Source organism: Streptomyces jeddahensis (assembly GCF_001642995.1).
In the GTDB taxonomy this organism is placed as follows: Bacteria; Actinomycetota; Actinomycetes; order Streptomycetales; family Streptomycetaceae; genus Streptomyces; species Streptomyces jeddahensis.
In genome coordinates, this window is sequence record NZ_LOHS01000070.1 from 57,672 (window position 1) to 114,550 (window position 56,879).

A 56,879-nucleotide genomic window follows, 5' to 3' on the forward strand; every position below is an offset into this window, starting at 1 on the left:
CCCGCACATGCTGGTCGGCGCCGTCGTCGTCCGGGGCATGGTCGACAACCAGCCTCCGACGCAGGCCTTCCTCACCTCGTACATCGACGCCGTGGTCCTCCCCGCCCTCGGCGCCTGACACCACAGGGTTCCGCACCCCTCACCGCAGCACCTGACGCGGCCGCTCACGTCGTCGGGCCGATGCCCCATGCCCTTCAAGACCCCACGACCTGACCCGGGAGTGCCTCCTCGTGGCCACATTCCTCTACAAACTAGGCCGATTCGCCTTTCGGCGACGACACTTCGTCGCCCTGCTCTGGGTGGCTCTGCTGACCCTCGCGGGCGTGGGTGCCGCACAGGCGCCCGCGGCGGGCTCCACCTCCTTCTCGATCCCCGGCACCGAGGCGCAGAAGGCCTTCGACCTGCTGGAGGACCGTTTCCCCGGCGCCAGTGCCGACGGGGCCACCGCGCGCGTCGTCTTCAAGGCGCCCGACGGCGAGAAGATCACCTCCTCCGCCAACAAGGCCCTCGTCAAGGACGCCGTCAAGGAGCTCGGTACCGGCTCCGAGGTCGCTTCCGTGGCCGATCCGTACCAGGCCAAGGCCGTCAGCCAGGACCGCACGATCGCGTACGCACAGGTGTCGTACAAGGTTGCCGGCATGGAGCTGGAGGACTCCTCGCGTGACGCGCTCGAGGACACCGCCCAGGAGGCGCGGGACGCGGGGCTGACCGTCGAGATCGGCGGTGACGCGCTCCAGGCGGTCCCCCACACGGGCGCCACCGAGATCATCGGCATCGGCGTCGCCGCGGTCGTCCTCGTGATCACGTTCGGCTCGCTGATCGCGGCCGGGCTGCCGCTGCTCACCGCGCTGATCGGCGTCGGCATCGGCATCTCCACGATCACCGCGCTCGCCAACACGCTCGAACTGGGCTCCACCACCTCCACGCTTGCGATGATGATCGGCCTCGCCGTCGGCATCGACTACGCCCTCTTCATCGTCTCCCGCTACCGCGCCGAGCTCGCCGAGGGCCGTGAGCGCGAGGAGGCGGCGGGACGGGCCGTCGGCACCGCGGGTTCCGCGGTGGTCTTCGCCGGTCTCACGGTCGTGATCGCGCTGGTGGGTCTGGCCGTGGTCAACATCCCGATGCTCACCAAGATGGGCGTCGCGGCGGCCGGCACCGTCGTCATCGCGGTCCTCATCGCGCTCACCCTCGTCCCGGCGCTGCTCGGATATGTGGGCAGGAAGGTCAAGCCCGCGGGAGAGAAGAGCAGGCTGCTGGGCGGCGGCCGCAAGAAGGCCAAGGGCGAGTCCGGTGGGCACACCGCGGAGAAGCCGAACATGGGCACGCGCTGGGCGCGCTTCGTCGTCCGTCGTCCGCTCGCCGTGCTGCTGCTCGGCGTCGTGGGCCTCGGTGCCGCCGCGGTCCCGGCCACCTCGCTCGAGCTCGGCCTGCCCGACGACGGTTCGCAGCCGACCAGCACCACGCAGCGCAAGGCGTACGACCTGCTCTCCGAGGGCTTCGGGCCCGGCTTCAACGGGCCGCTGATGGTCGTCGTCGACGCGAAGTCCAGCGACGCCCCGAAGGCGGCCGTCAGGGAAGTGACCTCGACGGTCAAGGGCCTCGACGACGTGGCCGCGGTGACCCCCGCGACGTACAACAAGGCCGGCGACACCGCGATGATCACCGTGGTCCCGGACTCCAAGCCGTCCTCGGCCACGACCGAGGACCTGGTGCACGCCATCCGTGACGCGGGCGCCGGCATAAAGGCCGACACCGACGCGAAGGTGCTGGTCACCGGCTCCACCGCGATGAACATCGACGTCTCGCAGAAGCTCAATGACGCGCTGCTGCCGTATCTGACGCTGGTCGTCGGCCTGGCGTTCCTGCTGCTGATCGTCGTCTTCCGCTCCATCCTGGTGCCGCTCAAGGCCGCGCTCGGCTTCCTCCTCTCCGTGCTCGCCGCGCTCGGCGCCGTCGTCGCGGTGTTCCAGTGGGGCTGGCTCGCCGACCTCATCGGCGTCGAGGAGACCGGTCCCGTGATGTCGATGATGCCGATCTTCATGGTGGGTGTCGTCTTCGGCCTGGCCATGGACTACGAGGTCTTCCTTGTCACGCGTATGCGCGAGGCGTTCGTGCACGGGGAGCAGCCCCGGGAGGCGATCGTCACCGGGTTCCGGCACGGGGCCCGGGTGGTCTCGGCCGCGGCCGTCATCATGATCGCGGTGTTCGCGGGCTTCATCGGCTCCAGCGAGTCGATGATCAAGATGATCGGCTTCGGGCTCGCCATCGCCGTCTTCTTCGACGCGTTCATCGTGCGGATGGCCATCGTCCCGGCGGTCCTGGCGCTGTTCGGCAAGGCGGCCTGGTGGCTGCCCCGGTGGCTCGACCGCGCCCTGCCGAACGTCGACGTCGAGGGCGAGGGCCTGCGCGACCTCCACGGCACCTCCAAGGACTCCGACCCGGAGCCCGTGGGGGTGGTCATCCCGGCCCCGGGCGACACCGTGCCCGTGGCGGTGCGCGAGCCGGTGGCCGTGGGGGTGGGCGCGGCCGGGTCCGATTCCGGGCTCGCCCGGGTGCAGGAGCTCCAGGGGCAGGCCCTGGCCGGTACGGCAGCCGGTTCGGGTAACGGGTTCTACGGGTCGAACGGCTGTGGCATCCACGGCACCGTCCGCAACGCGAGCGGTGTGGGCGTCGCGGGCGCCGCGGTGACGCTGATCTCGCCGAGCGGACGGCAGCTGGGCCGCTCCGTGGCGGGCGCCGACGGCTCGTACGCGGTGGACGCCCCCGGGTCCGGCAGTTACGTGGTGATCGTGGCGGCCGAGGGGCACCAGCCGCACGCGTCCACGATCGCTGTGGGCGAGGAGGCGCTGGCCCACGACATCGTGCTCTCCGGTGGGAGCGTCCCGGGTGCGTCGGTGCGGGGCGTCGTGTGTGCGGGCGCGGACAGCCGGCCGCTGCCGGATGCGCGGGTCACGCTCGTGGACGCGGCGGGCCACGTGGTCGCCACCGCCACCACCGGCGAGGACGGCGCGTACTCCTTCACCGACCTGGCCGCCGGTGATTACTCGATCGTCGCCAGCGGCTACCCGCCGGTGGCGAGCGCGCTGCAGGTCGACGGGGCCGGAGTGGACGGCTTCGACATCAGCCTGCACCACGTGGACGAGTAGGACAGGCGCCTCAGGACAGCACACCTGAGGACACATGGCCTCCGGGTCCTCACCCAGTGCCTTAGAAGGGACTGGGTGGTCCCCCGAGAGCGGGGAGGGACGGACCCGGGCGCGCCGCCCGTGGGGACGGGGCAGGCGCAAGGGGAAGGGCCCGGTGGCAGCGCGAGCGGCGCTGCCACCGGGCCCACGCGCGTGTGGACGTCCTGGATCCGCCCCGGACGAGTCCGCTTCCGGCGCGTCCGCCGTCTCAGTGCGTGATCGGGCCCGTCGCCATGTACGTCCGGCGCAGGAAGCGGATCAGGGCGGACGAGTCGAACTGCACGACCGCCACGCCCTCGCGGGAGTGGAACTCCATCACGGCCTGCACACGGCCGCACGGCCAGATGCGCACGTCGCCGCTGTCGGCCGGGGCGCGCAGCCCCTCCTCCAGCAGCGCGCGGCGGAAGACCCAGTCGTGCCGCTGTGGGGAACCCGGGACTCCGGGGAGGCTGACCCGGATGGAATCCGGGTCGGACTGCGGGTCGTAGCTCAGTTCCACGGGGAGCGGCTGGTCGTCTGCGGCGTCGGTCACCAGATGGGCTCGTGCGTGCTGCTCGACGGTGGTGGCTGACATCGGAGACTCCTCACGGTCGACCCCCTTTGTCATCTAATGTCGCATATTTTCCTGAACGCGCCCTTTAGTTATTGGTTAATGTCTCGCTCTTGCAAGCAGTTCGCAACAAGGCACTATCATCGAACGGTTCGCCATGTGCTCCCCGTGCATGCCGAACCGGACGGAGCCGGAGACACCGGAGCAGGAGAGCGAGCCCACCCATGCATGTCCCTGACGGATTCATCGACGCTCCCGTCTCGGCCGCCGCCGGCGTGGTCGCCGCGGGTGCCGTGGCGGTCAGCCTCAAGGGCGCCCGGCGCGAGCTGGACGAGCGCACCGCGCCGCTCGCCGGGCTCGTCGCCGCCTTCATCTTCGCGGTGCAGATGCTGAACTTCCCGGTCGCCGCAGGCACCAGCGGCCATCTGCTCGGCGGTGCGCTCGCGGCGATACTCGTCGGCCCGTACACCGGAGTCCTGTGCGTCTCCGTCGTCCTGCTGATGCAGGGCGTCCTCTTCGCGGACGGCGGCCTCACCGCGCTCGGCGTCAACATCACGGACATGGCGGTCGTCACCACCGTCGTCGCGTACGCCGTCTTCCGGGGCCTCGTGAAGGTGCTGCCGCGCACGCGCCGCTCCGTCACCGTCGCGTCCTTCGTCGCCGCGCTGCTGTCCGTCCCCGCCGCCGCCATCGCGTTCACGCTGATCTACGCCGTGGGCGGCACGACCGACGTGGCGATCGGCAAGGTCGCGACCGCGATGATCGGCGTGCACATCCTGATCGGCATCGGCGAGGCCGCGATCACCGCACTCACGGTCGGCGCCGTCATCGCCGTCCGGCCCGACCTCGTGTACGGCGCCCGCGGGCTGACCGTGCCGCTCAAGCTCCGCGTCAACGGCGAGCTGGTCGACGCGCCCGCCGCTCAGCCCCAGCCGGTCGCCGCCCGGTCGCCCCGCAAGATCTGGATCACCGGCCTGGTCACCTCCCTCGTCCTGGCGGGCTTCGTCAGCTTCTACGCCTCCGCGAGCCCCGACGGACTGGAGAAGGTCGCCCAGGACAACGGCATCGACAAGAAGACCGAGGAGCACGCCTCCTCCGACTCGCCGCTCGCCGACTACGGCGTCAAGGACATCAGCGACGCCCGCCTCTCCGGCGGCCTCGCGGGCGTGATCGGCGTCGGCGTCACGGTCGTCGCGGGCAGCGCCGTCTTCTGGGCGGTCCACCGCCGCCGCACCGAGGACACCGGCCCCACCGCCGTACCGCAGCAGGAGACCGTCTGACATGGGCGCGGGCCATGCGCACAGGCTCTACCGGCACGGGCACTCGCCCGTGCACCGGCTGCCCCCGCACACCAAGCTCGCGGCCGTCTTCGCGTTCGTGGTGGTCGTCGTCTCGACACCGCGCGAGGCGATGTGGGCCTTCGGGCTGTACGCGGTGCTGCTGGGAGTCGTCGCATACGTCGCCCGCGTCCCGTCCGGCTTCCTGCTCAAGCGGCTGCTGATCGAGGTCCCGTTCGTGGCGTTCGCCGTGCTGCTGCCGTTCGTCGCGCAGGGCGAACGCGTCGACGTCCTCGGCCTGTCCCTCAGCGTGAACGGCCTGTGGGGCGCCTGGAACGTACTCGCCAAGGGCACCCTCGGCGTCGCCGCCTCCGTCCTGCTCGCCGCCACCACCGAACTGCGCGAGCTGCTGCTCGGCCTGCAGCGCCTCAAACTGCCTCCGCTGCTCGTCCAGATCGCGTCCTTCATGATCCGCTACGGCGACGTGATCACGGACGAGATGCGCCGCATGAAGATCGCGCGCGAGTCGCGCGGCTTCGAGGCCAGCGGCATCCGCCACTGGGGCGTCCTCGCCAAGTCCGCGGGCGCCCTCTTCATCCGCTCGTACGAGAGGGGCGAGCGCGTGCACCTCGCGATGCTCAGCCGCGGCTACGCCGGAACGATGCCGGTCATCGACGAGGTGACCGCGACCCGGGCCCAGTGGTCCTCCGCACTGGCCCTCCCGTGCACCGCCCTTGTCGTATGTCTGCTGGGATGGACGCTGTGACTGCTGGGATGGACCCTGTGACTCCCTCGCTTGACGTGGCCGGACTGGCCTTCGCGTACCCCGACGGGCACCAGGCCCTCTTCGGCGTCGATCTGCGCATCGAGCGCGGCGAGCGCGTCGCGCTGCTCGGGCCGAACGGCGCGGGCAAGACGACGCTCGTGCTGCACCTCAACGGCATCCTCACCGGCGGCGCCGGGACCGTGAAGGTCGCCGGGCTGCCTGTCGGCAAGCAGCACATGGCGGAGATCCGGCGGCGAGTCGGCATCGTCTTCCAGGACCCGGACGACCAGCTGTTCATGCCGACGGTGCGCGAGGACGTGGCCTTCGGGCCCGCGGCCGCCGGGATGAAGGGGCCCGAGCTCGAGGCCCGGGTACGGAAGGCGCTGGAGCAGGTCGGCATGGCGGAGTTCGCGGAACGGCCGCCGCACCATCTGTCGTTCGGGCAGCGTCGCCGGGTCGCCGTCGCGACGGTCCTGGCGATGGAGCCCGAGATCCTGGTCCTCGACGAGCCGTCGTCGAACCTCGACCCGGCGTCGCGGCGCGAACTCGCCGACATCCTGCGCTCCTTGGACGTCACCGTCCTCATGGTCACGCACGACCTGCCGTACGCCCTGGAGCTGTGCCCGCGCTCGGTGATCCTCAGCGAGGGCGCCATCACTGCGGACGGCGCGACCGCCGAGCTGCTCTCCGACGACGAGCTGATGCGGGCGCACCGGCTGGAGCTGCCGTTCGGGTTCGATCCGCGGTCGGTGAGCGCACCGACGCGCTGACGGGGGCTTGGAGCGATACGGACCGGCTGGGACCACTGGTCCCAGCCCGTCGTTGTCATGCCATTACTGGGTGATCGACGCCTCCAGCTTGAACGTGTTGCTCAGCAGGGGGCTGGTCCTGCGGGACTCGACCACGAACTCCCACACGCCCGCCTGCGGGTTGGTGTAGGTACGGGTGCCCGGGTTGCAGCCGCTGCCGTCCAGATAGTTGGCGTAGCAGTAGATACTGCCGGCGGACGACTTCTCACCGCTGACACCCTGCGGGTTGAACGCCCACCAACGGGTCTGGCTGCCGTCGGCGAGGCCGGAGAGGTTCACCGTCAGGCTCCGGCACGTGGCCTTGATGTAGCCGATCTCGGCGTCGGTCCGGGTGACCGAGGTCGTTCAGGGCCTGCTTCGCCTTCTCCGTGCGGCCGTCCTCGACGGCGAGCATCAGGGTGGCGAAGTCGGGGGACCGCCTGCTCGGCGCCAGCGGGAAGGCTGCGGGCTCGGTACTGCTGGTTGTACTGCGCGATCAGGGCAGCACGGTCGTGGTCGCCGAGCTTGTCGGCGGTGGCGGACCGTGCGCCCGCAGTGTCGGCGGTGTCCGCGGTGGCGGGCACGGAGGCCAGGGATATGCCGCCTACGGCCAGGACGGCGGCTATCGCGGTGGCGGTCCGCCGGGATCTGTACGGAGGGCGGGTTCTGGGACTGAACATCAGCGTCCTTGTGCTCGGGGTTGTGAGCTGTTGTCGATTGACTGGGCACTGGGGCCATCCGGCGTGCAGGAGTGAGTGTCGGGGCCGCGGCGGGTGCTGATGTCCGGGGGTGGGAACGGAAGTTCCCGTGTCGAATGCGTGACCTTTGTGGGTGGTGCTCGTTGGGTGGGCAGTGGGTTCTTCGGCTCGTGTTGTACGGGGGTGGAGGGGTGGGTGGGCTGCGGGAGCTGGCGGCGCCGTTCGTGGTGCCCGGCCCGTCGGGAGTCGCCGTCCGTGACCGGCTCAAGGGTCTGACCGCTGGGGATGAGCAGGTTCTTCGGCTGGTCGGCGATCTACTGGGCACGCTCGCCTCCCGCGATCTGAAGGCGCGGTGCGCGGCCGGGCTGGGCCACGACACCGAGCGGTGGGCAGAGCGCAAACGCACCCTCACGCCAGAGTCCTCGTCGCGCTGGGCAGGGTCGGTCACGAAGGCCACGCACGATCAGTGGGCGCTCGCCCGGCGCGGCCAGCTCGCGCACATCCAGAGCCTTGAGGCCGCGATCGCGACGATCACGCACCGGCTGTCCCTGCCTCTGGGAGAGAAGGGCACCAAGCAGGTACCGGGTGGCTACCGCAGCAGGCGGGAGTGGTTCGCCAAGTCCCGCCGCCTGCAGGTGCTGGAGGACCGGCTGGAGGCGGCGCGGGCGGACCGGGAGGCCGGGCGGGTGCGCGTGGTGCGGGGCGGGAAGCGGCTGCTGAACACCCGCCACCATCTGGAGGCCGCCCGGCTCACCGAGGCCGATTGGCGCGCCCGGTGGCAGGCCAGGCGGCGGTTCCTCCAGGCCGACGGCGAGTCCGGGAAGCGGTTCGGCAACGAGACCATACGCGTCAGCGACGACGGTGAGGTCTCCCTTAAGCTCCCCGCGCCGCTGGCGCACCTGGCCAACGCGCCGTACGGCCGGTACGTGCTCGCCGCACGCGTGAGCTTCCCGCACCGGGGCGAGCAGTGGCGCGACCGCGTCACCGCCAACCGAGCCGTCGCCTACCGTATCCACGAAGACACCGTGCAGGGCCGCTGGTACCTGACCGCGTCCTGGACGATCCCGCCGGTCAAGACGGTGCCGCTGGAGGCGGCCCGCGCGGGCGGCTTAGTCGGCGTCGACACCAACGCCGATCACCTCGCCGCCTGGCGCCTTGACGCACACGGCAACCCCGTCGGCAAACCACTTCGGTTCACCTACGACCTGTCCGGTACCGCCGAGCACCGCGACGTCCAGGTCCGCCACGCGCTGATCCGCCTGCTGCACTGGGCCGCCCGGCACGGCCTGTCCATCGCGATCGAAGACCTCGACTTCACCGCGGAGAAGAGCCGCGAGAAGCACGGCGGCCGCAAGCGGTTCCGCAAGCTCATCTCCGGCATGCCCATCAGCAGACTCCGGGCCCGGCTCGTCAGCATGGCGGCCGAACTCGGCATCACCGTCGTCGCCGTGGACCCGGCCTACACCTCCAAGTGGGGCGCCCAGCACTGGCAGAAGCCCCTCACCAGCCAGACCAGGAAGACCACCCGCCACGACGCTGCCGCCGTGGCGATCGGCAGGCGCGCCCTGGGGCACCCGATCCGGCGACGGACGGCACCGCCCCCACACGACCAGAGCGATCGTGCGGGGCATCGGACCGTCCAGGCCGTATCGGTGGCCCCGGGGCGTGAGGGAAACTGCCCCAGCATCCCCGGACCACGGACATGATCCGTGCGCGCCGGATGCGGAGCGCACGCGGTGGACCAGAACGCCCAACACCGTTCGGGGCGTTCGGCTGAGCATGTGTCCTGGCAGCAGGACTCACCCGCTCAGTGCCTAGGAACGGTATTCGACCCTCGACACCGTGCCACCTGAGGAACCCGCAGATCACTGTTGTGAGCTGGCGGTTTGATGCCGTGTCATAAACGCGCCACGGACCGGGCGGGGGCGCTGCGGCGGGCAGGTGGCGGGCTGCCGGTGGTCACTCCACGATTGCTACCCCCGGGTAACTTACCGCTGAGCGGCGCCGATACATTGTGCGCGATGACGTGCACACACTTCTCGCGCCTGTCCAGGGGGAGTTGGAGCCATGACCGACGGCGCCGTTGCCGACACCCGCCCGACGAAGATCGTGTACGTGGCCGAGGCCACGGCGCACGGCGGCCGCGACGGCTACGTCACCAGCCATGACGGGCAGCTGGACCTCAGAGTCGCGATGCCGCCCGCACTCGGCGGCGACGGACAGGGCACCAACCCGGAACAGCTCTTCGCCGCCGGGTACAGCGCCTGCTTCCACAGCGCCCTCGTGCTCGTGGGGCGCCGCGCCGGCTACGACCTGACCGGCTCCACGGTCGCCGCGAAGGTCGGCATCGGCCCCAACACCCAGCGCGGATACGGCCTCGCCGTCGCCCTCAATGTCTCGCTGCCCCTCCTCGACCAGGAGCGCGCGGCCGAGCTCGTGGACGCGGCACACGAGGTGTGCCCGTACTCGAACGCGACGCGCGGGAACGTCGACGTGTCGATCCTGCTCAGCTAGGCGCTCCGCTGGCTGTGCCGCGATGTGCCGTCGTTCGTCTGCGGCGCCGTCGTGGCTGGTCGCGCCCGCGCGGCGGAGCCGCATATGTCACAGCCCCGCGCCCCTTCGGGGCGCTGCCGAACTGCCGTACAGACGCGTCGCGTCCGCCGGTCAGCTCGCGCGTAGCATCAACCCGATCCCGACCACCATCAGACCTGCCGCCGCGATCCTCGGCGCCCCGAACCTCTCCTTGAAGAACAGGGCGCCGATCGCCGCGCCCACGATGATGCTGGACTCCCGCAGCGCCGCGATCGGCGCGAGTTCCGCCCGGGTCTGGGCCCACAGCACCAGGCCGTACGCCAGGACGGAGAGCGCCGCGCTGATCAGGCCGAGCGACGCGAACGGACGCAGCACGGCAACGAGTTCACCGCGCCACCGCCAGGCGGCGTACAGCGGGACGGGCAGGCCCTCCAGCGCCATCAGCCACGCGATGTAGCCCAGCGACGAGCCAGACGCCCGTACGCCCAGGCCGTCCACGACGGTGTACGCGGCGATGGACAGGCCCGTCGCCAGCGCCGCCCCGATCGCCGGCCACTCCGGGCGGCGGCCACGCAAGCCCCACAGCGCGACGCCGGTCAGCCCCGCGCAGGACAGGGCGATGCCCGCCGCCTGCCACGCGCCCGGTATCTCCTGGGCGAAGACCGCGGCCAGCACGGTCACCACCAGCGGCGCCGAGCCGCGCGCGATCGGATACGCCTGCCCGAAGTCGCCGAGCCTGAACGACCGCATGAGCAGCACGTAGTACACGATGTGCAGCACGACCGAGGCGATCAGATACGGCCAGGCGCCCGCCGCGGGCACGGGGACGAAAGGCACGGCGGCGAATCCGATGAGAGAGCCGCCGCCCGAGATCAGTGTGAAGCCGACCAGTTTGTCCGTGATGCGATGGGCGATGGCGTTCCAGCTCGCGTGAGTGACAGCCGCCAGAAGGACAGCGGCCGCGACCGCCGGCGTCACGCGGGCTGCTCGCGCACGTCCACCAGGGTGCCGCCCGCATGGGCGATGAGCGACTTGGGGTCCATCGGGAAGACGGTGTGCGGGGTGCCTGCCGCCGCCCACACCACGTCGTGGTCGAGCAGCGAACGGTCGGCGAGTACGCGGGTCTTGGTGCGGTGCCCGAAGGGCGGTACGCCGCCGATCGCGTACCCCGTCGTCTCCCGCACCAGGTCCGCCTTGGCGCGGTTGACCTTCTCCGCGCCCAGCTCACGCCGTACCAGCTCCACGTCGACGCGGGACGCGCCGTCCATCAGTACCAGGACCGGCACCCCGTCGGCCGCGAAGATGAGGGACTTGCAGATCTGGCTCAGCTCGCAGCCGATCGCGGCGGCGGCCTCGGCGGCCGTACGGGTCGCCTCGGGGAAGCGGCGGATCTGCGGGATGATCTCCTCGAGGCCCAGCTCGCCGATGGCCTCGGCGAATCGCGGGTGGGCGGCGGAGACCTCGGCGGATGCGGAGACCCCGGCGGAAGCATCGGAAGCGGTCATGAACGGCACGCTAGCGGTGGGTGTACGTGACACGCGAACGAGTTCCGGCCTCCGGGCGTCGGCTACGTCAGCTTCCTGCCCTGAGCACTGCCGCCACCAGCGGTCCCGCCGACTTGCCGCCCCGGCCCCCCTCCTGCATCACCGCCGCCGCGGCCAGGTCGCCGCGCCACGCGGTGAACCAGCCGTTGGGCTCCTTCTGGCCGTCGACCTCCGCGGAGCCCGTCTTGCCGCCGATGTCCGAGCCCAGACCCGCCATGGCCTCCGCGGCGGAGCCGGATGTCGCGGTGTAGTTCAGGAGTTCGTGCAGCTGCGCCTGAGCTGACGCGTCCAGCTTGCGCGGAGCGGTCGCGAGCGCCCGGTCGTCGACGTCGGGCGAGACCAGATACGGCTGCCGGAAGACGCCCGTCTTGGCCGTGGAGATGACGGACGCGACGTTGAGCGGGTTCATGCGTACGCCGCCCTGCCCGATGAGCGATGCCGCCTTCGGCGCGTCGCTCTGTACCGGTACGGCGCCGTCGAAGCTGGACACCCCGATCGACCAGTTGCCGAGCCCGAGCCCGAAGACCTGCTGGGCCTGCTTGGTCAGATCGTCGTCCTTCAGCTTCTCGGCCTGGGTGATGAAGGCCGTGTTGCAGGAGGCCGCGAAGCTCGAACGGAACGTACCGTTCTTGATCTCGAACTTCTCCACGTTCTGGAACTTCCAGCCGCCGTACGACGCATACTTGGGGCACGGATGCGGTTTGTCGATCGACGCGAGCCCCTTCTCCAGCAGCATCGACGCCGTCACGATCTTCATCGTGGAGCCGGGAGCCAGGGAGCCCTGGAACGCCGTGTTGAAGTTGGGGTTCGAGTTGGCGACGGCGAGGATCTCGCCGGTCGACGGCCTCATGACCACCACCGACGCCCGCTCCCGCTCGCCGACCTCCCGCTCGGCGGCGGCCTGGGCGGTCGCGCTGAGCGTGGTCTTCACCGTGCCGGGCGTGCCCTCGGACAGCGTCAGCAGTGTCTTGTCGGGCGTCTGCTCGCTCTTCTTCTCGCTCTCCTTGCGGACGATGCGCAGTTCGACCCCCGCCGTCCCCCCGGCCTTCTTGCCGTACTTCTCGCGCAACCCGTCCAGGACGGTCCCGAGGGAGGGGTACTTCGCCGCGGTGAGCTCGGTCCCGTCGCGGTCCACCGCCTTGATCGGCGGATCTCCGGCAGCACCCGTGACCAGCGTGTCGCCGTCCTTCAGGTCCGGGTGCACGACGGACGGCTGCCAGTGGACCAGCGCCTTGCCGTCCTCCGCGCGCCTGGCGACGGTGAGCTCGGACTCGTAGGCCAGGGGCTTGCTCTTGCCCTTGTACGCGACCGTGGCGGCGACCTTGAACGCCACCGTGGCGTCGGACGCCTTGCCGCGGGTCAGCGTCACCTCGTCGATGTGCGCGTCCTTGCGGTACCCGGTCAGCGCGGCCTGGGCCGCCGCTGTGTCGTCCGTGTACGCGGCGGCCTTCGCCGCGTCGCCCGACTGCCATGCGGTGAGGAACCCGTCGGCCGTGGCCCGCACCTCGGCGGCCGTCACCGGGCCCTTCTTGACCGTCTTCACGACGTTGCCGGCGGCGGAGCTCTCGCGCTTCGGCGCGTCGGACAGAAGGCTGTACGCGGCGAAGCCCGCGCCGCCCACGACCACTGCCACAGCCCCGCCGATCACGGCCGGGTGTGTTCCTCTGCGCGCGGCGCGCCTTCTCTTCCCCACGAGTCCTCCGCTGCTCCGGTCCCCCAAACGCCTCACCGAGGCACCCACACTAGGCCCTGTCGCCGCGAGGGGCGGCCCTCAGCCCCGGCCTCAGCCGCCCGCCAGCAGCACGTCCCTCACGATCGGGCCCGCCGTGTCCACGCCGTGCCCGCCCTCCTCGGTCATGGCGGCCGCTGCGATGTCGCCCCGGTATCCGGTGAACCAGCTGTTGGACGTGGCCTGGCCGTCGACCTCCGCGGAGCCGGTCTTCGCGCCGATGTCGCTGCCGAGACCGGCCATCACGCGCGTAGCGGTGCCCGTGGCGCTGGTGGCGGTGCGGTACATCATCTGCCGCAGCTGCGCGGCGGTGTCAGGGGCAAGGCCGCGGGCGGTTGCGAGTTCACGGTCGTCGAGCTTCTGGGGGACGATCACCGGCTGCCGGAAGACGCCCGTCTTGGCCGTCGCCGTGACCGACGCGATGTTGAGCGGGCTCATCTGGACCTGGCCCTGGCCGAGCATGTTGGCCGCCGTGTCGGGGCCGCCGGAGGCCGGGACGGAGCCGTCGAAGGACGCGATGCCGGTCTTCCAGTCGTCCCGCCCGAGACCGAAGCGCTCCTGGGCCTCCTTCGTGAGCGAGTCGACCTGCACCTCGTCCGCGTACTTCACGAACGCCGTGTTGCAGGAGCGCGCGAAGCTGTCCGCGAGCGTGGCGTTGTCGTTGGGCGTCATGCCCTTGAGGTTCTTGAAGGTCTGGCTCTGCCACGTCGCTGTGGGCGGGCACGGCGCCGGGCCGTTCATCGAGGTGACGTCGTTGTCGATCAGCATCGCCGCGCTGATGATCTTCATCGTGGAGCCGGGCGCGACCTCCCCCTGGAACGCCGCGTTGAACTCGCCCCATCCGTGGTTCGCCACCGCCAGCACCTCGCCGGTGCTCGGCTTCACGGCGACCACCGACGACTTGGCGAACTTCTTCACGGCCTTCTCGGCCGCGGCCTGGACGCTCGCGCTGAGCGTCGTCTGCAGCTTGCCCGGCGTGCCCTTGTCGAGCGTCAGCAGCGTCTCGTCCGGCACGTCCGCGTTCTCGTGCCGCACGGCCAGCTCGATGCCGGGCGTGCCGCCCGCCTCGTCGCCGTACCGCTTGCGCAGCTGGTCCAGGATCGGTCCCAGCGAGGGGTACTTCTCCGCGCTGAGCACCGTGCCGTTACGGTCCACCGCCTCGACCGGCGGCGCCGACGCCTCGCCCGTGACCAGCGTGTCGCCCTTCTCCAGGTCCGGGTGCACGACGGAAGGCTGCCAGTCGACGAGGGGCTTGCCGGTGGTGAGGCCGCGCACGACGGTCAGCCCGGTCTTGTACGACAAGGACTTGCTCTTCCCCTCGTACGAGACGGTGGCCTTGACCGAGAACGGCACGCTCGCGCCGTTCGCTGTGCCCGGTGTGACCTTCACCTCGGTGATGTGCGCGTCGTCGCGGTAGCCCGTGAGCGCGTCCTGTGCGGCCTGCTCGTTGTTCGTGAGGGCCGCGGCGCCCGCAGCGTCGCCCTTCTCCCACGCCGCGAAGAACTTCCGCGTGGTGTCGCGGATCTCCTCGCGGGTGAGCGGCCCGCTCTGCACCGCGCCCGGCTCGTCCCCGGACGTGTTCCCCCCGGTGACCGCGGTCACCAGGTTGTACGCGCCGTACCCCGCGCCCCCGACCATCACGGCGAACACTCCGCCGACCAGGGCGGCCTTTGCCCCATTGCGCATGCCGCGCTTCCCCTCCCCATTGCCCCGGACCGTCGGGAAGACGTTCACATGGGCGATCCCGAGGCAGCACTCTAAACGCAGGGGTAATCAACGGCACGTGAGTTGCTGGATGTTGCACGCAGTTCAGTCGGCGCTGAATGCCAGCATCGCGAGGAGGAGCATCCCGGCGACGACGACCACAGCGGCTCCCCCGATCACCGTCAGCGCAGTCCAGATGATGACCTTCAGCGCCTTCGTGTTCATCCCAGCTAGATCCAGGTGTCCAGCCACATCCGCGCCCGCCAGGAATCCATCGGGATCGGCTGGCCGGTGTAGATCGGCCAGAAGTAGATGAAGTTCCAGGCGATGAGCAGGACCAGCACGCCGGAGGCCGCCGCGCCCACGACCCGCCGTCGCTCCGACGATCCCGGTGGCCCGAGGATCGCGCCGATCATCATCGCCACGGCCAGGCACAGGAACGGCACGAAGACGACGGCGTAGAAGAAGAAGATGGTCCGTTCCTGGTACATGAACCACGGCAGATAACCGGCCGCGACACCGCATGCGATCGCGCCCGCGCGCCAGTCGCGCCGGAAGAACCAGCGCCACAGCACGTACAGGATCGCGAAGCAGGCCGCCCACCACAGCAGCGGCGTGCCGAGCGCCAGGACCTCGCGGGCGCACTTCTCTCCCGCGTCGGCGGCGCAGCCGTCCCTGCCAGGCATCGGGTCCTCGTAGAAGTACGAGACGGGACGGCCGAGGACGAGCCAGCTCCACGGGTTCGACTGGTACGTGTGCGGCGAGCTCAGGCCGACGTGGAACTCGTACACCTCGTGCTCGTAGTGCCACAGGCTGCGCAGCCAGTCCGGCAGCCAGGTGAAGCTGCCGCCCTTGCCGTCCGTCGCCGCCCAGTTGCGGAAGTACCCGCCGGTGCCGTCGTCCGGCGAGAGGATCCAGCCCAGCCAGGACAGCAGATACGTCGCCACGGCGACCGGCACGGTCGACAGGAACGCCCAGCCCAGGTCCCGCCTGAACACGGCCGTGTACGGCCGCTCGGCACCCGCGACGCGGCGCGCGGCCACGTCCCACCACACGGACATCAGGGCGAACGCGGCCAGGATGTACAGGCCGTTCCACTTCGTGGCGAGCGCCAGTCCCAGGCACAGCCCGGCCGCCAGCCGCCACGGCCGCCAGCCGTGCCGCAGCGACTCGGCGATCCCGGTGTCGGGGCGCGCGGTGCCGTCGGGGCCGACGGGCAGCGCGGCGGCGAACCGTGCCCGCGCCCTGTCGCGGTCGACGATGAGGCAGCCGAACGCCGCCAGCACGAAGAACATCAGCACCTGGTCGAGCAGCGCGGTGCGGCTCATCACGAAGTGCAGGCCGTCCACGGCCATCAGGGCGCCGGCCAGGCACCCGAGGAACGTGGAGCGGAAGAGCCGCCGCCCGATACGGCACAGCATCAGCACGGACAGCGTGCCGAGCACGGCCGTCATGAACCGCCAGCCGAACGGGTCGAACCCGAACAGCCATTCGCCGATGCCGATGACGTACTTGCCGACCGGCGGATGCACGACATAGGCCGCGTCCGACGGAAGGGTGATCGCATCGCCGTTCTGCAGGATCTGGTCGTTGGCCTCCTTGGGCCAGTTCACCTCGAACCCGCGGTGGATGAGCGCCCACGCGTCCTTGGCGTAGTAGGTCTCGTCGAATATCACGGCCTTCGGGCTGCCGAGGTTCCAGAACCGCATGAGGCCCGCGACGAGCGTGACGAGCAGCGGGCCCAGCCACGCCGACCAGCGCACCAGCAGGTCCGCGAGGTCCTTCGGCACCCCCAGCGCAGCCCACAGGCGGGGGCTGGGCCGGGTGTAGGGAGGCACCAGCCGGTCGCGGACGTCGGTCGCGGTCCGCGGTGCGTAGCCGAATCGGCGCAGCCGCAGCTGCCACGACGGCGGTCGCTGGTCGGTGGCCTGGCCCTGCCGGGTGTCCGTGGAGGACGCGGTACTGGTCACCGCGCCATCGTAGGGAACCGTTCTGTGCGACACCCGTGGACGGGCCTGATCCGGCCCGACCGGTCGGCATTCAGGCCTGACCGGCCGGGCCCGGCGGGCCCCTGCGAGGATGGAACGGTGACAGGAACCAGCCCCCACGGCACTCTCGTACTCGCCGGAACGCCCATCGGGGACGTGGCCGACGCGCCGCCCCGGCTCGCCGAGGAGCTGGCCTCCGCGGACGTCGTCGCGGCCGAGGACACCCGGCGGCTGCGGCGGCTCACCCAGGCGCTCGGCGTCCAGCCGACCGGGCGGATCGTGTCGTACTTCGAGGGCAACGAGTCCGCGCGCACCCCCGAGCTCGTCGAGGCCCTAGTGGGCGGGGCGCGGGTGCTGCTGGTGACCGACGCGGGCATGCCGTCCGTGTCCGACCCGGGATACCGGCTGGTCGCGGCCGCCGTCGAGAAGGACATCCGGGTCACCGCGGTTCCGGGCCCGTCCGCCGTGCTCACCGCGCTCGCGCTGTCCGGGCTGCCCGTCGACCGGTTCTGCTTCGAGGGCTTCCTGCCGCGCAAGGCGGGCGAGCGGCTCTCGCGGCTCAAGGAGGTCGCCGACGAGCGCAGGACCCTCGTCTACTTCGAGGCGCCGCACCGGCTCGACGACACCCTCGCCGCCATGGCCGAGGCCTTCGGCGCGGACCGCCGCGCCGCCGTGTGCCGGGAGCTCACCAAGACGTACGAGGAGGTCAGGCGCGGGTCGCTGGGCGAGCTCGCCGCGTGGGCCGCCGAGGGCGTACGCGGGGAGATCACCGTCGTCGTCGAGGGCGCGCCCGAGAAGGGCGCGGAGGAACTCGACGCCGACGAGCTGGTGCGCCGGGTGCGGGTGCGCGAGGAGGCGGGGGAGCGGCGCAAGGAGGCGATCGCCGCGGTCGCGGCCGAGGCGGGGGTGCCCAAGCGCGAGGTCTTCGATGCCGTGGTCGCGGCGAAGAACGCGGATCGGCGGACCTGATGAACCGGGCCTCATGAACCGGACCTCATGAACGGGCAAAGGGCCAAGCCGCAGGGCAAAGCGCAAGCCGCGCACCAGGCGCTTTCTCCATGGAACGGCCAAAACCGCCCCAACACTTGACAGGTCTCGTGCACGCGCGCCGGGAAGGGCGTCCACTGGTGTGAGGGGACGCACCCGTCCCCCCACCCCCGGATGCGGGGATTTTTCGCCGCTTCCGGGAGTGCCGGAATTGCTTGTCCATCGGACAAGAGGAGCTGGCATGAGTGAGATAGCAGGGACCGGCCACCACACCACGGCCCCCGTCGTCCACGAGTCGTACTCGTTCGCCTGTATGCGCTGCGGACACGGCTGGGAGCAGTCGTACGTCCTGGAGCACCACTTCGACGCGGACGGCACTGAATTCTTGATGTACATGGTCGACGGGCAGCGGGTCCCCTCACCGCTGACCAGCCCCACCTGCCAGAACTGCGGCGGCCACATCGTGCGGATCATGCGGGCCGGGCAGGTGTCCTCGGTACTGGAGTCGATGCGGCGCAACCACGTCCCGCAGCAGCCGGATCCCGCCGGCGAGGAGAGCGTCCCCGGCGCCCCCAAGGAGCACCACTGGCACCTCTCCGATCTGCTGCACGCGTTCCACCGCAAGGCCGGCTGACCGATCCCCTTTCGTAGGATCGGGGGCATGCCTTCGAAAGCCGACGCAGACGCCGCTCCTCCGCTCCCGGAGCCGCTCCGGGTGCCCGTCGCGGACTCGCACACCCATCTCGACATGCAGTCCGGCACGGTCGAGGAGGGCCTCGCCAAGGCCGCGTCGGTGGGCGTGACCACGGTCGTCCAGGTCGGCTGCGACATCCGCGGCTCGCGGTGGGCGGCGGAGACGGCGGCCGCATACGAGGGCGTGTGGGCGACGGTGGCCCTGCACCCGAACGAGGCGCCGCGCATCGTCCACGGTGACCCGGACGGCTGGTCGAGGCAGGGCGCCCGGCAGGGGGGAGGAGATGCGGCCCTCGACGACGCGCTCGCCGAGATCGACCGGCTCGCCGCGCTCCCACAGGTCAGGGGCGTCGGCGAGACCGGCCTCGACTACTTCCGCACCGGGCCCGAGGGCAAGGAAGCGCAGGAGAAGTCCTTCCGCGCCCACATCGAGATGGCCAAGCGCCACGGCAAGGCCCTCGTCATCCACGACCGCGACGCCCACAACGACGTGCTGCGCATCCTCAAGGAGGAGGGCGCGCCCGAGCGCACGGTCTTCCACTGCTACTCCGGCGACGCCGAGATGGCCCGGATCTGCGCCGAGAACGGCTACTTCATGTCGTTCGCCGGCAACGTCACCTTCAAGAACGCCCAGCCGCTGCGCGACGCTCTCGCCGTCGCCCCGCTGGAGCTGGTGCTCGTGGAGACCGACGCCCCCTATCTGACCCCCGCCCCGTACCGCGGACGGCCCAATGCGCCGTATCTGATTCCCCTCACTCTGCGCGCCATGGCGGAGGTGAAGGGCGTCTCCGAGGACGTCCTGGCGACGGCCGTATCCGCCAATACGGCCCGGGCGTTCGGCTACTGACGGACGGTTCGCCGGTCCCGTCTCCCGGCACGACATCGTTCGCCACGGCCGCGACACCGCGTATCCGCGTTGCTTGGGAGAGTGACGATGCTCGGTTAGGTTCTGACCCCGATCAGGACCCCTGGAGCGTCACGTGAGCAATGCGCAGGACGAGACGTACGGTACGGCGGGGGGATGCGCCGAATCCGCGGCCCGGTGCGGCCCGCGGCTCGGCGGACGCGTGGCGGCCCGGCACGCCGCGCGCCACAGGAAGGCAGCCGAACGGCACGACACGCTGCGCCGCATCGTGCCGCAGGCGCTCGTCGTGGCCTTACTGGCGGGCGGCACCACCGCGTTCGTCGCCGACGACAAGGTGGTCCAGCTGACCGTCGACGGGCGACCGCGCACCCTGCACACCTTCGCCGACAGCGTCGGCGAGCTGCTCGCCGGTGAAGGGCTGGACGTCGGCGACCACGACATCGTGGCGCCCGCACCCTCGACCGCGCTGTCCGGCGGCGACGAGGTCGTCGTCCGCTTCGGCCGGCTGATGCACCTCACTCTCGACGGACAGCGGCGCAGCCTCTGGACGACGGCAGGGACAGTCGACGAAGCCCTCCGCCAGCTCAGGGTGCGAGCGGAGGGCGCGTATCTCTCCGCCTCCCGCTCCGAGCCGATCGGCCGACGCGGCCTGCGGCTCGACGTACGCACGAAACGTACGGTCACGATCATGGCCGACGGGCTGGAGTGGACCTTCCCCACGAACGCGGCGACGGTCCGCGAGGCCGTCGAGAAGGCCGGGATCCGGCTGAGCGGCGAGGACACCACGTCCGCGGCGCCCGGCAGCTTCCCGTACGACGGCCAGAGGATCACGGTCCTGCGCGTCACCGGGGGCCGGGAGGTGCGCGAGGAGCCCATCCCGTTCGAGGTGGAGAAGACCTCGGACCCCACGCTGTTCCGCGGCACGGAGGTCGTGGAGCGGGCCGGGCGGCAGGGCACGCGCCGGGTCACCTACGCCCTGCGCACCGTCAACGGCGTCAGGCAGCAGCCCCGGCCGGTCAGGTCCGAGGTACTGCGGGCACCCGAGACGCGGCTCGTGAGGGTCGGCACCCGGGCGCTGCCCACGTCCGTCGAGGGCGCCGAGGGCCTCAACTGGGACGCACTCGCCCGGTGCGAGTCGGGCGGCCGCCCCCGCGTGGTGGACCCGTCGGGCAGATACGGGGGCCTCTACCAGTTCGACCGCCGCACCTGGCGCTCGGTCGGCGGCACGGGCCGCCCCCAGGACGCCACCCCCGCAGAACAGACGTACAGGGCCAAAAAACTCTACGTAAGCCGAGGCACCAACCCCTGGCCCCACTGCGGCCGCCGCTTGTATCGATAGTGGTGTCCCGTCGTGGGCAATCGTTCCGCAGGGCGGAACGGGTGGGCACAACACCACGACGACGGGTGCCCCGAAGCGATAGGGCACCCAAGCAATCCGCACCCCCGGAGGGCCCACGTACCCTGGGGCGGTGAGCACGCCCCACCCCGACGCCCTCCTAGGCCCCGCCGACATCCGCGAACTGGCCGCCACCCTGGGCGTACGCCCGACCAAACAACGAGGCCAGAACTTCGTCATCGACGCCAACACGGTCCGCCGAATCGTCCGCACCGCGGACGTCCGCCCGGACGACGTCGTCGTCGAGGTCGGCCCGGGCCTCGGCTCGCTGACACTGGCGCTGCTCGAGGCGGCGGACCGCGTCACGGCCGTCGAGATCGACGACGTCCTGGCGGCCGCGCTCCCCGCGACCATCGCCGCCCGCATGCCCGCGAAGGCGGACCGCTTCGCGCTGGTCCACAGCGACGCGATGCACGTGACCGAGCTGCCGGGCCCGGCCCCGACCGCCCTCGTCGCGAACCTTCCGTACAACGTCGCCGTCCCGGTGCTGCTGCACATGCTCGATACCTTCCCGACCATCGAGCGCACGCTCGTCATGGTCCAGTCGGAAGTCGCCGACCGGCTCGCCGCCGCGCCCGGCTCGAAGGTGTACGGCGTGCCGTCGGTCAAGGCCAACTGGTACGCCGAGGTGAAGCGGGCGGGCGCCATCGGACGCAACGTGTTCTGGCCGGCGCCGAACGTGGACAGCGGCCTGGTGTCCCTCGTACGGCGGCCGAAGCCGCTCGCCACCACGGCCTCGAAGAAAGAGGTCTTCGCTGTCGTCGACGCGGCCTTCGCCCAGCGCCGTAAGACGCTGCGGGCGGCGCTGGCGGGCTGGGCCGGGTCGGCCGCGGCGGCCGAGGCGGCGCTGGTCGCGGCGGGTGTCTCGCCGCAGGCGCGCGGCGAGTCGCTGACGGTCGAGGAGTTCGCGCGGATCGCGGAGAACAAGCAGCCTGTGGACAACGAGGGAAGCGCGTAAGTGAAGGGCAACGTGAGCGTCACCGTACGGGTGCCGGCCAAGGTCAACGTCCAGCTGGCGGTGGGAGCCCCGCGCTCCGACGGCTTCCACGACCTGGCGAACGTGTTCCTCGCGGTCGGGCTGTACGACGAGGTGACGGTGGAGCCGTCGGACGGCGGTCTGCGGCTGACGTGCTCGGGCCCGGACGCGGACCAGGTGCCGCTCGACCGTACGAACCTGGCGGCCCGGGCGGCCATCGCACTCGCCGCCCGCCACGGGCTCGGTGAACCCGGCGTGCACATCCACATCGCCAAGGACATCCCCGTCGCGGGCGGCATGGCGGGCGGCAGCGCCGACGCCGCGGGCGCCCTGCTCGCCTGCGACGCACTCTGGGGCACCGAGACGCCCCGCGACGACCTGCTCGCGATCTGCGCCGAGCTGGGCAGCGACGTGCCGTTCAGCCTGGTCGGCGGGGCCGCACTCGGCCGTGGAAGGGGCGAGCTGCTGACGCCGCTGGAGGTGGGCGGCGCCTTCCACTGGGTGTTCGCGGTCGCGGACGGCGGGCTGTCGACCCCGGCGGTGTACGCGGAGTTCGACCGGCTCACGGAGGGCGTCGCCGTCCCGGAGCCCGAGGCATCGCCCGCCCTGCTCGAGGCGCTGCGCACCGGCGATCCCTCCGCGCTCGCCGCCGCCCTCGCCAACGACCTTCAGCCTGCCGCGCTGTCGCTGCGCCCGTCGCTTGCCGAGACCCTGCGCGCGGGCACGGAGGCCGGTGCCCTGGCGGCGCTGGTCTCGGGCTCCGGCCCGACGACCGCCTTCCTGACGAAGGACGCCGAGTCGGCGACGGCGGTGGCGGAGGCGCTGATCGCCTCCGCCACCTGTCGTACGGCACGGGTCGCGGTGTCCCCGGCACCCGGGGCCACGGTGCTCTGACAAAGGCTGTGGCGAGGGCGAGCGGTCAGCGCGGTCCGTCGCACCCGTACTCTGGGAAGTCGGTCGATCCCCCGGAGCAGGAGCGAAATGGCGGTCAATCTCGTCAATGTCGAAGCAGTCAGCAAGGTGTACGGCACCCGTGCACTGCTCGACGGCGTGTCCCTCGGCGTCTCCGAGGGGGATCGGATCGGTGTCGTCGGGCGCAACGGCGACGGCAAGACCACGCTGATCCGGATGCTCGCCAAGCTGGAGGAGGCCGACACCGGGCGCGTCACGCACAGCGGCGGTCTCCGCATCGGCGTACTCACGCAGCACGACTCGCTCGACCCCGAGGCGACCGTGCGGCACGAGGTCATCGGCGATCTGGCCGACCACCAGTGGGCGGGCAACGCCAAGATCCGCGACGTCCTGACGGGCCTCTTCGGCGGCCTCGACCTGCCCGGGTTCGAGCGCGGCCTGGACACCGTCATCGGCCCGCTCTCCGGTGGCGAGCGGCGGCGCATCGCGCTCGCCAAGCTGCTCATCGCCGAGCAGGACCTGATCGTCCTCGACGAGCCCACCAACCACCTCGACGTCGAGGGCATCGCCTGGCTCGCCGCCCATCTGCAGGCCCGCCGCTCGGCGCTCGTCTGCGTCACGCACGACCGGTGGTTCCTCGACCAGGTCTGCACCCGCATGTGGGACGTCCAGCGCGGCACGGTCTACGAGTACGAGGGCGGCTACTCCGACTACGTCTTCGCGCGGGCCGAGCGCGAGCGCATCGCGGCGACCGAGGAGGCCAAGCGGCAGAACCTCGTCCGCAAGGAGCTCGCCTGGCTGCGGCGCGGCGCCCCCGCCCGTACGTCCAAGCCGCGGTTCCGCGTCGAGGCCGCCAACGAACTGATCGCGGACGTGCCGCCGCCGCGCGACAGCAGCGAGCTGATGAAGTTCGCGTCCTCCCGGCTCGGCAAAACCGTGTTCGACCTCGAGGACGTGACCGTGCAGGCCGGGCCGAAGGTGCTGCTGAAGCATCTGACCTGGCAGCTCGGCCCGGGCGACCGCATCGGCCTGGTGGGCGTGAACGGCGCGGGCAAGACCTCGCTGCTGCGGGCCATGGCGGACGCGGCCCGCTCGGACGGCGAGCAGCAGCCGGCGGCCGGCCGGGTCGTCGTCGGCAAGACCGTGAAGCTCGCCTACCTCTCCCAGGAGGTCGCCGAGCTCGACCCGACCTGGCGGGTGCTTGAGGCAGTGCAGCAGGTGCGCGACCGGGTCGACCTCGGCAAGGGCCGCGAACTGACCGCGGGCCAGCTCTGCGAGACGTTCGGCTTCGGCAAGGAGAAGCAGTGGACGCCGGTCGGCGACCTCTCCGGCGGTGAGCGGCGGCGGCTGCAGCTGCTGCGCCTGCTGATGGACGAGCCGAACGTCCTCTTCCTCGACGAGCCCACCAACGACCTCGACATCGAGACGCTCACCCAGCTCGAGGACCTCCTCGACGGCTGGCCCGGCTCGATGATCGTGATCTCCCACGACCGGTTCTTCATCGAGCGGACCACGGACCGGGTGTTCGCGCTGCTCGGCGACGCGACGCTGCGGATGCTGCCGCGCGGCATCGACGAGTACCTGGAGCGGCGCCACCGTATGGCAGAGGCGGCCGCAGCGGCCACCCCGGCTCCCCAGCCGTCGACTCCCCAGGAGAAGACTGTCTCGGCCGCCGACGCCCGCGCCGCCAAGAAGGAACTCCAGAAGATCGAGCGTCAGTTGGACCGGATCTCGGAGAAGGAGTCCAAGCTGCACGCCGCCATCGCGGAGAACGCGACGGACTTCGAGAAGGTCGCCGGCCTCGACGCTGAACTGCGCGAACTGGTCGGCGAGCGCGAGGAGCTGGAGCTGCGCTGGCTGGAGCTCGCGGAGAACGCCTGACGAAGTACGCCGAACGGCCCCGCTCCCCGGGAGCGGGGCCGCTCCCGTGTCCTGCTTGTTCTCGCCTCGTCACCGGTGGATGTGGGATTTCCGCATTCCGGGGCACTTTCCCCAGTAGGGGGCGCGCGACGTCGAACAAGCGTGTAGCTTCCGATGAACGGAGACCGGGGGGCCTCCGGATCCGTGGGGGGATCAGTGGGGGGAACTGGGGGGTTCTCGATGGGTGTGCGTCTCATGGTGGTCGACGATCACCGATTGCTCGCCGAGGCGCTCGCATCGGCGTTGAAGCTGCGCGGGCACCGGGTGCTCGCCGCCGCCGCGCCCGCGGCCGGGGCGGCGGAGCTGGTCATCAGCAGGGCGCCGGAGGTGTGTCTGATCGGTACGGCGACGCCTGCGGAACCGGGAATCTTCGACCCGGTGGTGAAGATCAAGCGGGAGCGGCCGCAGGTGGCCGTCCTGGTCCTGGGGCCCGTGCCGTCGCCGCGCGGGATCGCCGCGGCCTTCGCGGCCGGCGCCTCCGGCTACGTACGGCATGACGAGCGGATCGAGGGCGTCGAGCGGGCGATCATGAAGGCGCGGGCGGGGGAGGCAGCGGTGGCGCCGCAGCTGCTGCACGGCGCCTTCAGCGAGCTGCTCAATCCGGCGGCCCAGCCGGACGACGAGGGGCAGCGGCTGCTTGAGATGCTGACGCCGCGTGAGATCGAGGTGCTGGTGCGGGTCGCGGACGGTGAGGACACCCGGCTGATCGCGGCGGGGATGGGGATCGCGACGAGCACGGCGCGTACGCATGTGCAGCGGGTGCTGATGAAGCTCGGGGTCGGTTCGCGCCTTGAGGCGGCGGCGCTCGCGGCGCGCACCGGGCTGCTGGACCGCGCGGGCCCGGCGCCGGGCATCGTGCCGAACCCGCCCGGTGCACCGCGTGCCCTGGATACGCCGACGGGGCCGGAGTCACCGTCAGCGCAGTGAACTCCGGCCCCGTCCAGGCGACTGCCGGGGACTACTCCTCGTCCGGCGTCGGCACCGTCGTCGGGCGCAGCTTCACCCAGACCAGGAAGAACAGGCCCAGGGCGAGCATGCCGATGCCGGTCCACAGGTTGATGTGGACACCGTCCGCCTTGGCCAGGTCGGCCTCGGACGGGTTGAGCCCGGCGATCGTGACGATCACTCCGTAGACCAGGAACAGGTAGCCGATGATCCGGCGGAGGTCGAAGAGACGGGCGGCGGTCGCCGACTTGCTCTCCAGCTCGGAGACTTCGCGCTGCAGGTCAGACATGATTCAGTGCCTCCGATCGGGTCAGAAGGAGTAGGGGATGTAGCAGGCGGCGGCGATCACGATGGCGCCCCAGCCCAGCAGGGCCGGCTTGCGGTACCAGGCGTCGTCGCCCTTCTCGGGGAGCTCCTCCATGCCGGGGGAGCGGGTGCCGTAGACCAGACCGGCCAGTTCGGCCTCCGGCTTCGGCTTGGTGAAGAGCGAGACGGCGACCATGACCACCGCACCGGCGACGAAACCGGCGATCGCGGAGACGAAGTTGGCGCCCTGGTCGGTGGGGATGTCGACGATGCCCTGCTTGTAGATGACGAAGTAGTTCACCATCGCGGCCGCGGTGCCCGCGATCAGGCCCCAGAAGCCGGACTTCATGGACGCGCGCTTCCAGAACATGCCGATGATGAAGACCACGAACATCGGCACGTTGAAGAACGAGAACAGGGTCTGCAGGTACCCCATGATGTTGGAGAAGCTGGACGCCAGGAACGCCGTGCCGATCGAGGCCAGCACACCGATCGCCGTGATGAGGCGGCCGAACTTCACGTAGTAGGTGTCGTCGCGGTCCTTGACCACGTACTTCGCCCAGATGTCGGTCGTGAAGACGGTGTTGAACGACGAGACGTTGGCCGCCATACCCGCCATGAAGGCGGCCAGCAGACCGGTCACGGCGATGCCGAGCACGCCGTTGGGCAGCAGCTCCTGCATCAGGTAGGGGATCGCGTCGTTGTACGTCAGGTCCGAGCCGGCGGTGCCGATCTTCGGGACGAGGACGGCGGCGACGAGACCCGGGATCATCACCAGGAAGACCACGAAGATCTTCGGGAACGCGGCGATCAGCGGGGTGCGCTGGGCGGCGGACAGGTTCTTCGCGGACAGGGCGCGCTGCACCTCGGCGAAGTTGGTCGTCCAGTAGCCGAAGGAGAGCACGAAGCCGAGGCCGAGGACGATCGTCAGCCAGTTGGCGCCGAGCGCGTTGGCCTCACCGATGCCCGTACCGCCCCAGGCGGTGAGGAAGTTGTCCCCGTGGCTCTGCTGCAGCGAGCTGGTCAGGCCGTCCCAGCCGCCGACCTTCTTCAGGCCGAGGATGGTGATCGGGATGAGCGCGGCGAGGATCACGAAGAACTGCAGCACCTCGTTGTAGATCGCCGAGGACAGACCGCCGATCGTGATGTACGCGAGGACCAGGAAGCCCGCGACGACGATCGCCACCCACTGCGGCCAGCCGAGCAGCGCCTCGACGACGATCGCGAGGGCGTACAGGTTGACGCCGGCGATCAGGATCGAGGCGAACGCGAACAGGATCGAGCTCAGCAGGTGCGCCGACTTGTCGAAGCGCTGGAGCAGGAACTCGGGGACGGACCGCACCTTGGAGCCGTAGTAGAACGGCATCATCACCAGGGCCAGGAAGACCATGGCCGGGATGGCGCCGATCCAGTACCAGTGCACGACGGCGACGCCGTACTGGGCGCCGGTGGCGGCCATGCCCAGGAGCTCCGTGGCGCCGAGGTTGGCGGCGACGAAGGCGAGGCCGGTGATCCAGGCGGGCATCGAACGGCCCGAGAGGAAGAAGTCGAGGCTGGTCTTCACGGAGCGCCGGGCGGCGAAGCCGATGCCCAGAACGACGATGAAGTAGATCGCCAGGATCGTGTAATCGAGCCCGTTCGTGGGGAGCCGGAGCCCGTCGGCGAGGTAATGCATGGGGGAACTCGCTTCGTTGCGCGAACTTAACTCGCCGAAACCTACGCCGAATCTTTCAAGATCTGAATACTTTTGTTGAAGTTCTCTGTTTGATTGTGAGCGAGCTCACGGCTTTGTCTGAAATGTCCGTGGTGCATGCATGCACCTCGTAACTCGTACCTCATCTGCGGTGAGTCGCGTCTGTGTGGCTCCTTGGGTCGTCCTGTACACCCATTGACGCTGCTGTTGCATTGTGGTTTGTTATGTGTAGTTCTGTTTGATGGGTGTGCTGAGGAGCCCGCAAGTGAAGAAGACCTCGACCCGGCTCGCCGACGGTCGTGAGCTCGTCTACTACGACTCGCGTGACGACGTCGTACGCGATGCAGTGGACCGCCGGCCGCTCGATCCGACTTCCACCACGTCGGAGATCCGCCGCGACCCGCTCCTCGGCGACTCCGTCGCCATCGCCTCGCACCGCCAGGGCCGCACCTACCACCCGCCGGCCGACGAGTGCCCGCTGTGCCCGTCCGAGGGCGACCGGCTGAGCGAGATCCCCGACTCCTCCTACGACGTCGTGGTCTTCGAGAACCGCTTCCCCTCGCTCGCCGGTGACTCCGGCCGCTGCGAGGTCGTGTGCTTCACGTCCGACCACAACGCGTCCTTCGCGGACCTCACCGAGGAGCAGGCCGGGCTGGTCCTGGACGCCTGGACGGACCGCACCGCCGAGCTGTCGAACCTGCCGTCCGTCGAGCAGGTCTTCTGCTTCGAGAACCGCGGCGCCGAGATCGGCGTCACCCTCGGCCACCCGCACGGCCAGATCTACGGCTACCCCTTCACCACCCCGCGTACGGCCCTGATGCTGCGCTCGGTCGCTGCGCACAAGGAGGCCACCGGCGGTCTCAACCTGTTCGACGACATCGTCGAGCGAGAGCAGGCCGATGGCTCCCGGATCGTCCTGGAGGGCGAGCACTGGGTGGCCTTCGTCCCGTACGCCGCCCACTGGCCGTACGAGGTGCACCTCTACCCGAAGCGGCGCGTGCCCGACCTGCTCGGGCTCGACGAGGCGGCGCGCACAGAGTTCCCCAAGGTCTATCTGGAACTCTTGAGGCGCTTCGACCGGATTTTCGGTGAGGGTGAGCCGCCGACGCCGTACATCGCCGCCTGGCACCAGGCGCCGTTCAGCGCGCTGGAGGAATTCGATGGAGACGCAGCAGTCAGCCGTGACGACTTCGCGCTTCACCTCGAGCTTTTCACCATTCGCCGCACTTCCGGCAAGCTGAAGTTTCTCGCGGGTTCCGAGTCCGGCATGAACGTGTTCATCAACGACGTGCCGCCGGAGGCCGCGGCCCAGCGACTGCGAGAGGTAGCGAGTTCATGAGTGGGAAGTACCTGGTCACCGGAGGCGCCGGTTACGTCGGCAGCGTGGTGGCCCAGCACCTCCTCGAGGCGGGCCACGAGGTCACCGTCCTCGACAACCTCTCCACCGGCTTCCGCGAGGGCGTCCCGGCGGGCGCGACCTTCATCGAGGGCGACATCCGGGACGCCGGCAAGTGGCTGGACTCCACCTACGACGCCGTGCTGCACTTCGCCGCGTTCTCGCAGGTCGGCGAGTCGGTGATCAAGCCCGAGAAGTACTGGGACAACAACGTCGGCGGCACGATGGCGCTGCTCGGCGCGATGCGCGAGGCGGGCGTCCGCAAGCTGGTCTTCTCCTCGACCGCGGCCACGTACGGCGAGCCGGTCAACACGCCGATCACCGAGTCCGACCCGACGGCGCCCACGTCGCCGTACGGCGCGTCGAAGCTCGCCGTCGACCACATGATCACCAGCGAGGCGGTCGCACACGGCCTCGGCGCCGTGTCGCTGCGCTACTTCAACGTCGCCGGTGCCTACGGCGCGTACGGCGAGCGGCACGACCCCGAGTCGCACCTCATCCCGCTCGTGCTCCAGGTCGCGCTCGGCAAGCGCGACGCGATCTCCGTCTTCGGCGACGACTACCCGACGCCCGACGGCACCTGCATCCGCGACTACATCCACGTCGCCGACCTGGCCGAGGCGCATCTGCTGGCGGTGGACGCCGCGACGCCCGGCGAGCACCTGATCTGCAACCTCGGCAACGGCAACGGCTTCTCGGTCCGCGAGGTCATCGAGACCGTCCGCCAGGTCACAGGACACCCGATCCCCGAGGTCGTGGCCCCGCGCCGCGGCGGCGACCCGGCCGTCCTGGTCGCCTCCGCCCAGACGGCGCGCGAGCGCCTCGGCTGGAACCCGTCCCGCGCGGACCTCGCGGGAATCGTCGCCGACGCCTGGGCGTTCGCGCAGGCACGTCAGGAAGAGAGCGGATCGTGAGCGAGAGCGTCGCGGCGACTGTCGCCGAGGGCTTCGAGGAGCTGTACGGGGCCGCGCCGCACGGCGTGTGGGCAGCGCCGGGCCGGGTCAACCTGATCGGCGAGTACACGGACTTCAACGAGGGGTTCGTGATGCCGCTGGCGCTCCCGCACACCGCCGTCGCCGCGGTCTCCCGCCGCGACGACGGCGTGCTGCGGCTGCACTCCGCCGACATCGACGGTCCCGTCGTCGAGCTGCGCGTCGACGAGCTCCAGCCCGGCACGGACACCGGCTGGGCCGCGTACCCGGCGGGCGTCGTGTGGGTGCTGCGCGGCGCGGGCCACGCCATCACCGGCGCGGACATCCACCTCGCCTCGACCGTGCCGACCGGCGCGGGCCTGTCGTCCTCGGCGGCCCTCGAGGTCGTCACCGCCCTCGCCCTCAACGACCTGTTCGAACTCGGCCTGTCCCGGCCCGAGCTGGCGAAGCTCGCCCAGCGCGCCGAGAACGACTTCGTGGGCGTCCCCTGCGGCGTCATGGACCAGATGGCATCGGCCTGCGGCACCGAGGGCCACGCCCTGCACCTGGACTGCCGCGACCTGTCGATCCGTCAGATCCCCTTCGACCTGCCCGCGCACGGCCTGCAGCTGCTCGTCGTCGACAGCCGCGTGAAGCACGCGCTCGGCGACGGTGCGTACGCCGAGCGGCGCGAGGGCTGCGAGACGGGCGCGCGGGCGCTCGGCGTCTCGCACCTGCGCGACATCGCGTACGACGACCTGGCGTCGGCCCTGGCCGAGCTGGACGACGAGCGGGTCCGCCGCTACGTACGCCACGTGGTCTCCGACGACCACCGCGTGGACCAGGTCATCGCCCTGCTCGACGCCGGTGACGTGCGCGCCATCGGCCCGGTCCTCACCGAGGGCCACGCCTCGCTCCGCGACGACCTGCGGATCTCCTGCCCCGAGCTGGACCTCGTCGTCGACACGGCGAACGCGGCCGGAGCGCTGGGCGCCCGCATGACGGGCGGCGGCTTCGGCGGCTCCGCGATCGTCCTCGTCGAGGAGTCCGACGCGGAGACGGTGACGAAGTCGGTCCTGGAGGCGTTCGCGGCGGCCGGTTACACGGCGCCGCGGGTGTTCCCGGCGGTGCCCTCGGCGGGGGCGCGCCGGGTCCGCTGAGCGGTCACGGTCTGTCGACTCCCGTCCCCGTACGAACATACGGCTCACCAAAAACGCGCTGGCCGCCCAGTTTTGCGAAATTCCTTCCGCGCCTGCCGCCCGCCCGTACCCTGATGGCAGCGCCGGTGGGGGCCGGTGCTGATCAGGGGGCGAGACAGTCGGGTACGACGCCCGGAGTGGGGTAGCAGTGCAAGCACGGCGGCGGCCGTGCTGCTGCGATGATCCTTTGCTCCGGGCGCCGTACCTGCGCCGACCGTCCCCCGACGATCGTTCTCCCCTGCTCCTCAAGGAGCTTGGGGAAGGGGGTTTCAGTGGTTCGCATCCGAGTCCTGGTCGTCGACGACCATCGCATCTTCGCCGAGTCGCTCGCCGCGGCGCTCGCCGCCGAGCCGGACGTCGACGTCTCGGCGGCCGGCAGCGGCCCGGCCGCACTGCGCTGCCTGGAGCGGGCCGCAGCGGAGGGCCGCAGATTCGACGTACTGCTCGTCGACGCCGACCTGGGAGGCATGGTGCCGGGCGGACGCCCCGCCGTGCCCGTCCAGGAGGGCAACGCCGATGGCCTGGTCGACGGCATCTCGCTGGTCGCGGGCGTCCGTTCGGCCCAGCCCGGGGTGCGTACGGTCGTGCTCGCCGAGAAGGACGACCCGCGCCGCGCCGCGCTCGCCCTGGGAGCCGGCGCCTCCGGATGGGTCGCCAAGGACTGCTCGCTGTCCCGGCTGCTCACCGTCATCCGCGGCGTACTGCGCGACGAGACGCACCTGCCGCCCGCCCTGCTCACGGGCGTGCTGCGGGAGCTGACGGCGGCCCGCAAGCACCGCACGGAGAGCGAGCGCCTCGTGGAGTCCCTCACCCCGCGCGAGCGCGAGGTGCTGCGCTGCATGGTCGCGGGCCTGGGCCGCAAGGCCGTCGCCGAGCGGCTCTTCCTCTCCCCGCACACGGTGCGTACGCACATGCAGAACGTGCTGGGGAAGCTGGGCGTGCACTCGACGCTGGCGGCGGTGGCGCTGGCGCGCCGGGCCGGTGTGGGACCCGTCGACCTAGCCGGGGATGTTGTCGAACGGGGCGGTCAACTGGCGTAGCAGCGCGGCCAGTTCGGTGCGCTGTGCGCGGGAGAGCTCGCTGAGGATCGCGCGCTCCTGGTCGAGCAGCCCGGCGAGCGCCTGGTCGGCGCGGTCGCGGCCCTCGTCCGTGAGCCGCACGAGCACACCGCGCCGGTCGCTGGGGTCCGGCAGCCGCTCCACGAGGCCCTTCTTCGTGAGCCGGTCGATGCGGTTGGTCATCGTCCCTGACGTCACGAGGGTCTGCGTGAGCAGCTGCCCGGGCGACAGCTGATACGGCGCTCCGGCGCGCCTCAGCGCCGTCAGCACGTCGAACTCCCACGGCTCGAGACCGTGCTCGGAGAACGCCAGGCGGCGGGCGCGGTCCAGATGCCGGGACAGCCTGCTCACCCGGCTGAGTACTTCCAGCGGTTCCACGTCGAGGTCAGGGCGCTCCCGGCGCCACGCTGCGACCAGCCGATCGACCTCGTCCTCCATGAGATCAAGTGTAGAGGGTCTGTCGACATGAAGTCTCTTGACGTCAAGATATCGAGCGCGTGACGATGGCGTATGGCGCCCGGAAGCCTCCGGCCGCCCGGCTGTGCCGACCCCGCGCAGGTCGGCGGCAAGGAGGATCCGCCATGGCCACTTCCGGCCCCGTCTGGGATCCGCGCCAGTACCTCCGCCACGAGGGCCACCGCGCCCGGCCCTTCGTCGATCTGCTGGCCCGCGTGCCGGACCTCCCCGCCGAGGCCGCCGGACGCCCGCCTCGCATCGCCGACCTGGGCTGCGGCCCGGGCAACGTCACCCGTCTCCTCGCGGACCGCTGGCCCGCGGCCCACATCACCGGCTTCGACAACTCGCCGGAGATGCTCGCCCGCGCCGAGCCGCTGGCCGGACCCACCGCCGGAGGCGGCCGCCTCGACTTCGCTCCGGCGGACGCGACGACGTGGGCACCCTCACCGGACGAGCCGTACGACCTGATCATCTCGAACGCCACGCTCCAGTGGGTGCCGGACCACGCCGAGTGCTTCCCGTCCTGGATCGCCGGACTCGTCCCCGGCGGCACGTTGGCCTTCCAGGTGCCAAGCAACTTCGACGCGCCCAGCCACGTACTGATGCGGGAGATGGCCGAGTCGGCGAGGTGGAAGGACCGGCTGGCCGGGGTCCTGCGGCACGGGGACGCGGTGCTGTCATCGTCGGATTACCTGGAGCGGCTGGTGGCTCTGGGCTGCGAGGCGGACGTCTGGGAGACGACGTACCTCCATCTCCTCCAGGGCGAGGATCCGGTCCTGGACTGGGTCAAGGGCACGGGCCTGCGCCCGGTCCTCACGGCCCTGGCGGACGACTCGGCGGCCACGGAGGCATTCGTCGCCGAGTACCGCGGCCTGCTCCGCGAGGCGTACCCGGCAACGCCACACGGCACGGTCTTCGCGTTCCGGAGGCTTTTCGCGGTGGCGCGGACGGCGGACGCCTGATGCTGGTGGCGGTCGATCACGTACAGCTGGCTGCGCCACCTGGCTCGGAGGACGCGCTGCGGGCCTACTACGTGGACGTCCTCGGCATGACGGAGATCCCCAAACCGCCCGTGCTGGCGGCTCGGGGCGGCTGCTGGTTCCAGGCGGGGCAGGTGCAGCTCCACCTGGGCGTGGAGGCGGACTTCCGGCCCGCGAAGAAGGCCCACCCCGGGCTGCGCGTACGCGACATCGAGTCGTACGCGACCCGCCTCGCGGACCGCGGGGCGGAGGTGGCCTGGGACGACGACCTCCCGGGCCACCGGCGCTTCTACTCCGAGGATCCGGTGGGCAACCGGCTGGAGTTCCTGGAGCCGGTCACAGCCGACTGAGGGCGGCGGACGTGATGCCGATGCCGAACCGATGTCGTACGGGACGCGCCGTTGAGCGGCATCGCGGCCCGACGACGGTGGCTCAGCTGTCTTCCGACGAGTCCGCGTCGTGGACCAGCAGAGCGATCTGAACGCGGTTGTTGAGACCCAGCCGGGTCAGGATGCGTGACACGTGCGCCTTCACCGTCGGCAGCGCGAGGTGCAGTTCGCGTGCGATCTCGGCGTTGGAACAGCCGCGCCCGACTGCCCGGGCCACCTCACGCTCACGTTCGCCCAGCAATGCCAGACGAGCCCTGGCGGCGGCTCGCCTGTCCTGACCGGAGTCGTCCGCCACCTGCTCGATGAGGCGGCGGGTGACAGCGGGGGAAAGCACCGGATCCCCCGCCGCCACCGTCCGGATGGCCGTGACGATGCCCTGCGGCGGTGTGTCCTTGAGGAGGAACCCGGCCGCGCCGGCGCGCAGTGCCCTCAGTACGTGCGCATCGGTGTGGAAAGTCGTCAGGACCAGTACCTCGGGAGCCCCGGGCCGGGACCGGAGTGCCTCTGTGGCGGCCAGCCCGTCGACGCCCGGCATCCGGATGTCCATCAGCACCAGGCCGGGTCTGTGGGCGGCGACCAGCGCGGGTACCTCCGCCCCGTCGGCGGCCTCCGCGACCACCTCGATGTCCGAGGCACCACCCAGCATCAGGCGCAGACCGGCCCGCACGATCGCGTCGTCGTCGACGAGCAGAACGCGGATCACCTGCGCCATCCTTCCTCATGTGTTCCCTGCGGCGGACGCGGTGTCTGCCGCAGGCCAGGGTAGCCAGGCGATGACCCGGAACCGGCCGTCGGCAGGGCCGGCCTTCAGCTCACCGCCTGCCAGCCGGGCCCGTTCGGCCAGCCCGATCAGTCCCTGTCCGCCGCCTTTGCTTCGGCCCGTCGTACCCGGAGCGGGCCCGGGCGGCAGTGCATTGTGGACCTCCACCGCCAGCCTGTCCGCCGGGCTTCCGGTCACGCGTACCGCGACCGCCGCGCCAGGCGCGTGCTTGCGCGCGTTGGTCAGCGCTTCCTGCACGATCCGGTATGCCGTCCGCCCCACCACGGGGGGTGGCGCCGGTCCGTCCGGCGGCCCGGTCAGCTCGATCCGGGCGCCGGCCGCCCGTGCCTCCGCCACCAGCCGGGCGAGATCGGCCAGTTCGGGCTGCGGCCGCTCGTCCTCCGTCGCACCGCGCAGCACCCCGACAACCTCCCGTAGGTCGCGCAGGGCCAGGTGGGCGCTGTCACGGATCACCCCGGCGGCCCGCGCGACCTCCGCGCGGGGCGCGCCCGTGTTGAACTCCAGCGCCCCGGCGTGAACGCTGAGCAGCGACAGTCGGTGCCCGAGCACGTCGTGCATCTCGCGGGCGATCTCCTCCCGCGCCTCCCGCCGGGCCCGCTCGGCCCGCAACTCCGCGTCGGCCTCGGCCAGTTCCGCGCGCTCTCGCAGCGAGTCGATCAGCTGTTGCCGGGACCGCCGGAACAGCCCCCACCCGATGGCCCCGGCAATCAGTGCGAAGTACGTCAGCCCCGATCCCGCCCGGTCCTCGGGAACCTCCGGCAGCCGCCACAGGAAGGCGGGCAGCGGAGCGAAGGCCAGCGCCGCCACCCACCCCGTGACCCGCCAGGGCCGGGTCGCGGCCACCGTGAACACCGCCACCAGCGCCGGACCGGTCAGGTAGTGGGCCAGGGTGCCCGCCAGCAGCAGCGCCACCGCCAGCGGCACCGGCCAGCGCCGCCGCAGCAGCACCGCCGCGCACCCCAGCCCGCCCACCACCTGATCGGCCGCCCGCCACACGGGGCTGAGGTCCTCCGCGACCGGCACGGACTGCGAGCTGACGGCGGCAAAGCAGGCGGCGAAGAGGAAGAACCCCAGGTCGGCGGCCCAGTCCCGGCGGGTGCGGTGGATAAGGCGCATGCCAGGCAATCTACGCGGGACCCGCCTGCGACCGGGCATCCGAGCAGCGACCAGATACTTAAGTACGACTCCGCGGCGCCGACGGCCGCCTTCGGTCACCATCCGGCCGCCCAAAGCCCGGTCCGCCGCTCGGGACCGCCCGCCTACCGTCGGGCCATGGCCTCCAACACCCCGAAGTCCCCCCTTGCGGCCCTGACGGGCCTGCTCTGCTTCGTCCTGGTCACCGGCGGCGGGTTCGGCCTCCTGCACGAGTGGCTCGGCTGGATCCACTTCATGGGCTTCGTCCGCTTCCTCGCCCCCGACGGCTACGAGATCTACAGCTACGTCGCCATGATCGCCCTTGGCCTCGTGGTAGGCGCGGCCGGCGACTCGATCACCCGGCGGGGCTGAGGATGAACCACTGAGCTTCCGCCGGAGCGCGGCGTAGCCCACCTCCCGGTCGATGGGGCGACCGAATCGAAGTCGACCGGCCGGCGGCCGACTGACAAGGGCTCCCTCACCCTTTCTGATGATCAGGCCGGATTCCGGAGGGCAGCAGCGCGGCCGCTCCGTAGCGTCCCCGTGTCGCTTGTGCCGCAGTGGCGCCCGCGCCCAGACTGAAGGAGGAGGTGCTTCTTGATGACTGCTCTCGCGCACGAGGTGATCCCGGTGGTGGAGGACGAGTCGGTCTCCGAACTCGACGAGATCCTGTGGCAGACCTGGAAGGCCATGGAGCTCCCCGAGGGCTATCGCGCCGAGATCATCGAGGGAGCCATCGAGGTGTCGCCCACCGGTCGTCGTCGTCATGCCGTGCTCATCAGCCGTACGCGGCGGGCGTTGGACGCCCATCTGGCGGGTCGTGATTATGTTGCGCACCAGGACGCCAACGTCATCCATCGCCGCAAATCGTGGATCCCCGATATCTTCGTCGGTCCCGAGGACCTCGACGAGATCCCCGACGAAGAGGACCTCGGTGTCGACGCGGCAGGCGTGGTGCTGGTCATCGAGGTCGTCTCACCAGGCCGCCGCAATATCGAGCGCGACCGGGTCCGTAAGCGCCGCGAGTACGCCCGCGCGGGAATCCCCGTCTATGTGATCATCGACGATTTCGATGAGGACGGTGCCGTACTCGTGCTGACCACGCCCAATCCGGCGAAGGCCAAGTACGAGGACGAGCACCGCGTCCCGTATGGGGCGGACGCGATCATCCCCAGCGGGCCCGCCGAGGGCTTTGCCATCGGTGAGGTGATCACCAAGGCATGAAGACCCGCAGGGTCTAGTTCTTCCGGTGCCCTATAAGCCGCGGCTTCTGCTCCAGGCCGTCCAGACCGTGCCACGCCAGGTTCACCAGGTGCGCCGCGACCTCCGCCTTCTTCGGCTTGCGGACGTCCAGCCACCACTGGCCCGTCAGGGCGACCATGCCGACCAGGGCCTGGGCGTACAGCGGGGCCAGCTTCGGGTCGAAGCCGCGGCTTTTGAACTCGCGGCCCAGGATGTCCTCGACCTGGGTGGCGATGTCGGAGATCAGGGAGGCGAAGGAGCCCGTCGACTGGGGGATGGGGGAGTCGCGGACCAGGATGCGGAAGCCGTCCGTGTACTCCTCGATGTAGTCGAGGAGGGCGAAGGCGGCCTGTTCGCACAGCTCGCGGGGGTGGCCGGCGGTGAGGGAACCGGTGACCATGTCGAGGAGGCGGCGCATCTCGCGGTCCACCACCACCGCGTACAGCCCCTCCTTGCCGCCGAAGTGCTCGTACACGACCGGTTTCGAGACCCCGGCGCGGGCCGCGATCTCCTCCACCGAGGTGCCCTCGAAACCCTTGTCGGCGAACAGCGTGCGGCCGATCTCCAGCAGCTGCTGACGGCGTTCGGCACCGGTCATGCGGGTACGGCGCGTGCGCCGCGGCTTCTCGTTGCTCGGGGTGCTGCTGGAGTCGGTCGCCACGCGGACCATCATGCCCGGTCGGTGGCCTCTGCCTTGCGGCGGGAGTCGGTCTCGGTCCGGGCGGGGACATCGGCGCCGGGCTTGCGGCGCGATGCGATACGGGACTTCGACGGCCAGCGCACGTCATACGCCCAGCCCAGCTGCTCGAACCAGCGGATGATGCGGGCCGACGAATCGATCTGGCCGCGCTCGACCCCGTGCCGGGCGGAGGTCGGGTCGGCGTGGTGGAGGTTGTGCCACGACTCGCCGCACGAGAGCGCGGCCAGCCACCAGACGTTGCCCGAGCGGTCACGGGACTTGAAGGGCCGCTTGCCCACCGCATGGCAGATCGAGTTGATCGACCACGTCACGTGATGCAACAACGCCACCCGCACGAGTGAGCCCCAGAAGAACGCCGTGAAGGCGCCCCACCAGGACATGGTCACCAGACCGCCGATCAGCGCGGGCAGGAACAGCGACACGGCGGTCCACAGGATGAACTGGCGCGAGATCGTCCGGATCGCCTTGTCCTTGATCAGGTCCGGCGCGTACTTGTCCTGCGGCGTCTGCTCCTCATCGAACATCCAGCCGACATGAGCCCACCACAGGCCCTTCATCAGCGCCGGGACCGTCTCGCCGTAACGCCAGGGCGAGTGCGGGTCGCCCTCCGCGTCTGAGAACCTGTGGTGCTTGCGGTGATCGGCCACCCAGCGCACCAGCGGGCCCTCCACGGCCAGCGAACCCGCGATCGCCAGCGCGATGCGCAGGGGGCGCTTGGCCTTGAACGAGCCATGCGTGAAGTAGCGGTGGAAGCCGATCGTGATGCCGTGGCACCCGAGGTAGTAGAAGAAGACCAGGAGGCCGAGGTCGAGCCAGCTCACGCCCCAGCCCCAGGCCAGCGGCACCGCCGCCAGCAGGGCCAGGAAGGGGACGGTGATGAACAGCAGCAGCGTGATCTGCTCGATCGACCGCTTCTGCTCACCACCGAGCGTGGCGGACGGGAGTGGGGTCCCGTTCTTGTCTGACGCCGCCTGCTGCGGGGCGTCGCGGATCACATCGGAGCTTGTGGTCATGGGGCGTCCCCTGTGGGGTCGAAAGGGTGGTGGCAGGGCCTTGCAGGGTGTCCTGGATAACAGTTTCCTACGCTTCCGTAACCTACGGCATCGTAAGTGTGGCGTCCCGTTGGCCTCCCGCGGTCCGGAGGGAGGCACCGGCGAGAGGCCTTGAGACGGCGCGCCCGCCAGGACACCTATCCTTGGACTCGGTCGGACAGCGCGGTCCGCTCTGTTTTCTTCCCGGGCGCCCTGTCCCTGATGCGGCCCCCGCGCCGCGACAGGACCCGGGTCCCCTCCCAGAAGTGCCCCAACACTGCAAGGAGCCGCACCTGTGAGCAGTGCCGACGACCAGACAACGACGACGAGCGCCGAGCTGCGCGCCGACATCCGCCGACTGGGCGACTTGCTGGGCGAGACGCTCGTACGGCAGGAGGGCCCCGAGCTGCTCGAGCTGGTCGAGCGAGTCCGCAGCCTGACCCGCGAGGACGGCGAGGCCGCCGCCGAGCTGCTGCGCGGCACGGAGCTGGAGACCGCCGCCAAGCTGGTGCGCGCCTTCTCCACGTACTTCCACCTGGCGAACGTCACCGAGCAGGTGCACCGCGGCCGCGAGCTGCGCGCCAAGCGCGCCGCCGAGGGCGGGCTGCTCTCCCGCACCGCGGACCGCCTCAAGGACGCCGACCCCGAGCACCTGCGCCAGACCGTCGAGCACCTCAACGTCCGCCCCGTGTTCACCGCCCACCCCACCGAGGCGGCCCGGCGCTCCGTACTGAACAAGCTGCGGCGCATCGCCGCGCTCCTCGAGACCCCGGTCACCGAGGCCGACCGGCGCCGCTACGACACCCGGCTCGCCGAGAACATCGACCTGGTGTGGCAGACCGACGAGCTGCGCGTCGTCCGGCCCGAGCCCGCCGACGAGGCCCGCAACGCCATCTACTACCTCGACGAGCTGCACGCCAATGCCGTCGGCGACGTCCTCGAGGACCTCACGGCGGAACTGGAGCGCGTCGGCGTCAAGCTGCCCGAGAACACCCGCCCCCTCACCTTCGGCACCTGGATCGGCGGTGACCGCGACGGCAACCCCAACGTGACGCCCCAGGTCACCTGGGACGTGCTGATCCTTCAGCACGAGCACGGCATCAACGACGCGCTCGACATGATCGACGAGCTGCGCGGATTCCTCTCCAACTCCATCCGCTACACCGGCGCCACCGAGGAGCTGCTCACCTCCCTCCAGGCCGACCTGGAGAACCTCCCGGAGATCAGCCCTCGCTACAAGCGCCTCAACGCCGAGGAGCCCTACCGGCTCAAGGCCACCTGCATCCGGCAGAAGCTGGTCAACACCAAGCAGCGCCTCGCCAAGGGAACCCCGCACGAGCCGGGCCGCGACTACCTCGGCACCACCGAACTGCTGCACGACCTCACGCTCATCCAGACGTCGCTGCGCGCGCACCGGGGTGCGCTGTTCGCCGACGGCCGCATGAACCGCACCATCCGCACGCTCGCCGCGTTCGGCCTGCAGCTCGCCACCATGGACGTGCGCGAGCACGCAGACGCCCACCACCACGCCCTCGGCCAGCTCTTCGACCGGCTCGGCGAGGAGTCCTGGCGGTACGCCGACATGCCGCGCGACTACCGCACCAAGCTGCTCGCCAAGGAGCTGCGCTCGCGGCGGCCTCTCGCGCCCACCCCGGCGCCGCTGGATGCGGCCGGAGAGAAGACCCTCGGCGTCTTCCTCACCGTCAAGAAGGCCCTGGAGGTCTTCGGACCCGAGGTCATCGAGTCGTACATCATCTCCATGTGCCAGGGCGCCGACGACGTCTTCGCCGCGACCGTGCTGGCGCGCGAGGCCGGCCTGCTCGACCTGCACGCCGGCTGGGCCAAGATCGGCATCGTGCCGCTGCTTGAGACCACCGAAGAGCTCCGCGCGGCTGATGTGATCCTCGACGAGATGCTCGCCGACCCCTCGTACCGGCGGCTCGTGGCGCTGCGCGGCGACGTGCAGGAGGTCATGCTCGGCTACTCCGACTCGTCGAAGTTCGGCGGTATCACGACCTCGCAGTGGGAGATCCACCGGGCGCAGCGGCGGCTGCGTGACGTCGCCCACCGGTATGGGGTGCGGCTGCGGCTCTTCCACGGCCGCGGCGGCACCGTCGGCCGTGGCGGCGGCCCCACCCATGACGCGATCCTCGCCCAGCCCTGGGGCACCCTCGAGGGCGAGATCAAGGTCACCGAGCAGGGCGAGGTCATCTCCGACAAGTACCTCATCCCGTCCCTGGCCCGGGAGAACCTCGAACTGACGGTCGCGGCCACGCTGCAGGCCTCCGCCCTGCACACGGCCCCCCGTCAGTCCGACGAGGCCCTCGCCCGCTGGGACGCCGCCATGGACGTGGTCTCCGACGCGGCCCACGCGGCGTATCGCAGGCTCGTCGAGGACCCGGACCTGCCCGCGTACTTCTTCGCCTCGACCCCGGTGGACCAGCTCGCCGACCTGCACCTCGGGTCGCGCCCGTCGCGGCGCCCCGACTCCGGCGCCGGGCTCGACGGGCTGCGCGCCATCCCGTGGGTCTTCGGCTGGACCCAGTCGCGGCAGATCGTGCCCGGCTGGTTCGGCGTGGGTTCGGGGCTGAAGGCGCTCCGCGAGGCGAGCCTCGACACCGTGCTCGACGAGATGCACGAGCAGTGGCACTTCTTCCGCAACTTCATCTCCAACGTCGAGATGACGCTCGCCAAGACCGACCTGCGGATCGCCCGGCACTACGTCGACACGCTCGTGCCGGACGAGCTCAAGCACGTGTTCTCGGTGATCGAGGCCGAGCACGAGCTGACCGTGCAGGAGGTTCTGCGGGTCACGGGCGGCGAGAAGCTGTTGGACACCCACCCGGTGCTCCAGCAGACGTTCGCCATCCGCGACGCCTACCTGGATCCGATCTCGTACCTTCAGGTCGCGCTGCTGAAGCGTCAGCGCGACGCGGCCGCGGCCGGCGAGACGCCGGATCCGCTGCTGTCGCGGGCGCTGCTGCTGACGGTCAACGGTGTCGCGGCGGGGCTGCGCAACACGGGGTGACCTCCGGCCGGGTGCGCCGATGTACTTGTGGGTGTCCGGGGCTTCCGCCCCGGGCACCCACTTTTTCGCTTCCCGGGTCTTTGTGCGTCGGGCGACTACCGGCCGTACCGTTGTGGGCAATCGTTCCGCAGGGCGGAACGGGTGGGCACAACCCACGACGTACGGTGCCGTTCATCGTGGTCCAGCCCCCGCAGGGACCCCGTCAGAGCGTTGCGAACGAAGCCGTGAGCAACGCCAACCCCAGCGCCGCGGTGACCCACGCCGTCCGCGTCATCCGCAGCCCCCCTGCGATGACCACGGCGGCGAGCAGCAACGCACCCCCCAACGGCACCCACGCATGAAGCAGCCCCGCAACCCCCGAGCGGACCACCTCGTCCGTCCCCGGCTTGATCACCACCGGGACCTTCGCGCCCTTCTCCTCGGCGATCGACCGTTCGATCACCACACGGCCCCGCGGCTGCGACCCGGGCGACAGACCCACGTACGAACCCGTGCACGTCTCCTCGCCGCACCGCGTCACCGTCATCGTGCCGCGCTCACGGCCCTTGGTGAACATGACATGCTGCGCCGAGCCCCACGACTGCCACACACCGCCGACCAGCAGGAGCAGCACGACCCCGGCCAACACCACCTGCCGCCCGAGCAGCAGCAGCCCATACGCACTCTCACCCGCTCTGCGGGTACGGCTGCGCTTGACGGTGCCGGGGCGACGCAGAGGAACCGTGTCCCGAGTGGCTGACGAGGCTGACGTGCTTGGCATGGCCGCGATCCTTGGCCATAGGGCAGCGCCCGGTCAACCTCCGCGGGCGAGAGGCCAGGAGTGCTACGACACGTCGCGAACGGGCGGAGACGTCAGGAGTTGTACGCGCTCTGCGCCCGCTCCAGGCCCTCCGTGACCAGACACTCCACGGCGTCCGCAGCCCGGTCCACGAAGTAGTCCAGCTCCTTGCGCTCGGCCGACGAGAAGTCCTTGAGGACGAAGTCCGCGACCGGCATACGGCCCGGCGGGCGCCCGATCCCGAAGCGCACCCGGTGGTAGCCGGGACCCATCGCCTTCGTCATGGACTTCAGCCCGTTGTGGCCGTTGTCGCCGCCGCCCAGCTTCAGCCGCAGCGTGCCGTAGTCGATGTCCAGCTCGTCATGGATCGCAACGATGTTCGCCGTGGGCACCTTGTAGAAGTCCCGCAGCGCCGTCACCGGCCCGCCCGAGAGGTTCATGTACGACATCGGCTTCGCCAGCACCACCCGCCGGCCCGCCGGACCCGGCGCCCCGATCCGCCCCTCGACGACCTGCGCCTGCGCCTTGCCGCTCCGCTTGAAGGTGCCGCCCATCCGCTCCGCGAGCAGATCCGCGACCATGAACCCCACGTTGTGCCGGTTCATCGCATACCCCGGCCCGGGGTTGCCGAGCCCCGCGATCAGCCAGGGGGCGTTGGCATCCGACGTCGTCATCTGCATGTCTCCTTCATACGCGCCAGCCGCCGTCTTCCGCGCCTCTCGGCACGGAAAACGGCGGCTGAAGAACAAACTGCCGGAAGGAACCCCGGCGGCCGGAACCTGCGGAAACTACTCCGCGGCCTCGGCGCCCTCTTCCTCGGCGCCCTCCGGGGCCTCCTCGGCCTGAGCGGCCAGCACCTGAAGGACGACCGCGTCCTCGTCGACGGCCAGCGTCACACCGTTCGGCAGCGTGATGTCCTTGGCGAGCACGGAGGCACCGGCCTCCAGGCCCTCGATGGAGACGCTGACCGACTCCGGGATGTGCGTCGCCTCGGCCTCGACGGGCAGGGCGTTGAGCACGTGCTCGAGCAGGTTGCCGCCCGGGGCCAGCTCGCCCTCGGTCTGGACCGGGATCTCGACGGAGACCTTCTCGCCGCGCTTCACCAGCAGCAGGTCGACGTGCTCCAGGAAGCCCTTCAGCGGGTCGCGCTGCACGGCCTTCGGGATCGCCAGCTCGCTGGTCTTGCCGTCGATGTCCAGGGAGATCAGGACGTTCGGCGTACGCAGCGCCAGCAGCAGGTCGTGGCCCGGAAGGGTCAGGTGCAGCGGGTCGGAACCGTGGCCGTAGAGAACACCCGGGACCTTGTTGTCACGGCGGATACGGCGGGCGGCACCCTTGCCGAACTCGGTGCGGGTCGCGGCGGTGATCTTTACCTCGGACATGAGCACTCCTCGTAAGTCAGACGGATATGTGGCGGTCACCCGGCCACACGACTGGCCTGCTACGAAGAGCGCGTCGATAACGGACCGCCGCACGTACTGCCTGATGAAAAGCAGTGTGCGGCCTCCCTCGCCGAGCAACTTGGACAGTCTACTCGGCAAGGAAGGCCGCACCCAAAACGATCAGAGAAAGGTCACTGCTCCTCGAACAGGCTCGTCACCGAACCGTCCTCGAAGACCTCGCGCACCGCGCTCGCGATCGTCGGAGCGATCGACAGCACCGTGATCTTGTCCAGCTCCAGCTCGTTCGGCGTCGGCAGCGTGTCCGTGAACACGAACTCGCTCACCTTCGAGTTCTTCAGCCGGTCAGCCGCCGGACCCGACAGCACACCATGCGTCGCCGTCACGATGACGTCCTCCGCACCATGCGCGAACAGAGCGTCCGCGGCGGCGCAGATCGTGCCACCCGTGTCGATCATGTCGTCGACCAGGACACAGACACGGCCCTTCACGTCACCGACCACCTCGTGCACGGTCACCTGGTTCGCGACGTCCTTGTCACGCCGCTTGTGCACGATCGCCAGCGGCGCACCCAGACGGTCGCACCAGCGGTCCGCGACCCGCACACGACCGGCGTCGGGCGAGACCACGGTCAGCTTGTCGCGGTCCACCTTCGCACCCACGTAATCCGCGAGGATCGGCAGCGCGAACAGGTGGTCCACCGGGCCGTCGAAGAAACCCTGGATCTGGTCCGTGTGCAGATCGACCGTGAGAATCCGGTCCGCACCCGCCGTCTTCATCAGATCCGCGACCAGACGAGCCGAGATCGGCTCACGGCCACGGTGCTTCTTGTCCTGACGCGCATACCCGTAGAACGGCACGATCACGGTGATGCTCCGGGCCGAAGCCCGCTTCAGAGCATCGATCATGATCAGCTGCTCCATGATCCATTTGTTGATCGGAGCCGTGTGGCTCTGGATCAGAAAACAGTCCGCACCACGAGCCGACTCCTGATAACGGACGTAGATCTCGCCATTGGCGAAGTCGAACGCCTTCGTCGGCACAATGCCGACCCCCAACTCGCGGGCGACCTCCTCGGCCAACTCAGGATGGGCGCGGCCGGAAAAGAGCATCAACTTCTTCTGCCCAGTGGCCTTGATTCCGGTCACAGCACTGTCTCCTCAGACGAGTTCTCTACTGCCGCCCGCGCACCCGTCCGCAACGAGCCAGCCGAATTGTGTGCACCTATCACGGTACGCCGAGTCCAGCGCACCTGTTTCCGGTCAGCTTTCGCCTTCCGGCTTCCGGGACACCGCCTCAGCCGCCTTCGCAGCCGCGCTCCCCGGACGCTTACGAGCCACCCAGCCCTCGATATTCCGCTGCTGACCACGCGCCACGGCCAGCGAACCGGGCGGCACATCCTTCGTGATCACCGAACCCGCAGCGGTGTACGCCCCATCCCCGATCGTGACAGGAGCCACAAACATGTTGTCCGAACCGGTCCGGCAATGCGATCCCACCGTCGTGTGGTGCTTGTCCTGACCGTCGTAATTCACAAAGATGCTCGCCGCGCCGATATTCGTGTACTCGCCGATCGTCGCGTCACCGACATACGACAGATGCGGGACCTTCGTCCCCTCACCGATCCTGGCGTTCTTCATCTCCACGTACGTACCGGCCTTGGCCTTCAGGCCGAGCCGCGTACCAGGCCGCAGATACGCATACGGCCCCACACTCGCCTGCGGACCGACCTCCGCGCCCACCGACACCGTGTTGTCCACCCGCGCGCCCGCGCCGACCTTCGTGTCCGTCAGCCGCGTGTTCGGGCCCACCTCCGCGCCCTCCGCAAGGTGCGTGGCACCCAGCAGCTGCGTACCCGGATGCACGATCGCGTCCTGCTCGAACGTCACCGTCACATCGACCCACGTCGACGCCGGATCCACCACCGTCACACCCGCGAGCATCGCCCGCTCAAGGAGCCGGTCGTTCAGAATCCGCCGCGCCTCGGCGAGCTGCACGCGGTTGTTGATGCCGGCGATCTCACGATGATCACCCGCGACAGCAGCACCCACCCGGTGCCCGGCCTCACGCAGAATCCCGAGGACATCCGTCAGGTACTCCTCACCCTGACTGTTGTCCGTACGCACCCTGCCCAGCGCATCGGCCAGCAGCCGGCCATCGAAGGCGAACACCCCGGAATTGATCTCCCGGATCGCGCGCTGCGCCTCGGTCGCGTCCTTGTGCTCCACGATCGCCGTCACGGCACCGGAGGCCTCGTCCCGCACGATCCGGCCGTACCCCGTCGCGTCCGGGACCTCGGCCGTCAGCACGGTCACGGCGTTGCCGTCGGCGGCATGGGTGGCGGCCAGCCGCTGGAGCGTTTCGCCGGTCAGCAGGGGAGTGTCGCCGCAGACGACGATCACGGTCCCGTCGACCGCACCGCCCAGCTCCTCCAGAGCCATGCGCACCGCGTGCCCGGTGCCCTTCTGCTTCTCCTGCACAGCCGTACGAGCATCCGCGTCGATCTCCGCCAGATGCGCCGCGACCTGCTCACGGGCGTGCCCCACGACGACCACGAGCTCCTGCGGCTCCAACTCCCGAGCGGCGGCCAGAACATGCCCCACCAGGGAACGGCCGCAGATCTCGTGCAGAACCTTCGGAGTGGCCGACTTCATACGGGTGCCCTCACCCGCTGCGAGGACGACGACGGCGGCCGGGCGACTGGAGCTCACGGGGATGCCCTTCGGCTTCGGTGCTTCGGGTGGTGGACACCCGCAGGATACCGGGGCGTAGTGGGACGGAAACGAGGGCGGGTCCTGACCTGGGAGGTCAGGACCCGAACTTTGCGGCTCCCGGGGGAGGACTCGAACCCCCATGATCAGAACCAAAATCTGACGTCTTGCCCTTAGACGACCCGGGATTACCGCTATGTCCGATTTTCTAGATCGGTTGCGGTTGCAGCCCCTACTATGCCGTACCAGGCGCCTTCCATGCGACGGTACAACTCGGCGCTCTGCGACACGTAGATCGTGAGGCACCCGTGGTAGTCGTCCGCGGTGTTTTTGCGGGTGGTCTTGGGGTTGTGCTTCTTCAGGGTTGTCTTCTGGAAGGTCGAGGCGTCGGCGCCTGCGATCTCGGCCCAGTACTTCTCTGCCTCGGAAGCATCCGCAGAGTCATGGATGCTCACCCTGAAGGCTCGCCGGTCGGGGGCAACCCCAAGGAGATCGAGCCAGCGAAGGTAGAGCCTGATCACATTGGGATCGCTGTTGATGAACTGCAGGTTTTCCCTGCGGCGATACGGCTTGTCCTTGGCTCCTTCTGCCCAGTACAGGGCGACTCCGGCGATGAACAACTCGCGATCTGTCATCGCGCCGATCGCCGACTCGGCCTCGCGCTTAATGAGCTGCCGTTCGGAGTCCCGTGCGGCCAGTTCGTGCTCCCACCGCTTCCGCGCCGCGAGCTTCGCCTGCTCGGCCGGATCGCGTCGCTCCGGCCTCGGTAGATCCCGAACCCAAAGCGAGATCGAACTCTTCGAGCACCCCAGCTCGACCTGGATCTGGTCGTACGTCCAGCCCTGGAGCCGTAGCTCCCGGGCTTTGGCGCGGAGATCGTCCTTCGCGTTCGGGCGCTTCGTCCACTCGGGCGGGGGCTCGCCCTCCAGCAGGCGGTTCAGGATGTCGTTGTTGTCGATGTGGAGCCGGTCGCGGATCTGGCGGCGGCTGAGGCCCCGCCCTCCGCAGGGCGACGGCCTGCTCGCGCAGGCCCTCGAAGTCGGCGTACTTGCCGGTGATCTGTGTCATAGGCGTACCGTCGTGGCGGAATGGGCACGTCCGGCTCGAAAGGTGCTCGATTCAGTAGTTCGGGTGGGTAGCGGTACGTTTCGGCGCTGGTCGGATGTTCGGGCGTCTGGTGGCGGCACCTGGAAACTCGCCGGAAAACCGGAGGGGGCCGCCCGTACGCTGGGAGGCATGACCACGACGGGGGAAGCTCACGGTGCGGCCGGGACCGGGCCGTGGTGGTGGGTGCGGTGGCGTAGTGCCGTGCTGGATGTGGGGCTGGCGGTGGTGTCGGCCCTGGAGTGTGCGGCCGAGGGGTTCCGGTTCGCGCACAGCGCCGGGTTGCCGGTGCCGGTGGGGGTGATCTTCGGCCTGGTCGCCGGGGCCGTGCTGGTGCTGCGGCGGCGGTGGCCTGTCGCCGTGGTGCTGGTGTCCGTTGCGATCACGCCGGCGCAGATGGGGTTCCTGCTGGGTCTGGTGGGGCTCTACACGCTTGCGGCGTCGGAGCTGCCGCGGCGGATCATCGGGGCGCTGGCCGGTATGTCGTTCGCGGGCACGATGATCGTGGGTTTTGTGCGGGCGTACCAGGACGCGGCGGGCGGGGGCCTGACGATAGGTGACTGGTTCGTTCCGTTTGTGGCGATCACCATGTCGCTGGGTATGACGGCGCCGCCGGTGCTGCTGGGTCTGTATGTGGGGGCGCGGCGCCGTCTCATGGAGAGCTTGCGGGAGCGTGCGGACAGTCTGGAGCGGGAGCTGCAGCTGCTCGCGGAGCGGGCGGAGGAGCGCGCGGAGTGGGCGCGGAGTGAGGAGCGTCGGCGTATCGCGCGTGAGATGCATGACGTGGTGGCGCACCGGGTGAGCCTGATGGTGGTGCATGCGGCGGCGCTGCAGGCGGTGGCGCGGAAGGATCCGGAGAAGGCCGTGAAGAACGCGGCGCTGGTCGGCGATATGGGCCGCCAGGCGCTGACGGAGTTGCGGGAGATGCTGGGCGTGCTGCGGGCGGGGGAGAGCGCGGTGCCTGTTGCCGAGCCGGTTCCGTTGGCGGGGGTGGGTGCGGCGGCGGCTGCGGCGGCGTCGCGGGCGGCGCAGGACGAGGGGGCCGAGGGTCCGTCGCTTGCCGAGCTGGACGAGTTGGTGGGGCAGTCCAGGGAGGCGGGGATGGTCGTGGAGCTGTGGGTCGAGGGGAAGTCCCGGGTGTATGCGCCGGAGGTGGAGCAGACCGCGTACCGGGTGGTGCAGGAGGCGCTGACGAACGTGCACAAGCATGCGGCGGGGGCGAAGGCGCGCGTGCGGCTGGCCCATCGGGCTTCGGAGATCGCGATGCAAGTGGAGAACGAGCCGCCGCCGGCGGCTTCGGCGTCGGATGCGCGGTTGCCGAGCGGGGGCAACGGCCTGGTGGGCATGAAGGAGCGGGTGGCGGCGCTGGGCGGCGTGTTCGTGTCGGGCCCGACGGACGCGGGGGGTTTCCGGGTGTCGGCGGTGATTCCGGCGGGGCGGTGAGCCGGGGCGGCCCGGGCCGGGGTGTCAGCCGACTGTGAGCCGGGTCGGCTGGACGCCTGTGAGAAGGGCCGACAGGGCCTGGTCGATGGTGTCGCCGAGGTACCAGTCGCCGCTGTGGTCGAGGCTGTAGACGCGGCCTTCGGCGTCGATGGCGAGGAGGGCCTGGGTCTCGCTCTCCTCGCCGAGGGGGCAGACCTCGCTGCCGAGGGCGCGTCCGAGGTCGCCGAGGGTGCGGGCCAAGTGGAGCCCGTGCAGGGGCTCGAAATGGAGGGCGGCGGGGGCGATCTGCCGTCCGGGCCCCGAGGGCGTGATGTGCAGTCCGCCGAACTCCGCCCATGCCTCGACGGCAGCGGGGAAGACGCTGTGTTCGTGTCCTGCGGGTGAGACGTGTCCGCGGAGGGTGTCGGCCCAGTATTCGGCTTGTTTGATGTCCCAGCGTCCCGGCTGCCAGCCCGCTGCGCGCAGGGCGGCGTCGACGGCGACGGGGAAGCGTGTGGTGGAGGTGCGGTCGGGGTGCATCGGCCTTCGTTCGGTTGTCCTGCCTGGGGAATCCGGTGGTGCCCGGCGGTGCCCGGTGTGCCCGGGGGGGTCAGTCGTCGGGCTCGGTGGGGTCGACGATGCGTACGCCGAAGTGGGCCGCGAGCGCGGTGCAGGAGCGGCAGGGGCGGGCGAAGCTGCCGTGGAGGGGGTCGCCGTCCTCGCGGATGCGCCGGGTGGTGAGTTTGGCGTTCTTGAGGGCTTTGCGGGCTTCGCCGTTGGTCATGGGTCTGCGGCGGGCGCGTTTGGAGCGTTCGCTGTCCGCGGCCGTGAGGTGCCGGGAGATGAGGATGGCTTCGGCGCAGCGTCCGGTGAAGCGTTCGCGCTGGCCGCTCGTCAGGGCGTCGAGGTAGTCCTGTACGAGGTGGTGGAGTGCCGGGGGCTGTTCACCGCGGGCGGGCGTGCCGGTGAGGGTGGTGCCGCGGACGGAGAGCGCGGCGGCGACGGTGGGGAGGATGCCGTCGCGGCGGTGGTTCAGGGTGGGGGCATGCGGAGTTTCGGCGCTGCTCCAGCCGATCCGGGGGTCGCCGGATGCGGTGTCTGTCTGTGCTGTGTGCATGTGGTGCTGCTCCCCTCTTGCGCGCGGCGGCTGCCGCCAGTACGGATGGCCGCCGAGTGCGGGGACAGCCTGCCAAATGCGCTGCGCGGTACGGAAGCTGGGGGCTGTGCGACACGCTGGGGGTTCGCCGTGGGGGTACCTCCCAGGCCCTTGAGGCGCTGGGGGATGTCACGGGCGGGTGACCGCTGGTCACGGAACCGGAGGCCCGGTGACCGGTGTCGTTCTACCGCATAGGCTGTCGACATCCGCGATCCAACTTTCAGTGCCGCAGGGGGCAACGGTCATGACGACAGGTCGGCTCGGGCAGCAAGCCGCGCCGCCGAACGCTGCTTACGCCGGGCAGGTCGTGCACTTCCCGGACCCGGTACGGGCCGCTCGCCATCCTAGGGGTGTGCGGGTGGACGAGGGGGGCTTTCCGGACTTCTCACCCTATGCGCGTGCGGCGGCTGAAATCGCCGATCCTCCGGAGGGGTTCGGGGTAGACGAACTGCGGTTGACGGACTATGTGTCGGCGAACGCGGTGATGGCGGCGCAGGGTCATGAGCTGTGGGACACGATTCCGCCGGTGGCGACTCCGCACGGCTGGACGTGGCATCACGTGCGGGGCACGCGTCGTCTCGAGCTGGTGCCGGTCGAGGTGAAGGCGTTGTTGCGGCACCACGGCGGTCTCGCGACGGCGGCCGTCGACCAGAACAAGCGGGGCACGCGTCCGTTGCAGGAGACGCGTCCTGTGCACTTCGGCCTGCCGAAGTCGTCGGTGGCGGTGACGGAGCTGCAGATCCAGGGTGCCGAGGAGGACTTGGGGTACCGGCTGCCGGGCGCGTACCGGTCGTTTCTGAAGGCGGCCGGTGGCTGTGCTCCGGTGGGTGCCGCGCTGGACGCCGAGCTGGGGCTGCTGGTCGATCAGCCGTTCTTCACGGTGCGGGACGAGGCCGCGGTCAACGACCTTGTGTACGTCAACAAGTGCCTGCGTGACCATCTGACGAAGGATTACCTGGGTGTCGCGTTCGTCCAGGGCGGTCTGCTCGCCGTGAAGGTGAAGGGCGACGGGGCCGGTTCGGTGTGGTTCTGCGCGTACGACGACGCGCGGGACCGGGACGGCTGGCAGGTGACGGAGCGGGTGCAGCGGCTGCTGCTGCCCTGCGGCGACGACTTCGACGCGTTTCTGGCGCGGCTCGCGGGTAATCCGCCGGAGCTGGAGACCGTGGCCAACCTGATGGTGGACGGCGGCTTCGCGCGTGCCGTACCGGTGTCCTCGGCGGGGAAGTGAGCTTGTCGATGGTGACCTTTGCGCAGGCGCAGGAGCGCGCGGAAGAGTGGATCAACGGTGACCTGCCCGCGTATCTGCATCGCGAGGTGCGGGTGCGGGAGTTCGAGCTGGGCTTCGTGGTGTGGGCGGAGGACCGCGACGGGGATGCCTCCCAGGCGTCCGGCACGGGGGGAGGCGCCCGTTCCGACGGCGGCCGGCAGCGGCTCGTCATCGCCCGGGACAGCGGCGAGGCGACGCTGTGGCCGGGGCTGCCGGTGGGCGAGGTCATCCGCCGGTACGAGGAGGAGTACGGCGCGTCGGAGGTGCCGGCGGCGTCGGCGCCGCCGGTGGCCGATCGGGTCGACCTCAACCAGACGTCGTTCCTGCTGACTCCGCCGGAGTGGTTGCAGGAGGCGGCGGACCGGCTGGGGGCTGCGGATCGGCGAGGGGCCGGGGAGCCGGGGGGTGCCGGTTCCCCCTCTCCCTCGGACGCCGGCGGCCGCGGGCAGGCTCCCGGCGAGGGGCTGCCCGCGACGACGCCGGGTGCTCCGGCCGGGGTGACGCCGTGGGCGGGGACCGACACCAACGCGGACGCGGGCGACGACGGTTCCGTGCCGCTCCCCGCGACAGTCTTCGCGCCGCCTCTGGTCGGCGCGGACGATGAGGAGGCCCCGCCGCCGGGTGTGGCGCCGGATGCGAAGACGGCGCTGATGTCGGGCGGCAGCCAGCTGCCGCCCACCGCGGTGGCGCCCGCCCTGGACAAGTCGGGCGCGCCTGCGTACGGCTATCCGCAGGTTCCGGGTACGCCGTCCGGCCCTCCTGCGTCTGGTGCGCCTGGCGCGCCGGGTGCTCCTGCGTCGTACGGCTATCCGCAGGGGCCGGGTACTCAGCCGGGCCCTCCCGCGCCCGGTGCGCCGGGTGCCTCCGCGTCGTACGGCTATCCGGGGTCCGATGCCGCCCGGCCGCCGGCGTCTGCGGGCGCGGCCGGGCCCGGTGCGGCCCGGCTGCCGGCCGCTCCGGGTGTGCCGGGGGCTCCCGGTGCCCCCGGGTCCCCTGGTACCCCGGGCGCTCCGCTGCTGCCCGCCGCCGGTGACATCGCGGATGTCGCGACCAGCAAGGCCGAGGCCCCGCCGCGCGGTGCGCGGGGCGGCGGGCCGTCGACGCCTTCGCCTCCGGGCGCGCCGGGTACGCCGGGTGCCCGTCCGGGCGGTACGCCTCCGCCCGGCGGTCCCGGTGCTTCCGGGACCCCGGCGGGCGGCTACGTTCCGACGCAGCTGGTGCCGCGGCTGGGCCCGGATGCTCCACAGCCGCCAGGTACTCCCGGTGCTCCGCCGCAGTCCCCGGGCACTTCGGGCGCACCGGGCGCTTCGGGCGCTCCTGGTACGTCTTCGGGCGGCGGGCACCAGGGAGCCGCGGTGCCGGCTGGCCCTGGCCTCGGCGGTACGGGCGGGCCCGGCGTGCCTCCGCCGCCGGGTGCACCGGGCGCGCCGGGCGCTCCGGGTACGCCTCTGGGTGGCGTCCACCAGGCGGCGACCGTGCTCTCCGCGCCTTCGGCGGGCGGTCCGAGCGTGCCACCGCCGCCGGGGGCTCCCGGAGCTCCGGGCGTCCCGGGAATGCCGCCGCCAGGTATGTCCGGGCAGGTGCCGGGGCAGCCGATCCCAGGCCCGCCCATGCCGGGCCAACTCGGACGGCCCGTGCCGGGACGGCCCGTGCCGGGGCAGCCCGTGCCGGGACAGCCGGTGCCGGGACAGCCCGTGCCGGGACAGCCTGTGCCCGGGCAGCAGCCCCCCGCGTACGGCTATCCGCCGCAGCCGCCCGGGCAGCCGACCGTCGGCCCCGGCTACCAGGCCGTGCTGCGCTACCGCGCGCAGGACGGCTCCGAGCAGCAGCTCATCCGCCGCTCGGCACCCGGCACACCGCACCCGGAGTGGCAGATCTTCCACGAGTTGCGCTCCATGAACGTCCCGCCGGACCAGGTCCTGGAGCTGCACACCGAGCTGGAGTCCTGCGAGCTGCCCGGCGCGTACTGCGCGCGCATGATCCGTGAGAACTGGCCGCAGGCGCGCATCACGTCGATCGCGCCGTACGGCAAGGACCACGCCTCGCGCCGGCAGGGCATGCAGCAACTGCTCGCGCACCAGGGCGAGTTGCACCAGGTCGCGGACGGGCCGGCGCGTCCGGCTCCGGTGCGTGCGCCGCTGCCGCAGGTGCAGCCCGCGCCGCCGATCCCGCCGGAGGGTGTCGCGCAGGAGCTGGCGGCCGCGTTCGGTCCCGGCGTCTTCCGGTTCGACCAGCGGGCGGTGTCCCGGCAGGGTGTGCCCGACATCGTGGCGCACACACTGGTGGTGGCCGGACTGCCCGTCGACATGGGCCCGTTCTTCTGGGCGCAGGCCCAGCCGGGCCGCCCGGTGCCGACCCTCGCCGAGCTGGCACAGGAGCGCGGGGTGCAGCCCGCGTCGGACGCCGGTTCGTATCTGGTCATGGGCAGCGACTTCGGCCGTGCCGTCTGTGTCCAGTACGGCACGGCGAACATCGTCGCGGTGCCGGTGGAGGCGGGCCCGGGCGGCGCTCCCGTACCGCCGCAGTTCGTGAACACCGGGCTGCCGGAGTTCGTGCGCTGCCTCGCCCTGCTGGGGCGGATGTGGCGGCTGCGGTACGGGCTCAACCAGGAGCAGGCGGGCCGCTGGACCGTCGACTTCCAGGCGCAGCTGGCCGCGCTCGACCCGGCGGCGCTCGCGTCGCCGGAGAGCTGGTGGTCGGTCCTGCTCGAGCAGATGTGGGACGGGCTGCTCTAGGGCCTGTCGCGGCTGCGCGTACGAGTCGGCACGTCGGGTCGGCACGGTTCGCCGTACGACGACCATATGAACGAGGCGCTCGACCCGGGGACGGGTCGGGCGCCTCGTTCGTGTGGTCGCGGATGTCGGCGGTCGGTCGGGCGGCACCCGCGTGTGATTGCGGTTTCTGCTGCTTTGTGCCTCATCCTTGAGCGGGCGGCCGGGCGGAGTGTCGCGTTATGAGTGTTTCCTCTTGATCCATCAAGATGTGCGCCACGTCGAGTTGTTTGACGGGTTGTACGGAGTGGTGTACGTCATGCCGGGTTCGGGACTGCCGGACCGCCCGATCCGGTGGGCCGAGAGGGGATTCGAGGATGAGCAGCGCATCGGTGTCGCCCCACGGCTTCGTCGTCGTGCGGGGCCGCGCCTACCGGCCCGGGCAGGTGGACGCGTACGTCACCCGCCTGGCGAAGGAGCGCGACCAGGCGTGGGAGCGCGCCGCGCGACTGACCGTGCTGGCCAAGGACATGGAGACCGAGGCGGAGCGGCTGCGGGAGGTCGTCGCCGGGCTCACTCCACAGACGTACGAGACGCTCGGGGAGCGTGCGCAGCGGATCCTCGCGCTCGGCAAGGAGGAGGCGGCCGCCGTGCTGGCGGCGGCGCACGCGGATGCCGGGCGGGTCACCGCGGCCGCCGAGGAGGCTGCGCGCGAGATGGGCGACGCCGCGCGCGTCTACGCGGACACCGTGCGCGCCGAGGCCGACGAGCGCGCCCGGCAGCGGCTGCTCGCCGACCAGGCGACCGCCGACGAGGTCCGGATCGCGGCCCGGCGCGAGGTGAAGGAGCGGCGGGGTGAGGCGCTGGCCGTGCTGCGCGAGATGCGCGAGCGGACCGCGGAGATGCTCGCCGATCTGGAGAAGGAGCACGCCGAGCGGTGGGGCGCCGCCGGGCTCGAGATCGCCGAGCGGGAGGCGGCGGCGGACAGGCGGCACGAGGAACTGGCGGCTGCGGCCGACGGGCGTCTGTCCGAGGCGGAGCGGGCGTTCGCGGAGGCGGAGGAGTCGGCGTGGCGTATCCAGGAGGAGGCGCAGACCCGGGCCGGGGAGCTTCTTGCGGATGCGCGGGCGTGTGAGGATGCGATCGGGCGGGAGACGGAGCGGGTGTTGCGGGTGCATGGGGAGCAGTGGGACGAGGTGCGGGCGCATATGGATCATGTGCGGAACAGTCTTGCGGCGTTGACGGGGCGGGGGGCTCGGGTGGAGGGGGCGTCGTAGCCTGCGGCGCGATCTCCCCCACCCCGCCCCTTCCCGTAACCAGGGGCCGGCCCCTGGACCCCGCTGGGGGCTGCGCCCCCAGACCCCCCTATCGCCCTAACGGGCTCGTCCTCAATCGCCGGACGGGCTTGATTTGTTCGCCCCCGCCAGAATCCACGCCTCCACCGCCTCGTACTGCCTGCGCTGTTCGTCGGCCGCGCGGCGGGCCGACAGTACGGTTCCGAGCCAGCCCAGGGCGAAGCCCAGGGGTATGGAGACGAGGCCCGTCGTCGTGAACGGGAACCAGTTGAAGTCGTGTTCGGGGAACGCCGACGTGGGGGAGCCGGAGACCAGGTTGGTGCCGGTCATCAGGACATACACGGTGAGTGTGCCGCCGATCAGGGTGCATATCAGGCCGGTACGCGTGAAGCGGCGCCAGAAGAGGCCGTAGACCAGGGCGGGGGCCAGCGCGGACGCGCCGACGCAGAACGAGAGCGTGACCAGGGGCTGCAGGTTGCGGTGCTGCACCAGCGTGGCGAGACCGATCGCGACCAGCCCGACGACCAGCGCCGAGCCGCGGGCCAGCGTCATCTCCCTGCGCGGGGAGATCTGCCTCCTGCGGTGCGCGAAGACGTCGTGGGCGAGGGAGTTGGCACAGGCCAGGATCATCCCCGCGACCGAGGCGAGCAGCGTGAGGAAGATCGCCGTCGTCACCGTCGTGAACAGCATCGTCTCCGCCCATGAGGCGTCCGCGCCGAACGCCGCCTGGGAGCCCAGCAGATACGCCGTGTTGCCCTGCGGATCGGCCGCCGTGATCCCGGCCCGCCCGACCAGGGCCGCCGCACCGAACCCGACCACCGCGATGATCAGCATGAACAGCGCCACGGTGGACACGGCCCAGGACATCGAGCGGCGCACCTCGCGTGCGCTGCGGGCGGTGTACATGCGCATGGTGACGTGCGGCAGGCACGCGCCGCCGAGCACCACCGTCAGCTCCGAAGTGATCATGTCCAGGCGCGGATGCGCCCCACCCGCGAACTGCAGTCCGGAGTGCAGGAACGCGGGGCCGGCGGCGCTGCCCTGCGCGGCCGCGGAGAGCAGCGCCCCCGGGTCCCAGGCGAACCGGTGCAGGACGAGCACGGACACGACCGCGCCCGAGCCGAGCAGCATCACCATCTTCAGGATCTGGATCAGGGCGGTGCCCTTCATGCCGCCGATCGCCGCATAGCTGATCATGAGTGCGCCGAGGGCGACGACGCATCCCGTCTTCAGTCCGTCGCCGCTGAACCCGAGGATGAACGCCAGCAGA

The 56,879-nt window shown here is 70.8% G+C and carries 49 protein-coding genes, 1 tRNA gene and 3 pseudogenes (2 of these 53 cut by a window edge); 29 read left to right on the forward strand and 24 right to left on the reverse strand.

Going from position 1 to position 56,879, the window contains the following annotated elements; genetic code table 11:
- The 3 genes and pseudogenes from STSP_RS12385 to STSP_RS40155 form a co-directional block, all read left to right on the forward strand.
- Nucleotides 1–118, forward strand: partial view of a TetR/AcrR family transcriptional regulator gene (locus tag STSP_RS12385; protein ID WP_067276250.1) — the end only. It extends 473 nt beyond the left edge of the window; the window shows 118 of its 591 coding nt (coding positions 474–591); its start codon lies off the left edge, out of view; the stop codon is at nt 116–118.
- A 112-nt stretch (nt 119–230) separates the two neighbouring features.
- A pseudogene (locus STSP_RS12390) lies at nt 231–2,453 on the forward strand (MMPL family transporter); the annotation flags it as partial.
- A 102-nt stretch (nt 2,454–2,555) separates the two neighbouring features.
- Entirely contained in the window at nt 2,556–3,149 is a 594-nt protein-coding gene (locus tag STSP_RS40155) for an MSCRAMM family protein (protein WP_269801045.1), read from the forward strand.
- A gap of 247 nt (nt 3,150–3,396) precedes the next feature.
- On the opposite strand, the gene STSP_RS12395 is transcribed toward STSP_RS40155, so the two are convergent.
- Complete coding sequence (locus STSP_RS12395) at nt 3,397–3,762, reverse strand: SsgA family sporulation/cell division regulator (protein ID WP_067276025.1); 366 nt, start codon at nt 3,760–3,762, stop codon at nt 3,397–3,399.
- Between the two features lie 200 nt (nt 3,763–3,962).
- Between STSP_RS12395 and STSP_RS12400 the strand changes: the two genes are divergently transcribed.
- Genes STSP_RS12400 through STSP_RS12410 form a run of 3 tightly spaced genes read left to right on the forward strand, consistent with a single transcriptional unit; the run spans nt 3,963 to nt 6,551 of the window.
- The gene (locus STSP_RS12400; protein ID WP_067276028.1) at nt 3,963–5,018 is read left to right on the forward strand and encodes an energy-coupling factor ABC transporter permease; all 1,056 of its coding nucleotides are present in this window, start codon (nt 3,963–3,965) and stop codon (nt 5,016–5,018) included.
- 1 nt (nt 5,019) lies between these two features.
- Complete coding sequence (gene cbiQ, locus STSP_RS12405; RefSeq protein WP_067276030.1) at nt 5,020–5,781, forward strand: cobalt ECF transporter T component CbiQ; 762 nt, start codon at nt 5,020–5,022, stop codon at nt 5,779–5,781.
- An 8-nt stretch (nt 5,782–5,789) separates the two neighbouring features.
- Nucleotides 5,790–6,551 (forward strand): energy-coupling factor ABC transporter ATP-binding protein, encoded by a 762-nt coding sequence (locus STSP_RS12410; protein ID WP_067276033.1) that lies wholly within the window; start codon nt 5,790–5,792, stop codon nt 6,549–6,551.
- Between the two features lie 63 nt (nt 6,552–6,614).
- Here the strand turns inward: STSP_RS12410 and STSP_RS12415 are convergent, their stop codons facing one another.
- On the reverse strand, nt 6,615–6,869 hold the full coding sequence (locus STSP_RS12415) for a hypothetical protein (protein WP_067276034.1): 255 nt from the start codon (nt 6,867–6,869) through the stop codon (nt 6,615–6,617).
- Nucleotides 6,870–7,458: 589 nt separating this feature from the next.
- Between STSP_RS12415 and STSP_RS12420 the strand changes: the two are divergent.
- Nucleotides 7,459–9,120, forward strand: a pseudogene (locus STSP_RS12420) (IS200/IS605 family accessory protein TnpB-related protein).
- 214 nt (nt 9,121–9,334) lie between these two features.
- A complete protein-coding gene (locus tag STSP_RS12425; protein WP_067276036.1) occupies nt 9,335–9,781 on the forward strand; it encodes an organic hydroperoxide resistance protein in 447 nt (148 codons plus the stop codon).
- 150 nt (nt 9,782–9,931) lie between these two features.
- Here the strand turns inward: STSP_RS12425 and STSP_RS12430 are convergent, their stop codons facing one another.
- From STSP_RS12430 to STSP_RS12450, 5 genes are all read right to left on the reverse strand, one after another.
- Nucleotides 9,932–10,777, reverse strand: coding sequence for a DMT family transporter (locus tag STSP_RS12430; protein ID WP_067276038.1), 846 nt, complete (start codon nt 10,775–10,777; stop codon nt 9,932–9,934).
- Nucleotides 10,774–11,304, reverse strand: coding sequence for a YbaK/EbsC family protein (locus STSP_RS12435; RefSeq protein ID WP_067276253.1), 531 nt, complete (start codon nt 11,302–11,304; stop codon nt 10,774–10,776). Before STSP_RS12435 ends, STSP_RS12430 begins: the two co-directional genes overlap by 4 nt.
- A gap of 67 nt (nt 11,305–11,371) precedes the next feature.
- Entirely contained in the window at nt 11,372–12,991 is a 1,620-nt protein-coding gene (locus tag STSP_RS12440; protein ID WP_408646277.1) for a penicillin-binding transpeptidase domain-containing protein, read from the reverse strand.
- Between the two features lie 135 nt (nt 12,992–13,126).
- Nucleotides 13,127–14,758: a penicillin-binding transpeptidase domain-containing protein gene (locus tag STSP_RS12445; RefSeq protein WP_067276256.1), complete on the reverse strand. Its 1,632-nt coding sequence runs from the start codon at nt 14,756–14,758 to the stop codon at nt 13,127–13,129.
- A gap of 248 nt (nt 14,759–15,006) precedes the next feature.
- A complete protein-coding gene (locus STSP_RS12450) occupies nt 15,007–16,746 on the reverse strand; it encodes a dolichyl-phosphate-mannose--protein mannosyltransferase (RefSeq protein WP_067276041.1) in 1,740 nt (579 codons plus the stop codon).
- A gap of 117 nt (nt 16,747–16,863) precedes the next feature.
- On the opposite strand from STSP_RS12450, the gene rsmI reads away from it, so the two are divergent.
- From rsmI to STSP_RS12490, 8 genes are all read left to right on the forward strand, one after another.
- Complete coding sequence (rsmI, locus tag STSP_RS12455; protein WP_067276043.1) at nt 16,864–17,733, forward strand: 16S rRNA (cytidine(1402)-2'-O)-methyltransferase; 870 nt, start codon at nt 16,864–16,866, stop codon at nt 17,731–17,733.
- Between the two features lie 259 nt (nt 17,734–17,992).
- Complete coding sequence (locus STSP_RS12460) at nt 17,993–18,385, forward strand: hypothetical protein (protein ID WP_067276045.1); 393 nt, start codon at nt 17,993–17,995, stop codon at nt 18,383–18,385.
- Between the two features lie 27 nt (nt 18,386–18,412).
- Nucleotides 18,413–19,291 (forward strand): TatD family hydrolase, encoded by an 879-nt coding sequence (locus STSP_RS12465; protein ID WP_067276046.1) that lies wholly within the window; start codon nt 18,413–18,415, stop codon nt 19,289–19,291.
- Nucleotides 19,292–19,424: 133 nt separating this feature from the next.
- On the forward strand, nt 19,425–20,648 hold the full coding sequence (locus STSP_RS12470) for a resuscitation-promoting factor (protein WP_232789610.1): 1,224 nt from the start codon (nt 19,425–19,427) through the stop codon (nt 20,646–20,648).
- Nucleotides 20,649–20,778: 130 nt separating this feature from the next.
- On the forward strand, nt 20,779–21,663 hold the full coding sequence (rsmA, locus tag STSP_RS12475; RefSeq protein WP_067276048.1) for a 16S rRNA (adenine(1518)-N(6)/adenine(1519)-N(6))-dimethyltransferase RsmA: 885 nt from the start codon (nt 20,779–20,781) through the stop codon (nt 21,661–21,663).
- A 12-nt stretch (nt 21,664–21,675) separates the two neighbouring features.
- The gene (locus STSP_RS12480; RefSeq protein WP_067276258.1) at nt 21,676–22,575 is read left to right on the forward strand and encodes a 4-(cytidine 5'-diphospho)-2-C-methyl-D-erythritol kinase; all 900 of its coding nucleotides are present in this window, start codon (nt 21,676–21,678) and stop codon (nt 22,573–22,575) included.
- An 87-nt stretch (nt 22,576–22,662) separates the two neighbouring features.
- Nucleotides 22,663–24,474 carry an ABC-F family ATP-binding cassette domain-containing protein gene (locus STSP_RS12485; protein ID WP_067276050.1) on the forward strand — a complete coding sequence of 604 codons (1,812 nt, stop codon included), beginning with the start codon at nt 22,663–22,665 and terminating at the stop codon, nt 24,472–24,474.
- A 219-nt stretch (nt 24,475–24,693) separates the two neighbouring features.
- Nucleotides 24,694–25,440 (forward strand): helix-turn-helix transcriptional regulator, encoded by a 747-nt coding sequence (locus STSP_RS12490; RefSeq protein ID WP_067276063.1) that lies wholly within the window; start codon nt 24,694–24,696, stop codon nt 25,438–25,440.
- 31 nt (nt 25,441–25,471) lie between these two features.
- On the opposite strand, the gene STSP_RS12495 is transcribed toward STSP_RS12490, so the two are convergent.
- Together STSP_RS12495 and STSP_RS12500 are read right to left on the reverse strand one after the other, a co-directional pair.
- A complete protein-coding gene (locus tag STSP_RS12495) occupies nt 25,472–25,747 on the reverse strand; it encodes a hypothetical protein (RefSeq protein WP_067276066.1) in 276 nt (91 codons plus the stop codon).
- Between the two features lie 21 nt (nt 25,748–25,768).
- A complete protein-coding gene (locus tag STSP_RS12500; RefSeq protein ID WP_067276068.1) occupies nt 25,769–27,439 on the reverse strand; it encodes a sodium:solute symporter family protein in 1,671 nt (556 codons plus the stop codon).
- 283 nt (nt 27,440–27,722) lie between these two features.
- On the opposite strand from STSP_RS12500, the gene galT reads away from it, so the two are divergent.
- From galT to STSP_RS12520, 4 genes are all read left to right on the forward strand, one after another.
- Nucleotides 27,723–28,796: a galactose-1-phosphate uridylyltransferase gene (gene galT, locus STSP_RS12505; RefSeq protein WP_067276070.1), complete on the forward strand. Its 1,074-nt coding sequence runs from the start codon at nt 27,723–27,725 to the stop codon at nt 28,794–28,796.
- Nucleotides 28,793–29,767 (forward strand): UDP-glucose 4-epimerase GalE, encoded by a 975-nt coding sequence (gene galE, locus STSP_RS12510; RefSeq protein WP_067276073.1) that lies wholly within the window; start codon nt 28,793–28,795, stop codon nt 29,765–29,767. Before galT ends, galE begins: the two co-directional genes overlap by 4 nt.
- On the forward strand, nt 29,764–30,924 hold the full coding sequence (galK, locus tag STSP_RS12515) for a galactokinase (RefSeq protein ID WP_067276076.1): 1,161 nt from the start codon (nt 29,764–29,766) through the stop codon (nt 30,922–30,924). The genes galE and galK overlap by 4 nt, the downstream gene beginning before the upstream one ends.
- Nucleotides 30,925–31,235: 311 nt before the next feature.
- Entirely contained in the window at nt 31,236–32,003 is a 768-nt protein-coding gene (locus tag STSP_RS12520) for a response regulator transcription factor (RefSeq protein WP_067276079.1), read from the forward strand.
- Here the strand turns inward: STSP_RS12520 and tamR are convergent.
- Nucleotides 31,962–32,459, reverse strand: a complete 498-nt coding sequence (gene tamR, locus STSP_RS12525) for a MarR family transcriptional regulator TamR (RefSeq protein ID WP_067276081.1) — start codon at nt 32,457–32,459, stop codon at nt 31,962–31,964. The genes STSP_RS12520 and tamR overlap by 42 nt on opposite strands.
- A 143-nt stretch (nt 32,460–32,602) precedes the next feature.
- Between tamR and STSP_RS38355 the strand changes: the two genes are divergently transcribed.
- Together STSP_RS38355 and STSP_RS38360 are read left to right on the forward strand one after the other, a co-directional pair.
- Nucleotides 32,603–33,439 (forward strand): trans-aconitate 2-methyltransferase, encoded by an 837-nt coding sequence (locus tag STSP_RS38355; protein ID WP_067276083.1) that lies wholly within the window; start codon nt 32,603–32,605, stop codon nt 33,437–33,439.
- Nucleotides 33,439–33,807, forward strand: coding sequence for a VOC family protein (locus STSP_RS38360; protein ID WP_067276086.1), 369 nt, complete (start codon nt 33,439–33,441; stop codon nt 33,805–33,807). The genes STSP_RS38355 and STSP_RS38360 overlap by 1 nt, the downstream gene beginning before the upstream one ends.
- Nucleotides 33,808–33,889: 82 nt before the next feature.
- Here STSP_RS38360 and STSP_RS12540 read toward each other — a convergent pair whose 3' ends face one another.
- A complete protein-coding gene (locus STSP_RS12540; protein ID WP_067276089.1) occupies nt 33,890–34,558 on the reverse strand; it encodes a response regulator transcription factor in 669 nt (222 codons plus the stop codon).
- Nucleotides 34,559–34,564: 6 nt separating this feature from the next.
- On the reverse strand, nt 34,565–35,743 hold the full coding sequence (locus STSP_RS12545; protein WP_107441276.1) for a sensor histidine kinase: 1,179 nt from the start codon (nt 35,741–35,743) through the stop codon (nt 34,565–34,567).
- A 156-nt stretch (nt 35,744–35,899) separates the two neighbouring features.
- Here STSP_RS12545 and STSP_RS12550 point away from each other — a divergent pair, with 156 nt between their 5' ends.
- On the forward strand, nt 35,900–36,133 hold the full coding sequence (locus STSP_RS12550) for a hypothetical protein (protein ID WP_067276095.1): 234 nt from the start codon (nt 35,900–35,902) through the stop codon (nt 36,131–36,133).
- Nucleotides 36,134–36,361: 228 nt separating this feature from the next.
- Nucleotides 36,362–36,985: a Uma2 family endonuclease gene (locus STSP_RS12555; RefSeq protein ID WP_067276096.1), complete on the forward strand. Its 624-nt coding sequence runs from the start codon at nt 36,362–36,364 to the stop codon at nt 36,983–36,985.
- A 13-nt stretch (nt 36,986–36,998) separates the two neighbouring features.
- Here STSP_RS12555 and STSP_RS12560 read toward each other — a convergent pair whose 3' ends face one another.
- Together STSP_RS12560 and STSP_RS12565 are read right to left on the reverse strand one after the other, a co-directional pair.
- Nucleotides 36,999–37,676 carry a TetR/AcrR family transcriptional regulator gene (locus tag STSP_RS12560; protein ID WP_067276099.1) on the reverse strand — a complete coding sequence of 226 codons (678 nt, stop codon included), beginning with the start codon at nt 37,674–37,676 and terminating at the stop codon, nt 36,999–37,001.
- Nucleotides 37,673–38,716: an acyl-CoA desaturase gene (locus STSP_RS12565; protein ID WP_067276100.1), complete on the reverse strand. Its 1,044-nt coding sequence runs from the start codon at nt 38,714–38,716 to the stop codon at nt 37,673–37,675. The genes STSP_RS12560 and STSP_RS12565 overlap by 4 nt, the downstream gene beginning before the upstream one ends.
- Before the next feature lie 313 nt (nt 38,717–39,029).
- Here STSP_RS12565 and ppc point away from each other — a divergent pair, with 313 nt between their 5' ends.
- On the forward strand, nt 39,030–41,762 hold the full coding sequence (gene ppc / locus STSP_RS12570; RefSeq protein WP_067276103.1) for a phosphoenolpyruvate carboxylase: 2,733 nt from the start codon (nt 39,030–39,032) through the stop codon (nt 41,760–41,762).
- 202 nt (nt 41,763–41,964) lie between these two features.
- Here the strand turns inward: ppc and STSP_RS12575 are convergent, their stop codons facing one another.
- The 7 genes and pseudogenes from STSP_RS12575 to STSP_RS12605 form a co-directional block, all read right to left on the reverse strand.
- Nucleotides 41,965–42,522: a hypothetical protein gene (locus STSP_RS12575; RefSeq protein WP_107441277.1), complete on the reverse strand. Its 558-nt coding sequence runs from the start codon at nt 42,520–42,522 to the stop codon at nt 41,965–41,967.
- A 92-nt stretch (nt 42,523–42,614) separates the two neighbouring features.
- Nucleotides 42,615–43,214 carry an aminoacyl-tRNA hydrolase gene (gene pth / locus STSP_RS12580; protein ID WP_408646278.1) on the reverse strand — a complete coding sequence of 200 codons (600 nt, stop codon included), beginning with the start codon at nt 43,212–43,214 and terminating at the stop codon, nt 42,615–42,617.
- Between the two features lie 114 nt (nt 43,215–43,328).
- Nucleotides 43,329–43,922, reverse strand: a complete 594-nt coding sequence (locus tag STSP_RS12585) for a 50S ribosomal protein L25/general stress protein Ctc (RefSeq protein WP_067276107.1) — start codon at nt 43,920–43,922, stop codon at nt 43,329–43,331.
- Between the two features lie 191 nt (nt 43,923–44,113).
- Nucleotides 44,114–45,088, reverse strand: a complete 975-nt coding sequence (locus STSP_RS12590; protein WP_067276109.1) for a ribose-phosphate diphosphokinase — start codon at nt 45,086–45,088, stop codon at nt 44,114–44,116.
- A 114-nt stretch (nt 45,089–45,202) separates the two neighbouring features.
- Nucleotides 45,203–46,651 (reverse strand): bifunctional UDP-N-acetylglucosamine diphosphorylase/glucosamine-1-phosphate N-acetyltransferase GlmU, encoded by a 1,449-nt coding sequence (gene glmU, locus STSP_RS12595; RefSeq protein WP_078067121.1) that lies wholly within the window; start codon nt 46,649–46,651, stop codon nt 45,203–45,205.
- Between the two features lie 117 nt (nt 46,652–46,768).
- A tRNA-Gln gene (locus STSP_RS12600) sits at nt 46,769–46,839 on the reverse strand.
- A 6-nt stretch (nt 46,840–46,845) separates the two neighbouring features.
- Nucleotides 46,846–47,719, reverse strand: a pseudogene (locus STSP_RS12605) (hypothetical protein).
- A 168-nt stretch (nt 47,720–47,887) separates the two neighbouring features.
- Here STSP_RS12605 and STSP_RS12610 point away from each other — a divergent pair.
- The gene (locus tag STSP_RS12610; RefSeq protein ID WP_067276118.1) at nt 47,888–49,198 is read left to right on the forward strand and encodes a sensor histidine kinase; all 1,311 of its coding nucleotides are present in this window, start codon (nt 47,888–47,890) and stop codon (nt 49,196–49,198) included.
- Between the two features lie 24 nt (nt 49,199–49,222).
- Here STSP_RS12610 and STSP_RS12615 read toward each other — a convergent pair whose 3' ends face one another.
- Nucleotides 49,223–49,717 (reverse strand): SUKH-3 domain-containing protein, encoded by a 495-nt coding sequence (locus tag STSP_RS12615; protein ID WP_067276119.1) that lies wholly within the window; start codon nt 49,715–49,717, stop codon nt 49,223–49,225.
- A 70-nt stretch (nt 49,718–49,787) separates the two neighbouring features.
- The gene (locus STSP_RS12620; protein WP_067276122.1) at nt 49,788–50,294 is read right to left on the reverse strand and encodes a YwqJ-related putative deaminase; all 507 of its coding nucleotides are present in this window, start codon (nt 50,292–50,294) and stop codon (nt 49,788–49,790) included.
- Nucleotides 50,295–50,577: 283 nt separating this feature from the next.
- On the opposite strand from STSP_RS12620, the gene STSP_RS12625 reads away from it, so the two are divergent.
- The 3 genes from STSP_RS12625 (at nt 50,578) to STSP_RS12635 (ending at nt 55,591) form a co-directional block, all read left to right on the forward strand.
- On the forward strand, nt 50,578–51,564 hold the full coding sequence (locus STSP_RS12625; RefSeq protein WP_078067122.1) for an SMI1/KNR4 family protein: 987 nt from the start codon (nt 50,578–50,580) through the stop codon (nt 51,562–51,564).
- 8 nt (nt 51,565–51,572) lie between these two features.
- Entirely contained in the window at nt 51,573–54,338 is a 2,766-nt protein-coding gene (locus STSP_RS12630) for an SUKH-4 family immunity protein (protein WP_067276124.1), read from the forward strand.
- A gap of 353 nt (nt 54,339–54,691) precedes the next feature.
- Complete coding sequence (locus tag STSP_RS12635; RefSeq protein WP_067276126.1) at nt 54,692–55,591, forward strand: cellulose-binding protein; 900 nt, start codon at nt 54,692–54,694, stop codon at nt 55,589–55,591.
- Between the two features lie 111 nt (nt 55,592–55,702).
- Here STSP_RS12635 and STSP_RS12640 read toward each other — a convergent pair whose 3' ends face one another.
- A protein-coding gene (locus tag STSP_RS12640; RefSeq protein WP_078067128.1) for a sodium/solute symporter crosses the window boundary here: on the reverse strand, nt 55,703–56,879 show its 3' portion. 413 nt of this gene lie beyond the right edge of the window; the window shows 1,177 of its 1,590 coding nt (coding positions 414–1,590); its start codon lies beyond the right edge, outside the window — the gene reads right to left on this strand; its stop codon occupies nt 55,703–55,705.

What these genes read in the sequence shown, in the direction of transcription:
- STSP_RS12395 (WP_067276025.1), bottom strand. Translation starts at nt 3,762, where the DNA reads ATGTCAGCCACCACCGTCGAGCAGCACGCACGAGCCCATCTGGTGACC.
- STSP_RS12400 (WP_067276028.1), top strand. Translation starts at nt 3,963, where the DNA reads ATGCATGTCCCTGACGGATTCATCGACGCTCCCGTCTCGGCCGCCGCC.
- cbiQ (WP_067276030.1), top strand. Translation starts at nt 5,020, where the DNA reads ATGGGCGCGGGCCATGCGCACAGGCTCTACCGGCACGGGCACTCGCCC.
- STSP_RS12410 (WP_067276033.1), top strand. Translation starts at nt 5,790, where the DNA reads ATGGACCCTGTGACTCCCTCGCTTGACGTGGCCGGACTGGCCTTCGCG.
- STSP_RS12425 (WP_067276036.1), top strand. Translation starts at nt 9,335, where the DNA reads ATGACCGACGGCGCCGTTGCCGACACCCGCCCGACGAAGATCGTGTAC.
- STSP_RS12435 (WP_067276253.1), bottom strand. Translation starts at nt 11,304, where the DNA reads ATGACCGCTTCCGATGCTTCCGCCGGGGTCTCCGCATCCGCCGAGGTC.
- STSP_RS12445 (WP_067276256.1), bottom strand. Translation starts at nt 14,758, where the DNA reads ATGCGCAATGGGGCAAAGGCCGCCCTGGTCGGCGGAGTGTTCGCCGTG.
- STSP_RS12460 (WP_067276045.1), top strand. Translation starts at nt 17,993, where the DNA reads ATGAGTGAGATAGCAGGGACCGGCCACCACACCACGGCCCCCGTCGTC.
- STSP_RS12465 (WP_067276046.1), top strand. Translation starts at nt 18,413, where the DNA reads ATGCCTTCGAAAGCCGACGCAGACGCCGCTCCTCCGCTCCCGGAGCCG.
- STSP_RS12485 (WP_067276050.1), top strand. Translation starts at nt 22,663, where the DNA reads ATGGCGGTCAATCTCGTCAATGTCGAAGCAGTCAGCAAGGTGTACGGC.
- STSP_RS12490 (WP_067276063.1), top strand. Translation starts at nt 24,694, where the DNA reads ATGGGTGTGCGTCTCATGGTGGTCGACGATCACCGATTGCTCGCCGAG.
- STSP_RS12495 (WP_067276066.1), bottom strand. Translation starts at nt 25,747, where the DNA reads ATGTCTGACCTGCAGCGCGAAGTCTCCGAGCTGGAGAGCAAGTCGGCG.
- STSP_RS12500 (WP_067276068.1), bottom strand. Translation starts at nt 27,439, where the DNA reads ATGCATTACCTCGCCGACGGGCTCCGGCTCCCCACGAACGGGCTCGAT.
- galE (WP_067276073.1), top strand. Translation starts at nt 28,793, where the DNA reads ATGAGTGGGAAGTACCTGGTCACCGGAGGCGCCGGTTACGTCGGCAGC.
- tamR (WP_067276081.1), bottom strand. Translation starts at nt 32,459, where the DNA reads ATGGAGGACGAGGTCGATCGGCTGGTCGCAGCGTGGCGCCGGGAGCGC.
- STSP_RS38355 (WP_067276083.1), top strand. Translation starts at nt 32,603, where the DNA reads ATGGCCACTTCCGGCCCCGTCTGGGATCCGCGCCAGTACCTCCGCCAC.
- STSP_RS38360 (WP_067276086.1), top strand. Translation starts at nt 33,439, where the DNA reads ATGCTGGTGGCGGTCGATCACGTACAGCTGGCTGCGCCACCTGGCTCG.
- STSP_RS12540 (WP_067276089.1), bottom strand. Translation starts at nt 34,558, where the DNA reads ATGGCGCAGGTGATCCGCGTTCTGCTCGTCGACGACGACGCGATCGTG.
- STSP_RS12545 (WP_107441276.1), bottom strand. Translation starts at nt 35,743, where the DNA reads ATGCGCCTTATCCACCGCACCCGCCGGGACTGGGCCGCCGACCTGGGG.
- STSP_RS12550 (WP_067276095.1), top strand. Translation starts at nt 35,900, where the DNA reads ATGGCCTCCAACACCCCGAAGTCCCCCCTTGCGGCCCTGACGGGCCTG.
- STSP_RS12555 (WP_067276096.1), top strand. Translation starts at nt 36,362, where the DNA reads ATGACTGCTCTCGCGCACGAGGTGATCCCGGTGGTGGAGGACGAGTCG.
- STSP_RS12560 (WP_067276099.1), bottom strand. Translation starts at nt 37,676, where the DNA reads ATGATGGTCCGCGTGGCGACCGACTCCAGCAGCACCCCGAGCAACGAG.
- STSP_RS12565 (WP_067276100.1), bottom strand. Translation starts at nt 38,716, where the DNA reads ATGACCACAAGCTCCGATGTGATCCGCGACGCCCCGCAGCAGGCGGCG.
- STSP_RS12575 (WP_107441277.1), bottom strand. Translation starts at nt 42,522, where the DNA reads ATGCCAAGCACGTCAGCCTCGTCAGCCACTCGGGACACGGTTCCTCTG.
- pth (WP_408646278.1), bottom strand. Translation starts at nt 43,214, where the DNA reads ATGACGACGTCGGATGCCAACGCCCCCTGGCTGATCGCGGGGCTCGGC.
- STSP_RS12585 (WP_067276107.1), bottom strand. Translation starts at nt 43,922, where the DNA reads ATGTCCGAGGTAAAGATCACCGCCGCGACCCGCACCGAGTTCGGCAAG.
- STSP_RS12610 (WP_067276118.1), top strand. Translation starts at nt 47,888, where the DNA reads ATGACCACGACGGGGGAAGCTCACGGTGCGGCCGGGACCGGGCCGTGG.
- STSP_RS12615 (WP_067276119.1), bottom strand. Translation starts at nt 49,717, where the DNA reads ATGCACCCCGACCGCACCTCCACCACACGCTTCCCCGTCGCCGTCGAC.
- STSP_RS12620 (WP_067276122.1), bottom strand. Translation starts at nt 50,294, where the DNA reads ATGCACACAGCACAGACAGACACCGCATCCGGCGACCCCCGGATCGGC.
- STSP_RS12625 (WP_078067122.1), top strand. Translation starts at nt 50,578, where the DNA reads ATGACGACAGGTCGGCTCGGGCAGCAAGCCGCGCCGCCGAACGCTGCT.
- STSP_RS12630 (WP_067276124.1), top strand. Translation starts at nt 51,573, where the DNA reads ATGGTGACCTTTGCGCAGGCGCAGGAGCGCGCGGAAGAGTGGATCAAC.
- STSP_RS12635 (WP_067276126.1), top strand. Translation starts at nt 54,692, where the DNA reads ATGAGCAGCGCATCGGTGTCGCCCCACGGCTTCGTCGTCGTGCGGGGC.